We start from the raw sequence: 56812 nt of genomic DNA on the forward strand, positions 1-56812 counted from the left end.
CTCGGCCTGGCTGCCGAGCTAGCCGCCCCAGGCCATGGATGGCCTGTGGCGGCGTGCCCCCGGAGCAATGCCGGAGCGAGGGCACCCCGAGCCTTAGCGAGGCGCCGGATGCGGGGGCAGGAGCGTTTTGCTTACTTTTGCGCTCTTCAAAAGTGAGTCGCTGTAAGAGCGAAACCGCCAGCCGCCACACCCGCAACAATGGACATGTACTCAGCACTATCCATAAGCCCCCCACTCCAGAGCCATCCACCATCAGAGAAAGAATTCACTAGACATGTAACGTCTATTACATAAATATCGTTTTCAGCGCTTTATGAAACAAAAACTACAGACCGTAGCCAGGCACCCCATGCCCTCCCTGAGAGACCTGATCACCAACCCCACCCTCGACCTCACGCCCTCCGAGCGCAAGGTGGTGCGCGCCCTGCTCGACCACTACCCGCGCAACGGCCTGGGGCCAATGTCGCGCCTGGCGGAACACGCCGGGGTCAGCGACCCGACCATAGTGCGGCTGGTGAAGAAGCTCGGTTTCAGCGGCTACGGCGAGTTCCAAGAAGCCCTGCTCAGCGACATGGACGACCGCCTGCGCTCCCCCAGCACCCTGCTGCGGCCCAAGGCGCAGGTGGCCCAGGGCGATACCTGGGGCCGCTACCTGGCCGGCAGCCAACGAGCCCTGCAAGACACCCAGGCGCTGACCCAGCCCGAAGACATCCGCGTGCTGATGGACTGGCTGCTGGACAGCCGACACGCGGTGTACTGCTTCGGCGGCCGCTTCAGCAGCTTTCTCGCCCAGTACCTGTTCAACCACCTGCGGCTGATGCGTGCAGGCTGCGTGTTTCTCGACGACAACGCGCAACTGCCCGACCGCCTGTTCGATGTGCAACGCCAAGACCTGGTGCTGCTGTTCGACTATCGCCGCTACCAGTCCCAGGCCCTGCGGGTGGCCAGCGTGGCCAAGGCGCGCAACGCCCGGGTGGTGCTGTTCACCGACATCTACGCCTCGCCGCTGCGGGAACTGGCAGACCTGGTGATCAGCGCACCCGTGGAATCGCTGTCGCCCTTCGACACCCTGGTACCGGCATTGGCCCAGGTCGAGGCGCTGGTGGCCTGCCTGACCCCGCGCAGCCACCATCTTGATCAACGCCTGGAGGGCATCGATGCCCTGCGGGCGGAATTTGCTACCCATGTGCTGGAGGAGAAATAAGGATGTTCAGCCTGCCCCATCGCTCGCCCCGCGACCTGCCCTACGTGGTCGACCACACCGCCCTGCTGCTGGTGGACATGCAGCGGGCCTGGCTCGAACCGCAGTTCGATGCGCACCTGCAGGGCCCCGAGGGCCAGGCTTTTCTCAAGCGTGCCCGGGAACAGGTGATCCCCAACCAACAACGGTTGCTGGCCGCGGTGCGCGAGGCGCGGCAGAACGTGCTGCACACCATTATCGAAAGCCTCACCGCCGACGGCCGCGACCGCTCCCTGGACCACAAGCTGTCGGACATGCACCTGCCCAAGGGCAGCCCCGAGGCGGCGATCATCGCTGAGCTGACCCCGGTGGAAAACGAGATCGTGTTGCCCAAGACCTCGTCCGGGGTGTTCAACTCGACCAATATCGACTACGTGCTGCGCAACCTGGAAACCCGCCACCTGATCATCGCCGGCATCGTCACCGACCAGTGCGTGGACATGGCGGTGCGCGACGCCGCCGACCGCGGCTACCTGGTGACCCTGGTGGAAGACGCCTGCGCCACCTACGGCGATGCCCGGCACCAGGCGTGCCTGAACGCGATCAAGGGCTACTGCTGGATCACCGACACCGACACCGTGCTTGGCCGCCTGCGGGAGATCCGCGGATGAACCGCGGCCAGGGCAGCGAGGCCCTGACCCCGGTGGCAATGACCAGCATCGTCACCACCGACCTGATCGGCGTCACCCGCGGGCGTTCCTTTCCCAGCGATGAGCTGGAGCGCTACCAGGTCGGCGGCTGTGGCTGGGTGCCGGCCAACAGCGCGCTGACGCCCCAGGACCTGATCGCCGAGGACAACCCCTGGGGCGCCTACGGTGACCTGCGGCTGATTCCCGACCTGGACAGCCGGGTGTGCGTCGCTGCCGGCCCGGATGCCAGCGCACCGCCCCTGGACTTTATCCACGCCGACATTTGCGAAACCGATGGCCGGCCTTGGGCCGCCTGCCCGCGCACCCTGTTACGCAACGAGATCGAGCGCTACCGCGAGCTGGGCATCCAGATCAGCGCCGCCTTCGAACACGAATTCAACCTCGACACCGGCAGCACGCAAACCGAGCACCTGGCCTTCTCCCTGGAAGCCCAGCGCCAGGGTGCAGCCTTCGGCGGCTGGCTATTGGCGGCGCTGCGGGCCGCCGGCGCCGAACCGGAGATGTTCCTGCCCGAGTACGGCAAGCGGCAGTACGAAATCACCTGCCGCCCGACCCAGGGCCTGGCCGCCGCCGACCGCGCGGTGAACGTGCGCGAGATCACCCGGGAGATCGCCCGCCAGCTCGGGCACCCGGTCAGCTTCGCCCCCAAGACCGCCGAGCACGCGGTGTGCAACGGTGTGCACCTGCATCTGAGCCTGCAGGACCTGGACGGCCAGCCGCTGCTTTATGACCCCCAGGCCGTGAGTGGCGACGACCTGTCGCGCCTGGGCCAGCACTGGGCCGCCGGGGTGCTCAAGCACCTGCCGGCACTGTGCGCCTTCACCGCGCCCACGCCGATCTCCTACCAGCGCCTGCAACCCCATCACTGGAGCGCCTCCTACGCCTGCCTGGGCCTGCGCAATCGCGAAGCCTCGCTGCGTATCTGCCCCACGGTGGCCATCGGCAACAAGCCCCTGGCGCCGCAGTACAACCTGGAGTTCCGGGCCCTGGACGCCACCGCCTCGCCGCACCTGGCCATGGCCGTGATCCTGATTGCCGGGCGCCTGGGCCTCCAACAGAAACTGCCGCTGAACGCGGTGACCGACAAGGCCCCCGACGAACTCAGCGCCGAACAGCGCCGGGCCAGCGGCATAGTGCCCCTGCCCGGTTCCCTGCCCCAGGCCCTGGAATGCCTGCGCGGCAACCCCGAGTTGCTGCAGACCCTGCCCAGGGAACTGCTCGACACCTATTTCGCCGTCAAACAAAAGGAAGTGTCCCTGACCGAGCACCTGACCGCTGCCGACCTCTGTGAGCACTATGGACACCTGTACTAAATCCGCCGAGCTGGGGTTCTACACCGAGCCTGCCTATCGCCTGCTGCGCGAGGACTCCGAGCATCCGCTGATTCTGGTGTGCGAACACGCCAGCCGCTATATTCCGCCGGCCCTGCACGACCTGGGGCTGGACCCGCTGGCGGCCCGCGAACACATCGCCTGGGACCCGGGCGCCCTGGAACTGGCCCACAGCCTGTCCCATGCCCTGGGCGCGACCCTGATCGCGGCCAACTACTCGCGCCTGCTGATCGACCTCAACCGCCCGCGGCATGCCCCCGACAGCATCCCGCTGCAAAGCGAAATCTACCAGGTGCCGGGCAACCAGCAACTGGACGAGGCCACCCGCGAGTACCGTCGCCAGCAGCTGTTCACCCCCTTCCACCAGCGCCTGCAGCGGATCATCGACCGGCGCCTGGCCCAGGGCCGTGAAGTGCGGGTGGTGGGCATCCACAGTTTCACCCCGGTCTACTATGGTCAGCCCCGCGACCTGGAGGTCGGCGTGCTGTACGGCAGCGCCACCGCCTACGCCGCACAGATACTGGAAGGTTTGTGGACCCTGCCGATAAAGGTGGCGGGCAACCAGCCCTACGCGATCGACCCGCTGAGCGACATGACCGTGCCGGTGCACGGCGATGCCCGTGGCCTGGCGTCGGTATTGATCGAGGTGCGCAATGATCTGCTGCGCACCCCGCAAGCGGTGCAGCACTGGAGCGATACACTGGCGCCGCTGCTGTAGGCGCTGTTGCAACAACGCTTTGCCGGTGCGCCCCGAAGGAACCCGGGGCTCGCCAAACATGCTGTAGGCAAGACCGATACAACAACTAGAAAAACCGCTGTGGTGTGTCTTTAAACCCTGCCAGGTTCAAACACGAAAGCGCCGCCCGAAGAGTCAATGACGACCCGAGGGCAACGCCTTTACCCACTGACACAGGCTCAAGGAGAACTGCTTCATGGAGATTGAAGAATTCGGCTACAAACAGGAGCTCAAGCGCGGGCTCAACCTGCGCGACCTGGTGGTCTACGGGATGATTTTCATGATCCCCATCGCCCCGTTCGGGGTCTACGGCTACGTCAACCAGGAGGCCCCGGGCATGGTGCCCCTGGCCTACATCATCGGCATGCTGGCGATGATCTTCACCGCCCTGAGCTACGGCGCCATGGCCCGCGCCTTCCCCATGGCCGGCTCGGTGTACTCCTATGCCCAGCGCGGCCTCAACCCGCAGGTGGGCTTTCTCGCCGGCTGGCTGATGCTCCTGGACTACCTGCTGATCCCGCCGCTGCTCTACGTGTATGCGGCCATGGCGCTCAACCACCTGTACCCGGAAGTGCCCAAGGTCGGCTTTATCCTGGCGTTCCTGGTCAGCGCCACCCTGGTCAACCTGCGGGGCATCACCTTCACCGCGCGCATGAACATCCTGTTCCTGCTGGCCCAACTGGTGGTCCTGGGGATCTTCCTGTTCTACGCCTGGACGGCCCTGCACGGGGGCGCCGGCAACGGCCAGCTGACCCTGGCGCCTTTGTACAACCCGGAGAACTTCCACTTCGGCATGCTGATGCAGGGCGTGTCCATCGCCGTGCTGTCGTTCCTCGGCTTCGACGCCATCTCGACCCTGGCCGAAGAGGTCAAGGGCGACCCGGGGCGCAGTGTCGGTCGCGCGGCGCTGATCACCCTGCTGGTGATGGGCGCGATCTTCGTGGTGCAAACCTGGATCGCCACTGACCTGGCCGCCGGCATGGGCTTCAAGTCCGCCGACACGGCCTTCTACGAGATCGCCGAACTGGCCGCCGGCAGCTGGCTGGCAACCCTTACCGGGGTGGCCACGGCGCTGGCCTGGGGCGTGGCGGTGGCCATCACCTCGCAAGCCGCGGTGTCGCGCCTGCTGTTCGGCATGGCCCGCGACGGCAAGCTGCCCAAGGTGCTGGCCAAGGTCCACCCCAAGCACAACACCCCGCACATCAGCATCTACCTGGTGGCGGTGCTGTCGCTGCTGATCTGCTACCTGTTCATCAACTCGGTGGACACCCTGACCTCCCTGGTCAACTTCGGCGCCCTGAGCGGCTTCATGCTGCTGCACCTCACGGTGATCAACTTCTACTGGCGGCGGCAGAAATCCGGCCAGGTGGTACGCCACCTGATCTGCCCGGTGATCGGCTTCGTGATCGTCTGCGCCATCATGTACAACATGGGCGTGGATGCGCAGAAACTCGGCGCCATCTGGATAGTTGCGGGGCTGGTGTACCTGTTCCTGCTGAACAAGCTTGGCAGCGGCGCCGCCCTGCCCGACCCGCTCAAGCAATAAGCAACAAGCATCTCCCGCGCGATGCAGGATGGCCTCGCGCGCCCTCCAAGGCCGCCGCCAGAGCGGCCCGAGGTCGGCCGCAGCATGCTGCGGCCCTGGAACTGCGTGGAACCCGACAGTGATGTCCGGCCAGTGCTCGCCCCCGTGGCGAGCGGCCCTTGATACAGGAGTACCCCCATGCTGGCCTTGCGTCCCGTGGTGTTGTCCGATCTGCCCCAACTCCAGCACCTGGTGCGTGGCCGCCTGCTGGGCGTGACCTCCCTGGTGGACGATCAACACTACCTGCGGGAAAAAATCCTCGACTCCCAGGCGTCCTTCGCCAAGCCCCAGGCCAGCCAGGGCCCGGAAAACTACTTCCTGGTGCTCGAAGACCCGGCCAGCGGCCAGTTGCACGGCTGCTCCGATATCCTCGCCACTGCGGGCTTTGCCAGCCCCTTCTACAGCCTGCGCAACCGGCCCTTTATCAGCAGCTCCCGGGAGCTCGACATCGAGCACGCGGTGCCAACCCTGTCGCTGTGCCAGGACCTCAGCGAACAGACCCTGTTGCGCAGCTACCATATCGACCCGGCGCTGGCGGGCACGCCCCTGGCACAACTGACCTCGCGCGCACGCCTGCTGTTGATCGCCGCGCACCCCGAGCGCTTCGCCGACAGCTGCATCAGCGAGATCGTCGGCTACAGCGATGCCAGCGGCCACTCGCCGTTCTGGGCCGCGGTGGGCCAGCACTTCTTCGACCTGCCCTACGTCGAGGCCGAGCGCCTGTGCGCCTTGCAGGGCCGCGGTTTTCTCGCCGAGCTGATGCCGCAGTACCCGCTGTATATCCCGATGCTGGCGCAAACCGCCCAGGACTGCATCGGGCGCATTCACCCCGAGGCCCGGGAAGCCTGCGACATCCTGGTGGATGAAGGTTTTGCCCCCACCCAGTACGTCGACCTGTTCGATGCCGGGCCAACCCTGCAGGCGCGCACCCAGGAGCTGCGCTCGATCATCCAGAGCCGGGTTGCCAGCAGCTACCTGTGCACCCAGAGCGGCCAGGGCCGCCCGTGGCTGCTGAGCAACGAGCGGTTGCAGGGTTTTCGGGCGATAGTCGCGCTCCTCGACGAAGCCCCGGGCGATGTGGTCGGCCTCGACGCGGCGATGCTCCAGGCCCTGCAACTGGCCCCGGGCGAAGCGGTGCGAGGCATCGCCCTATGAGTTGCCCCCCAATGATCCACGGAGCGGCGCAATGATTGTGCGACCGATCCGCCTCGCCGATGTGCCGGCGGTGCTGGCCCTGCTCGACGGCAGTTGCCGTGGGCTGAACGACCTGTCCAGCGATCCCGGGCGCCTGACCCAGCGAGTGCGCTGGGCCCAGCGCGCCTTTGCCGGCCAGGTGGAACGGGCCGATGCCGACTACCTGTTTGTGCTCGAGGACGACGAGCAGCAAGTGATCGGCATCTGCGGCCTGAGCGGGGCGATTGGCCTGCGCGAACCCAGCTACAACTACCGAGTTGGCATCACCCGCGGCCGGGCCCCGGAGCTGGGCATCGAGAAGCAGATCCCGACCCTGTTCCTGTGTAACGAGATGACCGGGCAATCCCTGCTCTGCTCGCTGTTCCTGCGCCGCGACCAGCGCCGGGGCGACACCGGCCGCTTGCTGTCCAGCGCGCGCCTGCTGTTCGTCGCCGAATACCCGGCGCTGTTCGGCGACAAGCTGGTGGCCGAACTGCGCGGCCAGGTCGATAGCCAGGGTCGCTCGCCGTTCTGGGACAGCCTGGGGCGGCACTTCTTCAAGATGGATTTCCACCAGGCCAATCGCCTGTCCAGCCATGGCGGCAAGGCCTTCATCGCCGAACTGATGCCGCGCCAGCCGCTCTACACCTGCCTGCTCAGCCCCGAGGCGCAAGCCGCTATCGGCCAGGCCCACCACAGCACCGCGCAGGCGGTGAGCCTGCTGCGCGACGAAGGCTTCAGCCACCAGGGCTGCATCGACATCTTCGACGGCGGGCCGCTGCTCGAAGCCGAAGTGGCGAAAATCCGCAGCGTGCGCGAGAGCCAGACCCTGCCCCTGCTGGTGGGCACCCCGGACGACCAGGCACCGCTGTGGCTGATCCACAACCGGCGCCTGGAAAGCTGCCGCATCACCGCCGCCCCCGGGCGCCTGGTGTCCGGCTGCCTGCTGGTGGACCGCCTCACCGCCAAGCGCCTGCAACTGCAACCAGGCGACACAGTGAGAGCAGTGCAAGCGGCAAGCTTCAAGCTGCAAGCGTAGAGCTCGAAGCAACAGCTTCTGGTTTGCAGCTTGCCGCTTGGAGCTCGCAGCTTTGCTGCGTAATATGCCCGCAGTTTCAGGTGCCCCATGCCGCCGTGCATGGGGTGAAACGGGAAACCGGTGCGCCCTCTTCCAGGGCCAGTCCGGTGCTGCCCCCGCAACGGTAAGCGAGTGCTGCATCCAACACGCCACTGTACCTACAGGTATGGGAAGGCGGATGCCGCCAGCCTCGCAAGCCCGGAGACCGGCCTGCAACTTCTGTTTGGCAATCCTGCGGTGGGCGGGCATGGGCCGGTATGGTCGCGTGCGCGTGGCCGCTACCTTCGTCCTGCGTGCTTCCCGAAAACACTTTCGAGAAGACCAAGAATGACAACCTTCAACACCTTCCTTGCGCGCGACTGGCGCGCCCCGCGCCGCACCTTCGGCGGCGCCCTGCTCGGCTGCCTGATCAGCCCCCAACTGCTGGCCGACGACAACAGCCTGAAACTGCAAGAGCAATTCGTTTCCGCACCGTCGGTGGAATCCACCACCGTGGCCGAGATGGCCCAGTACGGCAGCAAGGTGGAGATCATCGACCGCCAGCAGATCGAACGCGCCGGCCCCAGCAGCGACATCACCCGGGTGCTGCAGATGTACGTACCGGGCCTCTACGTGGCGCCGAAGAACGGCCCCTTCGACTACGGCACCTACTCCCTGCTGGGCGGCCGCAACGACGACACCCTGATCCTGCTGGACGGCGTGCGCCTGAACAACCGCCTGTACGGCGGCCTGTACCTGGATACCCTGCCGGCCAACGCCATTGAGCGCATCGAAGTGCTCAAGGGCGGCCAGAGCCTGCTGTTCGGCACCCAAGCGGTGTCCGGGGTGATCAATATCGTCACCCGCAGCCCGCAGACCCGCGACGCCTCCGGCGAGGTCAACCTGGGCCTGGACAGCTTCATGGGCAGAAGCGGCGATGCCCGCGTCGAGCGCATCCTTAGCAACGGCCTGGGCGACCTGGGCCTGCTGGCCTATATCAGCCACAACGTCTCCGACGGCTACCAGCCGTTTCGCAACAGCGCCTACAACGCCAACACCCGCGAGAAGAAACGCGCCTACGAGGTGACCACCTTCGGCGCCAAGGCGATCCAGGGGTTGGGGGATGATTCGCGCCTGGAACTGTTCTACCAGTACAGCGACGCCAACCTGGATTTCGCCCGCCCGCTGAACAACAAGAAGACCACCAACGACCGCATCCAGCAGATCGCCACCGCCACCTTCGAACAGCGCCCGAGCGAGCGCTTCAGCTACTTCGTCAAGGGCCATATCAACGACTGGGACACCCGCTACACCCGCATCAACAGCACCAGCAGCGGCGCCACCCAAGTGATCAACCACAACGACTACTGGGGCTTCACCGACTGGGGCCTGCAGGCCGAGGGCAAGGCCGAGCTGGACGGCGGCCATGTGCTGGTGTTCGGCAGCGACAACCAGTGGTTCAAGGGCCAGGACGACGTACTGAAAATCGACGACAACAAGGCCCAGGCCAATGCCCTGTACACCCAGTTGCGCCCAGTGTTCGAGGCCCTGCCCGACTGGCATCCGAGCATCGGCGTGCGCCACGAGAAAATCAGCGGCGGCGAAAGCGCCACGGTGGGCATGCTCACCTCGCTGTACGACCTGACCCCCAACTGGCAACTGCGCGGCCAGTTCGGCAGCGCCTTCAAGCTGCCCAATGCCGAGCAGCTGTTCGCCAACGAAGAGGATGAAAAGGGCAACCGCAACCTCAAGCCGGAAAAGAGTGTGAATGCCGAGCTGGGCCTGGACTACAAGGGCCGCCTGCTGGCCGGCGAGTTCAACGCCAGCACCACGGTATTCCAGCGCAAGATCGACGACCTGATCGCCCTCGATGGCATCCACTGGGCCAATGGCGAAGGCCGGATCAAGGTACGCGGCATCGAGGTCGACGGGCGCTGGCAATTCAGCCCGCAGTGGACCCTCTCGGCCGACATGACCCGCAACCTGGTGGAGTCGCGCAACGGCGTGACCCTGAGCAATATCCCCGGCTTCTTCGCCCGCTCGCGGCTGGGCTTCGAATCCCAGGATCGGATGTGGGGCCTGGGCGGCGCGATCCGCTACATCGGCCAGATCAACAGCCCGAAAAAAGTCGACTACGGCCACTATTCGGTGGTGGACGCCGACGCCTACCGCTACCTCGACGCGGCCCAGCAGCACCGCCTGAGCCTGCTGGTGGAAAACCTCTTCGACCGCGACTACAGCACCAGCATCGCCAGCAACAACCCACGGGTGGACAACCTGGGACGGCCCTTCACCACCGAGGTGCGCTACACCTACCGCTTCTGAGGACAGCAGCCATGCACAAGGATTATCAACGAGTGCTTTTTGTCGGCCCCGGCCTGCTCGCCGGCGCCCTCGGCGAAGCCTTTCGCCGCGAGCTGGCGGTGCTGCGCGGTAACGACGCCAGCACCCGGGTGATCGACACCCTGGACGGTTTCGACAGCCTCTGGGCGGCGCTGGGCGAAGCCTTGCCTGAGGACGGCGCAGCCCTGTTGGTGGTGGACCTGGAGCCCAGTTCCGACAGCGCCTACCTGGACTGGCTGCGGGACGAACTGGGGCGCCTGGCCCGGGCCCATCCCCAGGCACCGCGGCTGTGGATCACCGCCCAGGCCCTGGGCCGCCGCGGCCTGGATGCGGCCCTGGCCTGCGCCAGCATCAGCCAGCACGAGCGCCACCTGAGCTGCGACCAGGTCAATGCGGTGCCCAGCGACCCGGACTGGTCGCGGGTGCCGCCCCACGCCCGCCAGGTGTTCCTCTGCACCGGCCCACGCTGCGTAAGGCGTGGCGCCCTGCCGCTGTGGAAGACCCTGCGCCGCGAACTGCTGCGCCTGGACCTGCTGGAACAGCCCGGCGGCGTACTGCTGACCCGCACCGCCTGCCAGTTCCCCTGCAACCTGGGGCCGGTGCTCACGGTGCACCCCGATGGCTGCTGGTACCGGGTGCAGAACGACACCCAGGTGCTGCAACTGGTAGAAGGCCACCTGCTGGCGGGCGACCCCGTTGCGTCGCTGCAGATCGCCGCACCTTACGGAGGCCGCAACCATGCCTAGAAACCGCCTGCCTCAATGCCTGGCCCTGCTGCTCTGGCTGAGCGCCCTGCCCGCCCTGGCGGACAGCTACCCGAACTGCGGCCAGAGCTGGAGCCTCGAGGCCGCGCCGCAGCGCATCGTCGCCCTCAACCAGCACAGCGCCGACCTGCTGCTGGCCCTGGGGGCCGGGCCGGCGCTGATCGGCGTCGCCTACCTCGACGACGACGGCCAGGCCCAAGCCCAGGGGCACTACCACGGAGTGCCGGTGATTGCCCGCCAATACCCTTCGCCGGAGGTGCTCTACAGCCTCAAGCCGGACCTGGTGGTGGGCGGCTTCGCCTCGGCCTTCCCCAACAACTTCAGCTCCCGCGAGCGCCTGGCTGCGATTGGCGTGGGCAGCTACCTGCTGGAGTCGGCCTGTGCCGGCCACGACGAGGACTACTTCGGGCACATCCGCCAAGACCTGCTGACCCTGGGCCACTTACTGGGCAAGGACGCCCGGGCCCGGCAACTGATCGCCGAACTGGACAGCGACCTCGCCGCCGCCGCGGCCCTCTACCAGGGCCGCCAGGTGCCTTCAGTGTTCTACCTCGACAGCGAGGTCAACGGCCTGGCCAGCCAGGGCCAGCGCGGTTTTGTCGGGGTGCTGCTGCACGCCGCGGGAGCGCGCAACAGCTTCGCCAGCATCGACCGCCCGCGCCTGGTGGTAGACAGCGAAACCCTGCTGCACAACGACCCGGACGTCCTGCTACTGGCGGACGCCCTGTGGTCCCCGGCCAGCCGCAAACGCCGCCTGCTGCACAGCGACCCGGTGCTCTCCCGGCTGCGCGCCGTGCGCCAGGACCGCCTGATCGACATCCCCTTCACCCAACTGGTGCCCGGCATCGCCAGCGGCCGCACGGCCCTGGAACTGGCCCAACGCCTACACCCCACTCAGCGGCAAGCTCCAAGCTTCAAGCCGCAAGCTGAAAACCAGTGACGGCAAGCTGCAAGTGACCCGCTCCAAGCTTGCCGCTTGCAGCTCATAGCTGTGCCGGCTAGCCCGGCACCGCACACACCACTTCCACCATGGCCAGCGCCGAAGCCTCTACCGCGGCCCGATCCCCAGTGGTGATCAGGTCCAGGTGGTAGCCACGGGTCGCCGCCAGCACCATGCGCGCCCGGTGCCGGGCCGCCTCGGGGGCGAAGCCGGCCCGTTCGAACAGGGCGCCGAGCATCTGTGTCCAGGTGTCCACCACGCCATCGAGAAACCCCGCGCATTCCTGGCGATGGCGCAAGGCATAGCTGTAGGTCTCGAAATGCAATTGGTAGAACGGCAAGAACTGCTCCGAGGTGTAGCGCTGCCAGAATGACTTGAGCAGCGCCTGCAGGGCCTGCGGCGAATCCACCGCCTCGGCCTCGGCCTCGAACAGCAGGGTTTCCGAACTGCGCACCTTGTCGATGATCGCCGCCCACAACCCTTCCTGGCTGCCGAAGTGGTAGATCAGCATGCGATGGCTGATCCCCGCCGTCTCGGCAATCGCCCGCAGCGAGCGGAAGGCGAAACCGTGTTTCAAGGCATCGTCCAGCACCTTGTTGAGCACATCGATAGGCGCCTTCTTCACCGTGGCACTGCGTGCCGTCTTGTTTGTCTCGCTCACCCGCATCCCTCTTCTGACCACTGTCGCGCCTGCATCCGCGGCGATCCTTCCATTGCCCGGCGGCGTAGGCAAGCGCTTTCTCACCGCGTATGGCCAGGCGCCCTTGGCGTTCGCGAAAAATTCCGTTGACTTTGAAAACAGCCTGAGAATAGCATTTTACGTACCAAATGGTACGCACTTTTAAAATCACCGATAACAACAACTAAGCCACCCATAAAGGTCTGGCCTACAGCGTTCTGCTGCCTGACCAACTATAAGAAAAGAGGGCCACGATGAACTCCAAGGGCTATTCCCGCAGTACCTTCAAGGCGATCGGCAAGCCGCTGTCCGCCTCCCCACGAGCACCGCTGGCAACCTTGCTGGGCTTGGCGCTGGGCAGCGCCCCGGCCTGGGCCCTGGATCTTTCGCCAGCAGGCAGCGATGTGTCGGTGCGCCTGGATTCGACCCTGTCCTACGGGCAGCTGTGGCGCGTCCAGGGTGCTGACAAGAACAACGACGCGCTGAACCAGAATGATGGCAACCGCAACTTCGGCACCGGCACTGTTTCGCAAGTGTTCAAACTGACTTCCGACTTGGCGCTGAAGTATCGGAACTATGGCGCCCTGGTCCGCGGCAGCGGTTTCTACGATGCGCGGATCATGGACCGGCACACCGACTACGAGCGCCACAACCAGCCGCCCCAGCCCAGCCAGAACTACCCCCACGACAACCGCTTCAGCGACCAGACCCGAGACCACGCCGGCAGTGCCGTGCAACTGCTGGACGCCTATGTCTATGGCGACTGGCAGTTGCACGGGCACAACCTCTCGGCGCGGGTCGGGCGCCAGGTGTTCAACTGGGGCGAAGGCCTGTTCTACCGCGGCGGGATCAACACCACCAACCCGCTGAACGTAGCCCGCCTGCGCCTGCCAGGCTCGGAGATCAAGGAAGTGCTGGTGCCCCTGGAAAGCCTGAGCCTGAAGTTCGACCTCAGCGACAACCTCAGCAGCGAAGCCTTCTACCAGTGGAAATGGCAGGAGTCGCAGTACGATCCGGTGGGCAGCTTCTTCTCCGAATCCGACCTGTTCGTGCCCGGCAGCAACACCGCCTATGTCAACAACCCGGCCCTGGCCAGCGCGGCGTTCCAGAACCCGTACCGGGCCATCACCGGCGCCGGCCTGGGCGGCTACGGCGGCAACCCCTACCTGGATCGCCAGGGCACCTTCCAGGTGGCGCATATCGGCCGCGACCTGGCAGCTTCCGACAGCGGTCAGTTCGGCGTGGCCCTGCGCTACTTCGCCGAGTCGCTGAACGCCACCCAGTTCGGCGCCTACTTCGTCAACTACCACGCCAAGGACCCGATGATCGCCTCGTCCATGGCCGCCGGCCGGGCCAGCCCCGATGCCCTGACCGGTGCCCTGAGCAGCGGTGCCTTCAGCAGCTACGACGCCCTGCGCCGGGCCGCCGGGGGCAATCCGGCGCTGCGTCAGATGCTGGGGCTGGTCAATGGCCTGTCCAGTGTCGAACTGGGCCGGCTGACCACCGCCCAGCGCGAATACCCCGAGAACATCCAGATGTACGGCCTGAGCTTCAACACCTCGGTGGGCCAGGCTTCGGTGTTCGGCGAAGTGGCCTACCGGCCCAACCTGCCGATCGCCAAGGCAGCGCTCAACGACACGGTGTACGACAGCTTCGCCCAAGCCCCGCAGATTCTCGCCGGGCGCAGCGTGCTGGTGGCCGGGGAACAGGTGGGCATCGGCCGGCCGCTGCACAACTACGAACGGGTGGAAGCCTGGAACAGCTCCCTGGGCACCCTCTACAACTTTGGCCCGCAACTGTCTTTCGACAGCCTGCTGGGCACCCTGGAAGTGGCCGCCGAACAGGTGCGCGGCAGCAGCCTCAAGTACCGCGCCTTCGACGGCAGCATCCGTTACTACGCCGGGCGCGGGAACAAGGAATACAGCGCCGGCTTCGGCCGCGACCAGCAGATCGACCGCAACGCCTACGGCGCCACCCTGCTGTTGAGCGGCACCTGGAACGACCTGCTGGCCGGGGTCAATGTCTCGCCCTATGTGGTCTACAAGGACGACTTTCTCGGCAACTCCTATTCCGGCGGCAACTTCATCGAGGGCCGCAAGGCCTACACCCTTGGCGTGCGGGCCAGCTACCAGGCCTCGATCGAGGCCGAGCTGCAATACACCAGTTTCTACGGCGCCGGGCGCAGCAATGTCAGCCGCGACCGCGACAACCTCGGCCTGACCCTCAAATACTCCTTCTGACGAGAACCTCCATGCACAGACTCAACTCCCTGGTGGCCGGCCTCGGCCTTGCCGCCCTCTGCACCCTGTGCCTGGCCGCCGAGCCGGCCAGCCCTCTCAAGAACGCCGACGGCCAGCGCCTGACCCCCATCGGCGCGCAGCAGGCAGGCAATGCCGCCGGCAGCATTGGGCCCTGGGACGGCGGCCTGACCCAGGGCCCCGTCGGTTACAAGGAAGGCGCGCCCTACCTCGACCCGTTCGCCGCCGACCGCCCGCTGTTCACCATCGACAGCAAGAACCTGGAGCAGTACCGCGAACACCTGAGCCAGGGCCAGCTGGCACTGTTCAAGGCCTACCCCGAGACCTTCCGCATGCCGGTCTACCCGACCCGGCGCAGCGCCGCCGCACCGCAGTGGGTATACGACAACATTCGCCACAATGCCTTCAACGCCAAGCTGGGCGAAGGTGGCGCCATGGTCCACGGCGCCTATGGCGGAGTGCCCTTCCCGATGCCGCAGTCGGGGCTCGAAGCCCTGTGGAACCACATCCTCAAGTTCAACGGCACTTACCTGGAACGCAGCAGCGCCGACATCGCCGTGCAGCGTGACGGCAGCTTCGTGCCCAGCCTGCTGGACGTGCGCTACTACTCGCTCTACAACATCCCCGGCAAGGACGCCGCCAGCCTTGGCGACACCCTCTACTACTACCTGGGCATCGCCAAGGCCCCGGCACGCCTGGCCGGCGAGGCGGTGCTGATCCACGAACCGCTGAACCAGCTGGACAACCCGCGCCAGGCCTGGGGCTACAACCCCGGCCAGCGTCGGGTGCGGCGCGCGCCGACCGTCGCCTACGACAGCCCCATCGGCAGCGCCGACGGCCTGCGCACCGCCGACGACACCGACATGTTCAACGGCTCCCCCGACCGCTACGACTGGAAGCTGCTGGGCAAGCAGGAGCTGTACATCCCCTACAACAACTACCGGCTGCTGGACAAAGGCCTGAAGTACAGCGAGCTGCTGCGCCCGGGGCACCTGAACCCCGAACACGCCCGCTATGAACTGCATCGGGTGTGGGTGGTGGAAGGCAGCCTCAGGCCCGACGCCCGTCACCTGTACGGCAAACGCCGCTTCTACCTCGACGAGGACAGCTGGAGCATCGCCGTCGCCGATCAGTTCGACAGCCGTGGCGAACTGTGGCGGGTATCCATGGCCTACCTGGTGAACTACTACAACCTGCCGGCGGTGATGAGTGCGGTGGACGTGTTCCACGACCTGCAGTCACGCCGCTACCAGGCCCAGGGCCTGAGCAACGAGCAGCCCGAGGTGATCCGCTTCCTGCCGGCGCCCGGCGACGCCGGGATGTTCAAGCCCAACGACCTGCCGCGCCTGAGCGGGCGCTGAGCACCAGCGCGCCTGCGGGCCGCGCTTGCGGCCCGTCTCCCGTCATCCTTTGACCTGTTGAGTGTCGTGATGCACAAGAGCAACCGGCTGACCCTGTTCGGCACCGCCCTGGGCAACTTTTTCGAATGGCTGGACTTCACCCTATACGGGTTCTTCTCCACCGCCATCGCCTTGACCTTCTTTCCCCCGGGCAACCCGCAGCTGGCGCTGCTGGCCACCATCGGCGCCTTCGCCAGCGGCTTTATCACCCGGCCCCTGGGGGCCTACTGGATTGGCCGCTATGCCGACGCCAAGGGTCGCAAGGCCGCGCTGATCCTGACCTTCATGCTGATGGGCAGCGGCACCCTGCTGATCGCCGGTGCCCCGAGCCACGCCAGCGCCGGGCTGTTGGGTGCCCTGTGTGTGCTGCTGGGCCGACTGCTGCAGGGGCTGGCCGCCTCCGGCGAGTACGGCGCAGCAGCGGCCATGTTCATCGAGGTAGCGCCCAACGGCCGCAAGGGTCTGTACGGTAGCCTGTTTATTGTCTCCACCTACCTGGCTCTGGCCTGTGGCGCGCTACTGGCGGTGCTGATCTACAGCCTGCTGGGCACCGCGGCAGCCGAAAGCCATGGCTGGCGCCTAGCCTTCCTGATCGGCTTGTGCATCGTGCCCTTCGGCTTGTGGATTCGTGCCGGCATGGCCGAATCGCAGGCCTTCAGCCAGGCCCGCCTGCGTCAGCCACAGGCACCGGCGCGCATCGACTGGCAGGCGGTGCTGGTGGTGATCGGCCTGACCTCCCTGGGCACCTCGTCGCTGTACCTGTCGATGATCTTCATGCCGGCCTTCGCCAAGGCAGCCTTCGATATCGCCGTGCTGGACACCTCGATCGCCACCGCCCTGGCCTGCCTGATCGTCGCCGCCAGCGTGGTGCTCGGCGGTTACCTGAGCGACCGCCTGGGCCCCGGCCTACCCATGTATGGCGGCCTGGCGGTGAGCCTGCTGGGTGGCCTTCCGGCCTTCGGCGTGCTGCTGTGGCACCCCGGCCTGGGCAGCATCCTGCTGTTCCAGGGGGTCAACGGCGTGGGCCTGGGGCTGTTCGTCGGCGGCAGTTTCAGCAGCGTCTGCAGCCTGTTCCGTACCGGCCAGCGGGCCTTGGGACTGGGGCTGGGCTACAACCTCGGGGTGGCGTTATTCGGTGCCCTGGCACCGCTGGTGTCCACCGCCGCCCTGGGCTACGGCATCCATTACGCACCGGCCCTGTACCTGCTGCTGACTGCCCTGATCAGCATCGCCGCCAGCCGCGCCCTGCTCGGCCGTGCGCCTTCATCATCAACCTGCGAGACCCTGCCATGATCCAAGACCGTGAATACCTGGCGCGTCGACGCCGCCTGCAACAATTGCTGCTGCGCGAGGGCGCCCGGCACTTCGTGGCCACCGCCGCCGAAAGCATCTACTACCTGTGCGGGGCCAGCTTCGAGGCCCTGGAGCGGCCGTTCTTCATGATCCTGTCCAACTGTGGCGACCTGCACTTCATCGTCCCGCTGCTCGAACGCGAACACCTGAAGAAGGCCCGCGCCGTGGACCCGCAAGCCATCCACTGCTACCGCGACTACCCGGCCCCCGACGGCCAGTGCTGGCACTCGGCGCTGCTGGAGTACGGCAGCCTGGAGCCGGGGTTCATCTACGAGGCGTCCTGCCCCATGGCCCTGGCCCATGTACTGCAGGGGCTAGGCGGACGCCACCAGTGCCTGATCGAGCAGTTGCGCCTGGTCAAGAGTCCGGCCGAGATCCAGATGGTCCGCCGCGCCGCGCACTACGCCGACATGGGGGTACAGGAACTGTTCCGTCACTCCTATTACGGCGCCACCGTGGCCGAGGGTTTTGCCCGCAGCAGCCAGGTGATGCAGGCGATCATCCGCGAGACGCCAAACTGGGATGCCCTGGCCACCCGGGTGCTGATGGCCAGCTTCCCCGCGCCGCTGAGCGCCCAGCCACACTCGGTGCCGGCGGTGGACGACCGGTTGCTGGAGGGCCCCCATGTGACCCTGGTGCTGACCCGGGTCAATGGCTACGCCGCCGAGAGCGAACGCACCTATTTCACCGCGCCCCCCACCCGCACCGAGCGTCAGCTGTTCGAGTTGATGGTGCGCGCCCGCCAACTGGGCCTGAGCCTGCTGCGCCCCGGGCGCTCGTGTGCCGAGGTCGATGCCCGGGTCAACCAGTTCCTTGGCATTGAAGGCATGGCCACCCCCCACCGGCGCCTGCACCGTATCGGCCATGGTTTCGGCCTGGGCAACCACGAAGGTCCATGGTTGGCCGAAGGCTCGGAGGACGTGTTGGAGGCCGGCATGCTGGTGTCCATCGAACCGGGCCTGTACCTCGAAGGCCACGGCGGCTACCGGCACTCGGACACCGTATTGATCACCGACAACGGCCATGAACTGCTGACCCGCGCCCCCGGTATCGAAACGCCCCTGGTGCTGCGCCGGCGCAACTTCAAGCAGCGCCTGTTCGGCCATCTGGTGCGCCGCTCCCTGGGCATCGCCCGCGCATGAAGGCCGCCACCCTGGCCCTGTGGCTGTACCCACTGCTGGGGCTGGCGATGAACCTTCTGAGCCTGGCTCACCGCCGCCGCCATGGCCGTGGCCTGACCCCGGTGGCCCCCTGGGGCGGCATCGGCATGATGCTGCTGTACGTGGTCTGCCTGGGCCTGGGCCAATTGGGCCACTCGCTGGCCTTTCACCTGGGGCTGCTGCTGTGCCTGCCTCTGATCGGCTGGGGTGGCGTGCTGCGCCATCTGTGGCGGGTCGAACACCAGGGCTACGCCGGTGCGGGCAGCCGCCTGGCGGCCCTGGGCATCAACCTGTATGGCGTACTGGTCAGCCTCTGGGCCCTGGCCCAGTGAAACCCGGCAGCGGCCGCGGCTTGCGCCGATGCATTCATTTGCAGAATGAAGTTCAGAGGAACTTTCGTTTGTCAGCCCCAGGGGGCCCCAGCAGAATCCAGGCCACTGCGCACCTTCCACGCTTCGATCCACTGCCAGGGGAACCCTGTCCATGAGCAACCCGCACTTCGTCAGTCCTGACCTGATCCGCCAGGGATTCTCCCGGGCCATGTCGGATATGTACCGCGAGGAGGTGCCGCTGTATGGCGCCCTGATGACGCTGGTGGCCGAGGTCAACGCCCAGGTCCTGGAGCAGCAGCCAGCAATAGCCCGGCACTTGCACAATAGCGGCGAGCTGCAACGCCTGGACCTGGAGCGCCATGGCGCGATCCGCGTCGGCAGCGCCGCCGAGCTGGCAACTCTGGCCCGGCTGTTCGCGGTGATGGGCATGCAGCCGGTGGGCTACTACGACCTGACCCCGGCCGGGGTGCCGGTGCACTCCACGGCCTTTCGCGCGGTGCATGAACAGGCCCTGCAAGTCAGCCCGTTCCGGGTCTTCACCTCGCTGCTGCGCCTGGAACTGATCGATAACCCGGAACTGCGAGGCTTTGCCGAGCAGGTCCTGGCCCGGCGGCAGATCTTCACCCCCCAGGCGCTGGAGCTGATCGCACAGGCCGAGGCCGACGGCGGGCTGAACGCCGAAGATGCCGAAAACTTTATCCGCCAGGCCCTGGAAACCTTCCGCTGGCACCACCAGGCCACGGTCAGCGCCGCCCAGTACGCCAGCCTTAGCGCCCAGCACCGGCTGATCGCCGATGTGGTGGCGTTCAAGGGGCCGCATATCAACCACCTGACTCCGCGCACCCTGGATATCGATGAGGTGCAGCGCCGGATGCCGCTGCAGGGCATCACCCCCAAGGCGGTGATCGAGGGGCCGCCGCGCCGCGACTGCCCGATCCTGCTGCGCCAGACCAGCTTCAAGGCCCTGGACGAAGCCGTGGCCTTTACCGACCAGGAGCAAGGCCAGGGCAGCCACAGCGCGCGCTTCGGCGAGATCGAACAGCGCGGGGCGGCCCTCACACCCAAGGGCCGGGCGCTCTACGACCGCCTGCTGAACGCTGCCCGCGATGCCCTGGGCGACTTCCCCAACGAGGCCAATGCGGCCCGCTACAACCAACTGATGCAGGCGCATTTCGCCGAGTTCCCCGACAACCACGCCGCCATGCGCCAACAGGGCCTGGCCTACTTCCGCTACTTCGTCAGCGAGGCCGGGCTGGCGGCGCGCGGCCAGGCACAGCGCCCCACCCGCCTGGAAGACCTGCTGAGCGCCGGGCACCTGGTCTGCGAGCCCCTGGTCTACGAGGATTTCCTGCCGGTCAGCGCCGCCGGGATCTTCCAGTCCAACCTGGGGGACGACAGCCAGAGCCACTATGCCGGACACTCCAACCGCCAGGCCTTTGAAAGCGCCCTGGGCCGCCGCACCCTTGACGAGTTGCAACTCTACGCCAGCACCGAGCAACGCTCCCTGGAAGACTGCGCGCAACGCCTGGGCCTGCCCGCGCTCTGACGCCGCAACGGCAGTGGCCATGGCTCACTGCCGGCAGACAGATTCATCCCATGGCCAGGGAGCGGGCCCCCAGGCTATTCTGCGCTCCTTTGCGCCGCCCGCGCGGCGCGCAACCACCAGGGATGGACAGGGCACATGAAACTCGCAATCGGCCTGCTGCTGTGCGCCACACTGGCCACCGCCCCCGGCGCCCGGGCCACGGAAACCGTCAACGACATCACCCAGCTCAACCCCATTGTGGTGGACCAAGTGGCCCACCCCACTCGCCTGGAGCAGATCGTCCAGCTGGTGGCCGGCCATCCCGGGCCTATCGCCATCGGTGGCGGGCGCTACAGCATGGGCGGCCAGACCGCTACCGAACAGGCGCTGCAGATCGATATGCGCAGCTTCAACCAGGTGCTGGCCTTTTCCCCGGAGCGCAAGGAAATCACCCTGCAGCCCGGCATCACCTGGCGCGCGGTGCAAGAGTTCATCGACCCCCACGGGCTGTCGGTGAGCATCATGCAGAGCTACGCCAACTTCACCGTCGGCGGCGCCTTGAGCGTCAACGCCCATGGCCGCTACGTGGGTTACGGGCCACTGGTGAGTTCGGTGAAATCGATCAAGCTGGTGCTGGCCGACGGCCAAGTGGTCGAGGCCAGCCCGCAGCACAACGCCGAGCTGTTCTACGGCGCCATCGGCGGCTACGGCGGCTTGGGGGTGATAGTCGAAGCCACCCTGGCCCTGAGCGACAACGTGCGCCTGCTGCGCAGCGTCGAGGAAATGCCTGTCGAGCGCTACCGCGACTACTTCAACAGCCAGATCAAGGACCACCCCGGGGTGATCCTGCACAACGCCGTGCTCTACCCCGACCAGTACCAGACCCTGCGCGCCGTGTCCTACAGCCAGACCGAGCTGCCGGTCACCCTGCAGGAACGCCTGACACCCCTGGACCGCAACTACTGGAAAGAACAGAAGGCCATGAAAGTGGTGAGCCAGTGGCCCATGGGCAAGACCATCCGCCAGGACCTGATCGACCCGCTGGTGCTGAAAAAGCCCCAGGTGCTGTGGCGCAACCGCGAGGCCAGCCTCGATGTACGGGAGCTGGAGCCCGAGTCCCGGAGCAAGCGCACCTATGTGCTGCAGGAGTACTTCGTACCGCCACAGCAGCTGGAAAGCTTCGTCAAGGAAATGGGTAGCACGCTGCGGGCACACAAGGTCAATGTGATCAACCTGTCGATCCGCCACGCCAAGGCCGACCCGGGCACCCTGCTGGCCTGGGCCAAGACCGAGGTGTTCGCCCTGGTGCTGTACTACCAGCAAAGTACCGCGCCGGCCGAACGGCAGGAGGTGCGAACCTGGACCCGAGCCCTGGTGGACAGCGCCATCCACCACGGTGGCAGCTATTACCTGCCCTATCAGATCCACGCCACGCCCCAGCAGTTTCGCGCGGCCTATCCCCGGGCCGGGGAATTCTTCGCCCTCAAGGCCCGGGTCGACCCGCAGAACAAGTTTCGCAACAAGCTCTGGGACGCCTATGGCCCCGCGGCCCCCGGCGGCTAGCGCGCGGCGGCCTTGCTGGCGGCCAGCACCTTGCGCTGCTGCAGGTAAATCACCCCGTCGCCATCAAACGCCAGCACGTCGTCCGGGGTCAGGGCGGCGTCGCTCGGGTGGTGAACCCAGCCTTCACCCCACAGATCGCCGCTCTGATAGCGGACCTGCACAAAGTAATAGGGCGCCTCGGCGCGGGTGATCTCGACAAAATGCCCGCCGTCCGCAGCGCCTTGCCAGCGCGCCTCTGGATGCCCGGGAAGCACGGGCGGCGCGCTCGGGGAGAAGTCCATCAGCAGCAGGGCGCCAATCAGCAGCAGCAGGCTCAACCCGCCCATGATCGTCAGAAAGCGTTGCAACAGGATCAATCCAGGATCTCCATCAGCGTCCGTGACCCGGGGCAGCAAGCCCGGGCAGGCGGGCATTCTGTTGAAGGCCGGCCAACAGCGCAATAAAAACCACTGGCGACTTGCCAGCCGCCGGCACAAGCGCCAGGCTTGCCCGCCCCTGCCACCGTGCCAAGGAAGCCCCCCATGCGCATGACCCTGAGCGCCCTGCCCCTGGAACCCGCCGACTCATCCTGGGTAGCGTTCAGCTGCGCCTTCGGCAGCGGTCGCGGCCGGTGGCGCGGCTCGCCGACGCCGCTGGGCCAAGAGCAAGAGGTGGAGATCAGTGTCGACGATCAACTGCACTGGAACCGCGACCTCCGGCCCAGCAGCGCCAACACCCCGAGCCTGCAGTGGGAGCAGGACCAGCTGCGGATCTGCGGGCAATTGCTGCAGGTGGACGAAGATGGGGTCGCGGCCCTGGCCCTGGGCCCGTCGATCATTCTGCTGGCGCTGCAAGGCCGGCCCGAGCAGCTGCCGCTGTTCGTCGAGCTGTGCACCCGGCAGGTGCAGCTGTACCCGGTCGAGGTCTGAGGGGGCTTTGACTGAGGGGGGTTGCAACAGGCTGAAGCGGCGTGTGGCGCGGGATACGCCAGGTGGATCGACGGCTGCGACCCTTGAGGGGGTGTTCGCCCAGTGCTCTGGCCTTGGCAATCCTTGCACCGGTAAAGAGCCCTTGCACCGGGCGAACGAGAGGCATTCTAGTGCAACTGCAAAGGAAAATCCGTCGGCAGAATCTGAATAAAACTGTCCGCCCTGAACAACGGGGCTTTAGCGCTGAATCCATTCAGGCACATCACTCGATTCAATAGCCGGTCATCTCCAGATAACCGCTGCCGCCATGGCTGCCCTCGACCTGCACCGGCCCCTCCCAATAAGGAATGCTCAGCTTCATCCAGGCCTGGGCATTCAGCGCCCGGGTGTGAATATCCAGGCCCTTGTCGGGGATCTTCACACCCCAGGTGGTGGGCAGGCGCCGGCCCTCGACTTCGGAGTAGTCCTGCGCCGTCAGCTGGACCTGCCCCGGGCCCAGGTGCTGGGTACTGCCGTCGGCATTGATCCAGGTGCCGCTGATATAGGGCGCCCCGGCGCGTTCGCGAACCCGGAACAGCATCAGCCGCTCGCCGCTGTCCAGGTGCAGGGAAAACCAGTCCCAGCCACTCTGATCGGCGGCCAGGGGCTGGCTGCTCCATTCCCGATCAAGCCAGGCCGGGCCACTGACCTGATAGCGCTGGCCATCGATCTGCAACTCCCCGCTGGCCTGGAAAAACGGCTGGCTGTAGTAGTAGGAAGCCTGCCCCTGCTCGGACTTGCGGCTGTAGCCACCCTCGCCCTGCAGCACCAGCGGCCGCTGGCTGGTCAGTTGCAGGCGGTAGGCGAAACCCGGCCCGCTGGCCTGCACCTGCATCCGCGCCAGGGGGTCGCCAGCGCTGTCCTGGCTGCGCAGCTGCCAGTCATCGATCCAGGCCTGGAACGGCTGGCCGGTCACCCCGGCCTGGCCCACCCCGCCCCGGGCATAACGCTCGGCGGCGTGATGACTCTGGGCCGAAGTGGCCGCCGCATGGCCCAGCCACACCAGCGGCGCGCCCCAGCCCGGTTGCTCGGGCGCGGCCCGCAGGGCACTGCGAAACAGCGTCCACTGCACGCCGAAATGCCGGCCCTGGGCGTCGCTCAAATCGGCGGTGAGGTACCACCACTCGATGCGAAACCCATCATGGGCGGCGTGATCGGCGGGAAAGCTGAACACCCGCCCCGGCGTCACCTGGGTGAAAGCCGCCGCCTCGCTGCCCAGCCCGGCAAAGCCCTGGGGCGGCTCGGCGTCCTGTTCGCACCCGGCCATCAGGGCCAGAAGCAGCAACGCCAGGGCGCGGCGCAAGGCATCAGTCTTCATGGGCAAAGGTCCTCAACAGATCCGCCGGTTGCGCGCGGTACAAACGCAATAGCGGCCAGGCCGACGCCAGCAGGGTCGCCAGCATGGCCAGGCCCAGCAGTTGCAGAAGCTGCCCGGGAAACACCTGCAACGGCAGGCGCCAGCCGAAGGCCTGGACATTGATCACGCTGTCCAGGCACCAGGCCAGCAGGATGCCCAAGGGCAGCGCCAGTACCAGGGTCAGCAAGGCCAGCAGCCAGGTCTGGCCGAGGTTCAGCAGCATCAGCTGGCGCCGTCCCACCCCCAGGGCCCAGAGCGGCGCCAACTGGCCCAGGCGGCTCTGGCTCTGGGTCAGCAGGCTGATGAACAGCGCCACCCCGGACACCCCCAAGGTCAGGCTGTTGAGGGCCGCGGTGGCGGCGAAGGTGCGTTCGAACACCTGCTGCGACCAGCCCTTGAGCCGAGCCTGATCGATGATCCGGCTGTCATCCAGGGCAAAGCGCTGTTGCAGCGCGGCAATCATCCCGGGCATCGCCCCCGGCGCCAGGCTCAGGTTGAAACGGTTCGGTGCCAATTGCGGCCAGTGCTCCAGCAAATGCCCGGCATTCACCAGCAAGTGGCCCTTGGGATTGCCGTAGTCGGCATAGATCGCCACCACCCGGGGCGCCCACTGGCCTGTGGGCAGCGGCAGGCTCAGGCGGTCGCCGGGGCGCACCTTGAGGCGTCGGGCCAGCTGTTCGCTGAGCATCAGGGTGTCCTGGCGCGCCAGTTGCGCCCAGGGCTCGGCGCCGTCGCTTTCCAGCAAGGGCCAGTGCTGGCGATAGCTGGGATGGTCGATCACCCCGAACAGATCCGCCGGCCAGCCCTGCACCTGCAACGCCACCTGCCAGCTGGGCAGCACCGCCCGGACCTGCGCCTGTTGCGGCAGCCAGTCGAGCAGCTGTCGGGCCTGCTCCGAGCTCTGCGGGTTGACATACAACTCGGCGCTCAGGCGCTGCTCCAGCCAGTCGTTGAAGGTCTGGCGAAAACCCGCGGTCATGCTGCCGGCGCCAATGTTTGCCGCCAGCGCCAGCAGCAGCGCCATCAAGGCCAGGCTCAGGGCCGGCAATTGCTGGCGGCAGTCGGCCAGGAACCACTGCCCCAGCACGCCACGGCGGCGCCCCAGCAAGGCCCCGAGCACGGCATTGAGCAGCACCGGCAGGCCCAGGGCCGCCCCTAGCAGCAAGGCGGCCATCAGCGCAAAGCCGCTGGCCAAACTGTCGCCCCACTGCCAGGCGGCCAAGGCCAGCAGCAGCGCCAACCCGGCCACCAGGCCTTGACGACGCAGCCAGCGGGCATGGGCCTGGTGCCAGGCCTGGGGGTTGGCCAGGGCCAGCAGCGGCAGGCGTGCGGCGCGCAACAGGCTGGCGGCACCGGCCAGCAAGGCCCCCAGCAGGCTCAGGCCGACTCCGCTGAGCCACCACCCGGGGCTCAGGCTCAATTGCCCTGGCACCTCGGCACCGTACAAGCCGCGCAGGCTGGCGGCGACATCCGGCAGCAGCAACCCGGCCAGCAGGTAGCCGCTGACCACCCCGGCCACCCCACCCAGCAACGCCAGGGCGCCCAGTTCCAGGGTCAGGCTGAAGATCAGCAGCCGCGCGCTGACCCCGCAGGCGCGCAAGGTGCGCAGCAGGCCGCGACGCTGTTCCAGGGCCAGGCCGATGGCGGCATGCACGATAAACAGCCCGACCACGAAGGACAGCAGACCCAGGGCGTCCAGGTTCAGGTGAAAGCTTTCGGTCAGGCGCGCCAGGTTGTTTGCCGATTCCCCCGGATGCAGCACCAGTTGCCCCGCCAGTGCCTCCGGCAAGGGCGGCGGGGCGGCGGCAAAGTCCCTGGGCAGCAGCAGGCGGCTCAACTGCCCGGGCTGGTCGAGCACCTGCTGGGCAAAGCCGATGTCCATCAGCAACAGCCCCGGCGCCATGTCCGCCTGCACCTGCAATGGCGGCAGCAGCGCGCCATTGCTGGCCAAAGGTTGCTGGCCCTCACGGTAGCCGAGGCTGGCCAGGGTCTGCGGAGCGATCCAGGTACGCCCCGGCGGGCTGAAGAACTCCACGACCTGCTGCATAGCCAGGGCCTTGCCGGCCACCGCAGCGCCTTTGGGCAGGGACAGGGGCTCGATGCCCATCAGTTGCAGGCGTATATCGTCATGCCCCTGCAACTGCACCCGCCCCTGCAGCACCGGTGACACCGGCCAGCCGGCGCGGCGCAGGTCAACGAACCATTGCTGGGAAAAGCCCGCGCCATTGGCCGTGGCCAAACTGGCCTGGGGCTCGCCGCCAATCAGCTGGCTGGCCCGGGCATAGCTGTCCCGGGCCTGACTGTTGAGGGCCAGCACCCCGGTGAGCAAACTGGTGGCCAGCCACAGCCCGGTGAGCACACTGAAGAACTGCACCGGGTGCTGGCGCCAATGGCTCAACAATGCCTGCAAGGTGCCGCGCAGAACCCTCATCTCAGGCCCCGCCCGCTTCGGCCAGACGCCCCCGTTGCAGCACCACGCGCTGTTGCAGGCGGCTGGCCACGCGCTGGCTGTGGGTGACCATCAGCAAGCTGGTGGGGCTGTCGGCCAGCAGCTCCAGCAGCAGGTCCAGCACCTCGTCGCTGGTGGCCTCGTCGAGGCTGCCGGTGGGTTCATCCGCCAGCAACAGCCCAGGCCTTGCGGCCAGGGCCCGGCCCAGGGCGACCCGCTGCTGCTGGCCGCCGGACAACTGCTCCGGGTAGCGCCGCAGCACCTGCCCCAGACCCAGGCGCTCCACCAACTGCGCCTGCCAGCGCGGATCGAAGCGCCCGGCCAAGCGCGCCTGGAACCCCAGGTTGTCTTCCACCCGCAAGCTGCCAATCAGGTTGAACTGCTGGAACACCAGGCCCACCTCGGTACGCCGCCAGTTGGCCAGCTGCGCTTCGCTCATCTGCTGCAACTGCCGCTCGCCGATGCGGATAGTGCCGGCATCAACCCGATCCAGCCCGGCCACCAGGTGCAGCAAGGTGCTCTTGCCACTGCCGGATTCGCCCATCAGCGCCAGGCTGCTGCCCTGCTCCAGGTGCAAATCGACACCCTGCAGCACCGCCAGCGGCCCCTGGGGCGTGGCGTAGCTCTTGAACACTCCTTGTACCTGCAGCATGGCGTGGCTCGTCCGACCGAAGAGGGCTCAAGGATAACCCGTGTCGCCCATGGCCGCGCTGCCCCTATCGGCCCGGCGCCGCGAACTATAGTATTGCCCCCCTTTTCCCTCATCGCAGGACGCACAGATGAATTTCACCCAGGCTCAGTTGACCTACCGGCTGGCTATCGCCGCAGGCTCACTGCTGTTCAGCGGCGCCCTGATCTCGACTTTTTTCTCCACCCTGAAAATGCTCCATTGGCGCCTGGACAGCTACACCGCCATGGCCTCGGTGATCAACCGGCCGATCGATGCCTTTATCTCCACGGTCAACGCCAACACCCAGCCGCTGAACTGGTTCTGGGACAACAGCCCGACCCCGAGCTTTCTCGACCTGAGCTACTCGTCCCACTGGAAATTCCTGCTGATCTACCTGCTGATCTTCGTCGGCGCCGCGCTGTTCGCCTGGGGCCGCAGCCTGATGCGCCTGGTGGAGCAGGTCGAGCCGCAGATCCAGGCCCGGCTCAATGCCCCGGTGGAGGAAGGGGTTGCGGCCATGACCCTGCAGCAACTGGAAGAGTCGACCCCGGTGGGCCCCCTGCCCTCGATCCGTACCCAGGCCCGCCTGCTTAGCCTATGGCCCCTGAGCATCGCCGCGGTGTATCTGGTTCTACTGTGGATGCTGCACATCATCTGAGCCCGATGCAGGCTGATCGAGCAGCCCATCGGCCACCGGGTACTTGACCACCACCCGGTTGCGGTACAGGCATTCGCGCTGCAGCAACTCGGGGGTCTGGCCCTTGCTGCTGATATCGCGCCAGATCTGGTTCTCGCGGTACACCCGGCCCCCCTCGCGAACGAACCTGTGGGCCTGCTGGTAGACGTGATAGCGATGCTGGCGCGGCTGCTCGCAGAGCAGCTCGCCCTCCAGCTGCTGCGCGCCGACCTGCAGCTTGAGCTGCAAGGTCTGCGGCCCGGGGTTGTAGAGCACCAGGTCGATGTAGTTGTAGAAAATCGCCGCACCGGAACCGAAGGGCAGCACCCGGCCCTCGTCGGGGAACGGGTCGAAGCTGTGGTTGGCCCGTTCCACCACTTGCAGCGGCGAGTGGATCGCCATCCAGTGGATCAGGTTGCTCAGTTGGCAGATGCCGCCGCCAATGCCGCTGCGGGCCTCGCCGAACGACAGCTCCATGCCCTCGACAAAACCCCGCGCGCGAGTGGGCCGGCCCACCAGCTTGCAGAAGGAAAAATACTCCCCGGAGGCAATGCGCACGCCATCGATGCAGGCCACCGCCAGCCTGAGGTTGATCACCTTGTTGTGCTGCAGCGCCAGGTCGGAGTCGCCCAGGGTGCGGATCAGTTTCGAGGTGTGCTTGATCAGCCGATGGGGCAAGCGCGGGCTGCCGGCTTCGGGGCGCGCATAACGGCGCGTGGAAAAACGCCAGGCCAGGTGGCGCGCCAGGCGTTTCTGGCGCACCCGCAGCCAGTACAGCAGCGGGTGATACGACGACAGGGGTTTCATCGGGGCCGGCTTCGTCCTTGAAAAAATGCCGGCATCTTAGCCACAACGCCAGGGCCGCACTAGCCCAGCAACTGGCTGAGCACCGCCCGCAGCTTGCCCGGTTTCAGCGGTTTGTTGAGCAGTGGTGCCCCCAGTTGCTGCAAGGCACGGCGGCACTGGTCGCTGCGGTCGGCGGTGATGATCACCGCCGGCACTGGCAGTTGGAAATGCTCCCGCAGTTGCTTGACCACCTGGCAGCCGGTGACCCCGTGATCCAGGTGGAAGTCCGCCAGGATCAGCTCCGGCGCCCGACCCTGGAGCACCTCCAGGGCCGCCGCCTGGTCGGTGGCGGTGAGCACCTCGCAGCCCCACTGGCCCAGCAGCGCGGCCATGCTTTGCAAAATACTCAGCTCGTTATCCAGCACCAGCAGGCGCCGCCCCGGCAGCGGGTTGCCGGTGCTCGGCTGCGGCGCCTGCTGGCTCAGGGGCAAGGGCACCCGGGCCGCCAGGGGCACCTCGATGCTGAAGCGCGAACCGTGCCCGGGTCGCGATGCCACCTGCACCCGATAACCGAGGATCTTGGCGATGCGCTCGACAATCGCCAACCCTAGGCCCACGCCTTTGCGGTCGGCGGCACGCCCTACATCCAGCTGGTTGAATTCCAGGAAGATCGACTGCAAGCGGTCAGCGGCGATACCCCGCCCGCTGTCCCAGACCTCCAGCCGCAGCTGGTCACCGCGGCGCCGTGCGGCCAGCAGGATGCTGCCGCGTTCGGTGTAGCGACAGGCGTTGCTGAGGAAATTGCGCAGAATGCGGGTCATCAGCCGCAGGTCGGTGAACAGGGCAAAATCGCCGAAGCGCACCCGCAACCCCAGCCCCGCAGCCTCGGCCACCGACTGGAACTCGGACACCAGCGGCGCAAGCATTTCATCCAGGCGGTACACCGCCAGGTCCGGCTTGACCGCTGCCTGGTCCAACTTGGAGATATCCAGCAGATCGGTGAGCAGGTCCTCGGCGCCTTCCAGGGCCTGATGGGTGCGCTCCACCAGCAATTGCTCGGGGGCCGGCAGGCGCCGTTCGCGCAGGGTGGAAATCAGCAGCCGTGCGGCATTCAAGGGTTGCAGCAGGTCGTGGCTGGCGGCGGCCAGGTATTTGTCCTTGCTGCGGTTGGCGGCCTCGGCGGCGTCCCGGGCTTCGCGCAGGTCGCGCTCGATGCGCTCGCGGCGAGCGATCTGCTGCTGCAGGTTGCGGTTGGCCTCCAGCAGCTCGTCGGTGCGCGCTGCCACCCGCTGCTCCAGCTGGTCGTTGAGCTGCTCCAGGCGCTGCTGGGCCAGCTTGCGTTCGGTGATATCGGCCACGAAGCCTTCCACCAGCCCATCCTGGTCAGGCTTGAGCAGCAGGTTCATCAGCACATCGATGCTGCTGCCATCCTTGCGGCGCAATTGGGTTTCATAACCCAGCAGGCTGCGCTGGCTCTGCAACTGCTCGCCGATGGCCGCCAGCTCCACAGCGCCGCCAACGAACAGGTTGCCCGCCAGGTCGGCCAGGGAAAACAGCACTTCCTGCGGGTCCTGGTAACCCAGCATGCGCGCCAGGGCCGGGTTGGCCGCGCGCATGCCGGCCTGCAGGCTGGCCTGGAAGATGCCGTGCACCGCGTGTTCGAACAGCCACTTGTAGCGGTTGCGCTCGGTTTCCAGGTCTTCCAGGCGCGCCGCCAGTTCCGGGTAATGGCTCTTGCGCGCCGAGTGATTGCCCAGGCCCAGGAGCCCGGCCAGGGCCCGTTGCTGCTCGTCAGAGGGCTTCGCCATACACCACCTCGACATCCCGCTGGCTGGATTCGCGAGGGTTGGTGAGGATGCACGGATCGTCCATCGCATGCTGCGAGAGGAAGGGAATATCGCTGCTGCTGACCCCATGCAAACCCAGGGTCTCGTGGAAGCCGATGGCGTGCTTGAGGGCGATCAGGTGCTCCACCAGGCGCCCGCAGATCTGCCGCTGGTTGAGCCCGCGGCAGTCGATGCCGAAGGTCTCGGCAATCACCTTGAAACGCTCCGGCGCCGAGCTGTAGTTGAAGGCCACCACATGCTCCACCAGCACCGCGTTGCACAAGCCGTGGGGCAGGTCGAGAAAGCCCCCCAGGCTGTGGGACATGGCATGCACCGCACCGAGAATCGCATTGGAGAACGCCAGCCCGGCCTGCATGCTGCCGAGCATGATCTTCTCCCGCAGGGCGATGTCCCCGGGGTTGGCGATCATCTGCACCAGGTTGCCGTTGATCAGGCGCATGGCCTCCAGGGCGTGGGGGTCGGTGAGCGGCCCGTGGCCGGTGGAAACGAAAGCCTCGATGGCGTGCACCAGGGCGTCGATGCCGGTGCAGGCGGACAGGAACGGGTCCATGCCCTGGGTGGTTTCCGGGTCGATCAGCGACACGTCCGGCACCACCGCCTTGCTGACGATGGAGAACTTCATCCGTTCCTGCTGGTTGGAGATGATCACGAACTGCGAGACATCCGCCGAGGTGCCGGCGGTGGTGGGAATCATGATCAATGGCGGGCTGGGCATGCTGATCATGTCCACCCCTTCGAACTCCAGGATGCTGCGCCCGTGAGCCACCACGATGCCGATGCCCTTGCCGCAATCCATGGGGCTGCCGCCACCGATGGCGACTATCACGTCGCAGGCGTTTTCCCGATAGACCTCGGCGCCCAGCATCACCTCCTCCACCCGCGGGTTCGGCGACACCGCGCTGTACAGGCAGTACTCCACACCCTGGGCCAGCAGGCTGGCCTCGACATCGGCGACCCAACCGGCGGCGATCACCCCAGGGTCGCTGACCAGCAGCACCTTGCGTGCACCAAAGGTCTTCGCATAGTTGCCGACGTTATGCCGGCAACCGGCACCAAAGATGATTTCCGGGGACACGAACTTGCGCAGCAGACTGAGATTCTGGCTCATGGGGGCAGCCTGTTTTCTTATTGTTCTGGAACAAGAACGCCAGCCTAAAGCATCCCGCCATGAATGCAATCCGACCATCGGCGGGCGCCGATCTCGCGGCCTGTTGCACCTGTAGGAGCTGGCTTGCCAGCGAAGGCGATCTCGCGGGCCTCTTCGCTGGCAAGCCAGCTCCTACGATCGAGATCGAGATTGGGGTCGAGATCAGAGGTGAATATCCATGCCATCGAACGCCACTTCGATGCCGCGCCGGGTCAGTTCGGCACGCTCGGCGGAGTCTTCGTCGAGGATCGGGTTGGTGTTGTTGATATGGATCAGCACCTTGCGCGCCCGGGGAAAACGCTCCAGCACCTCGAGCATACCGCCAGGACCGCTTTGCGCCAGGTGGCCCATCTCGCTGCCCAGCTTGTCGCCCACGCCACAGGCTTGCAGCTCGTCGTCACGCCACAGGGTGCCGTCCAGCAGCAGGCAATCGGCGAGGGCCATCCACGCCAGCAAGGCCTCGTCCACCTGCCCCAGCCCCGGTGCGTAGAACAACCGCCCGCCTGTGCGCCGGTCCTCGATAAACAGGCCGATATTGTCCCCCGGGTGCGGGTTGCCACGGTGGGGCGAATACGGCGGCGCGCTGCTGCGCAAGGCAATCGCTCGCAGGGCGATATCCGGGCAGGCCGGCAGGCTGAATGCCCGGCCATCGAGGTGGATCGGCTGCCACTGCAGGCCGCCATTCCAGTGGCTGAGCATGTTGAACAAGGGGAAGCCGCTGCTCAAGTCCTGGTGGACCATTTCGCTGCACCAGACCTGATGCGGGCACCCCTCGCGCAGGCTCAGCAGGCCAGTGCAATGGTCGATCTGGCTGTCCAGCAGAATCACCCCGGCCAGGGCCGTGTCCCGTAGCTGCCGTGCCGGTTGCAGCACGGGGAAGGATTCCAGTTGCGCGCGAATGTCCGGCGAGGCATTGCACAGGATCCAGTCGCCGCCCTGGTCGCTCAGGGCGATGGACGACTGGCTGCGGCGCCGGGCCCGCAGGCTGCCGTTGCGCACCCCGGCGCAGTTACGGCAGTTGCAGTTCCACTGAGGGAAACCGCCCCCGGCGGCGGAACCGAGAATACGGATATGCATGCACTGCTCCCCGAAGGCACAAAGCTCCGGCCAGTATCAGCCACCGACCGGAGCGAGACGGATCAACGATTGGCGAAGTACATGGTCACTTCAAAACCAATGCGCAGATCGGTGTACGCGGGTTTATGCCACATGGGGTCACTCCTCTTCTTCTGCCGGGCGATTCCGGTAGGGGCATTAAGGCACGGGGGGCGACGGGGCCGAATGCTACTTTGGAACGAATTAGCGGGGGAGAAAGGAGGAGCAACGGAGGAGCAGCGGCAAGCTTCAAGCTATAAGCGACAAGGAGCAGCAAGAGAGCAGCTGCAAGCTTCAAGCTGTAAGCAGCAAGAACCAGCAGGAGCAAAAGCAAACAAAAGGAGAGCAGCGGCAAGCTTGAAGCTTGTGGCTTGAAGCTTGCCGCTGCTGTTCTCTCCCTTAGAAGAAGCCCAGGGGGTTGATGTCGTAGCTCACCAGCAGGTTCTTGGTCTGCTGGTAGTGGTCGAGCATCATCTTGTGGGTTTCACGGCCGACGCCGGATTTCTTGTAGCCACCGAACGCGGCGTGGGCCGGGTACAGGTGGTAGCAGTTGGTCCACACGCGCCCGGCCTTGATCGCCCGACCCATGCGGTAGGCGCGGTTGATGTCGCGGGTCCAGAGCCCGGCGCCCAGGCCGAACTCACTGTCGTTGGCAATCGCCAGGGCCTCGGCTTCGTCCTTGAAGGTGGTTACGCCCACCACCGGGCCGAAGATCTCTTCCTGGAACACGCGCATCTTGTTGTGGCCCTTGAGCAGGGTCGGCTGGATGTAGTAACCGCTGGCCAGATCGCCCTCCAGGCGCTCGGCAGCACCGCCGGTGAGCAGTTCGGCGCCCTCCTCCCGGGCGATCTGCAGGTAGGAGAGTATCTTCTCGTACTGCTGCTGGGAGGCCTGGGCGCCGACCATGGTCTCGGTGTCCAGGGGGTTGCCGCGCTTGATCTTGACGATCTTCTTCATCACCTCGGCCATGAAGGGTTCGTAGATCGATTCCTGCACCAGGGCCCGAGATGGGCAGGTGCAGACTTCACCCTGGTTGAAGAACGCCAGTACCAGGCCTTCGGCGGCCTTTTCGATGAACTGCGGCTCGGCCTGCATGATGTCTTCGAAGAAGATGTTCGGCGACTTGCCGCCCAGCTCCACGGTGGACGGAATGATGTTCTCGGCGGCGCATTTCATGATGTGCGAGCCCACCGGAGTGGAGCCGGTGAAGGCGATCTTGGCGATGCGCTTGCTGGTGGCCAGGGCCTCGCCGGCCTCGCGGCCAAAGCCCTGGACGATGTTCAGCACCCCGGCCGGCAGCAGGTCGGCGATCAGCTCGGCGAACACCATGATCGACAGCGGCGTCTGCTCGGCGGGCTTGAGCACCACGCAGTTGCCGGCGGCCAGGGCCGGGGCCAGCTTCCAGGCGGCCATCAGCAGCGGGAAGTTCCAGGGGATGATCTGCCCCACCACCCCCAGCGGCTCGTGGAAATGGTAGGCGGTGGTGTGTTCGTTGATCTCGGCGGCGCCGCCTTCCTGGGCGCGGATGCAGCCGGCGAAATAGCGGAAGTGGTCGGCGGCCAGGGGCACGTCGGCGTTGAGGGTTTCGCGCACCGCCTTGCCGTTGTCCCAGGTCTCGCTGATGGCGAGCACTTCCAGATTCTGCTCGATGCGCTCGGCAATCTTCAGCAGTACCCGCGAACGCTCCTGGGCTGAAGTCTTGCCCCAGGCCTCGGCCGCGGCATGGGCGGCATCCAGGGCCAGGTCGATATCCGCGGCGCTGGAACGGGGGAATTCGGCGATCACTTCACCGTTCACCGGCGAGCTGTTGCTGAAGTACTGGCCATCCACCGGTGGCACGAACTGCCCACCAATGAAATTGCCGTAGCGTGGCTTGAAGGAGACAACGGCGCCTGGGGTTCCGGGTTGTGCGTAGATCATGCTGAGCCTCTGCTGGTCGAGGCCTGTCCGACGACAGGCGATAAACCGATGGTAGAGAGCCCCGCCTGCCGGACGAATGCATCGAAGGCAGGAAGGGGCTCGTCATTTGGTCGTAGAAGCGGACTCAAGCTGCAAGCTGCAAGCCTCAAGTCTGCCCGACGCTTCTTCTTGCAGCTTGCCGCTAACAGCTTGCCGCTGCTTTTAAGCCTTTGGCAGCTTGAAGGTCCAGAGCATGCCGCCCTGGTTGAAGTCCTTGACCCGCTTGGCCACTTCGCCGCCCCACAGCGGCACCGCGCCGCCCCAGCCGGAAACCACCGACACGTATTGCTCGCCGTCCATCTCCCAGGTCACAGGGGAGCCCAGTACCCCGGAGCCGGTCTGGAATTCCCAGACCTTGTCGCCGGTCTTGGCGTTGAAGGCCTGGAGGAAGCCTTCCGGCGTACCGGTGAACACCAGGTTGCCCTTGGTGGTCAGCACCCCGCCCCACAGCGGCGCGAAGTTCTTGTGGCGCCAGACTTCCTTGCCGCTGACGGGGTCGATGGCCCGCAGTACGCCGATGTAGTCCTCGTTGAGCGGCTTGATGGTGAAACCGGCGCCGAGGAAAGCCGCGCCCTTCTTGTAGGCGATGCCTTCGTTCCAGATGTCCATGCCCCATTCATTGGACGGCACGTAGAACAGGCCGGTGTCGCGGTTGTAGGCCATGGGCATCCAGTTCTTGGCGCCGAGGAAGGCCGGGGCGACGAACACCGAGCTGCCCTTGCTCTCGCTGCCCGGCGCGCCCGGACGGCTGGCCTCGTTGTAGAGCGGCCGGCCGTTCTTGTCCAGGCCGGTGGCCCAGGTGATCTTGTCGACAAAGGGGAAGCCGCGGATGAACTTGCCGTTGGTGCGATCCAGCACATAGAAGAAGCCGTTGCGGTCGGCGGTGGCGGCGGCCTTGATTTCCTTGCCGCCCTCCTTGTAGTTGAAGGACACCAGCTCGTTGACGCCGTCGAAGTCCCAGCCGTCGTGGGGGGTGCTCTGGAAGTGCCACTTGATGCTGCCGTCGTCCGGGTTCAGGGCCAGGCGCGACGAGGAATACAGGTTGTCGCCGGGGCGCAGGTGGGAGTTCCATGGCGCCGGGTTGCCGGTGCCGAACAGCAACAGGTTGGTTTCCGGGTCGTAGTAGCCGCCAAGCCAGGGCGCTGCGCCGCCGGTCTTCCACAGATCGCCGGGCCAGGTCTTGCCCGCCTCGCCGCCGGAAATGCCGTTCTCGATCGCCTTGCCGTCCTTGTAGACGTAGCCCATGTGGCCTTCCACGGTGGGCCGCACCCACAGCAGCTCGCCGTTCTTCGGGTCATAGGCCTGGATCTTGCCGACCACCCCGAACTCGCCGCCGGCGACCCCGGTGATCAGCTTGCCGTTGACCACCAGCGGCGCCGCACTGATGGAATAGCCTTCCTTGTGGTCGGCGACCTTCTTGCTCCACACCACCTTGCCGGTGTCCTTGTTCAGGGCCACCAGCTTGGCGTCCAGGGTGCCGAAGAACACCAGGTCGCCGTACAGCGCCACCCCGCGGTTGATCACGTCGCAGCAGGGGCGGATGTCATCGGGCAGGCGTGCGTCGTACTGCCAGAGCTTCTTGCCGGTGCGGGCGTCCACCGCGAACACCCGCGAGTAGGAGCCGGTGAGGTACATCACCCCGTCCTTGATCAGCGGCTGGGCCTGCTGGCCGCGCTGCTTCTCGCCACCAAAGGAAAAGGCCCAGACCGGCCGCAGCTCCTTGACGTTATCGACATTCAGCCTGTCCAGCGGGCTGTAGCGCTGGCCCTGCACCCCCAGGCCGTTGGTGACGATCTGCTGCGGGTTCTGCGGGTCCTGGAGAATTTCCTGGTCGGTGACGGCGGCCTGGGCTGCACCGGACAGCAGCATGGCGCTGAGCACCAGGCTCACGGCGAACAAGGGACGACGTGGGGGTTGGGTCATGACGGCTACCTCTGCGGTTATTGTTGTACCCGGGAAAATTTCCCGGTCTGGCGGGAATTCTTGGTCCCGGCCCGCTTGCCAACAATTGCCCGCAGTGCGGAGTTTTCTAGTTCCTTCGTAGAAGAAGAGCAGTGGTAAGCGGCAAGCCTTGAGCTGCAAGAGAAGCGCTGCACAGCTTGCCGCTGCCTCCCTGTGGCGAGGGAGCTTGCTCCCGCTGGGTGGCGCAGCCGCCCCAATGGCGGCCACCCGGTTCCCGCCCGAAGATCGCGGACTCAGGTTTTGCGACCGCTGCGCGGTCGAGCGGGAGCAAGCTCCCTCGCCACCCTACTGACTCACCACCACTTGCCACTTGCAGCTTGACGCTTGCAGCTGCTTCTCTGCTGCTTCTAGTCGATGCGTTGCAGTTGCTGGCGCTCGTAGCGCGGATAGAGGTGGCTGACGCTGCGGATCAGTTCGTAACGGGTCAGGCTGATGCCGGCAAAGCGCTCGGGGATCGGGCTGCGGATCATCTCCGCCATGTCGTCGCCACGGGCCGCGCCATCGCGCATCAGGCCATCGAGCCAACCCAGGTAGTCACGCATCTGGGCAAAGGGCCGGGCATCCGTCGCCTCCGGGCCATGGCCAGGGACGATCAGTTTCCACGGCAGGCCCTGCAAGGTGTCCAGGTCCTTGAGCCAGACCCCGAGCCCCGGGCTGTTGGGGGTGGTCAGGGCCCGTTCGTAGAACACCAGGTCGCCAGCGAACAGCACCCCGGTGCTCTCATCGAAAATCGCCAGGTCGGCGCCGGTGTGGCCGGCCAGCCCCAGCAGCCGCAGGCGGTGTCCGCCAACCTCCAGCACCCCCGGCTCCAGGGTCCGGTTGGGCAGCACCACCTCGGTGCCGCGCATCCAGTCGCCCACCAGGCGGTACATGTTTTCCGCCAGGGCCTCGCCCTGCTGGCGCAACAGCTCGGTGGTGCCGGCCAGGGCCGCGATGGGCACATCGCTAAAGGCCTGGTTGCCCAGTACATGGTCGGGGTGATGATGGGTCAGCAACAGCTCGATCACCGGTTTGTCGGTGGTGGCGGCAATCGCCCGGCGCAAGGCTTCGCCGTAGCGTTTCGAGGGCCCGCTGTCGATCACCAGCACCCCGCTGTCGGTGACGATGAACCCGGTGTTGACGATATTGCCGCCATTGGCCTTGGCGAAGTTGTCGGTGCTGCCTTCCAGCAGCCAGGTGCCTTCGGCGATCTGCCGGGGCTTGAGTTGATAGTCCAGGTCGGCCCGGGCCGGCAGGCCCAGGCACAGCAGCAACAGCAGAATCCAACGCATGGCGCGCCTCGGCTCGGGTGGGGTCAACGGGTGCGCTCAGGGCAGCGCCGCCTCGAACTGGTTGCCGCTGTTGTCGCGCAACAGCAAGCGGGTCTGTCCCGCGCCCTGGACATCGAACCCCAGGTTGGGGTTTTCACTGACCGCCGGGAACAGTTCCAGGGTGGCCAGGCGCTGGTCGTTCTGGTCACGCAGCTCGGCGTGGTTGAGGAAAAATTCGGGGATGCCGCTGACCAACCCGTTATCCATCGGGTGAGACACTTGCAGGCGCAGGCGGCTGGCGTCGCCGCGGCGATAACGCCCGCCCAGCACCTCGCCGATATGCTCTTCCCAGCCGGGTTGGGTGCGCACCACACTGGGTGCCGTGCAACCGCCGCCCGCGGCGTCGATCAGGGCCGAGCCCACGTGCCACAGGCCATCGCGGGTCAGCACTGCGGCGCGCAACGGCGTGGCTTGCTCGATGCGGATGCGGATCGACAGCCAGGGCAGCACCTGCGCCCCCGGTTCGAAATCGACGATTCTCGGCAAGGGGTTGAGCTCGGCCCAGGCGATGATTCGCAGCACCTCGCCGGTGAAGGCCCGGGCATCGATCTCCAGGGGTACTTGTCGCGCGTCTTCGGCAAAGGGCGGCGCCAGCAGCTTGACCCGCTCGTCGAAGACAAACGCCGCGCTGCCCAGCAATTGCTTGTGGTAGAAATCCCACATCACCGAGGGCACCGGGTCGGCCCCCGGCTGCGGGTGAGCAGCGGGCTCAACGGCCAGCGCCTGGGTCGCCAAGGGCAGCCAGCACGCCAGCAGGCAGGTCGCTCGCCAGTTCATCGCCTTGCTCCTATTGATACATCTCGGGCACGTCGTAGCGCAGGCCATAACGGGCATAGAGGGCCTTGAGCCGACCGTCGCGGATCAGCCCTTCCAGGGCCTCCTCCACGGCATAGGCCAGCTGGCGGTTGCTTTCATGCACCGCCATGCCGATCTCCCACTGCTGCTTGCCCAGGTTGGGGTAGGCGTTTTCCGCCAGGGCCAGTTGCGGGTCGCCGGCCTGGTGCAGCTGCCAGTCGATTTCGCCGCGCATGGCCATTACCGCGTCCACCTGCCCGGCGCGCAGGGCACCGAAGGCCTGTTGCACGCTGGGGTAGTGATGGGTCTTGGCACTGAGCATGCCGTTGAACACCGAGGTCAGGTAGAAGGACGGCACGCTGTCCACCTCGACGCCGATCGGGTGCTGCTGGAACACCGCGACACTGGCCACCGAATTCAGGCGGCGGCGATCAAAGGCCACCTGCCAGCGCTCTTCCTGATAGGGGCCGAACATCACCACCTGCCCGTTGGCCAACTCCCCCAGCTCATTGCGCCTTTGCGCGTAGTCGTGGTCGTAGGGCACGCGCAGCATCAGGTCGGCCAACTGCTGGTGGCGCAGCGGGCTGCCGCGCCAGATGTAGTCCCGCAGGTCGTCGTCGAGCTTCTCCCCGGGGGGCGCCCAGATCAGTTGCAGGCGTACTCCCAGGGCCTGGGCCAGGGCTTGCGCCAGTTCGACGTCGACGCCCCGGGGCTGGCCCTGTTCCTCGAAGCTGTAGGGGGCAAAATCCTGGTACACCGCCACCTTCAGCTCACCGGCAGCGATGATGCTGTCGTAGTTGCGCACCCCGGCCTGCGCCGCTGCACAGACCAGCAACAGGCTCGCCAGGAACAGCACGAAGCGACCCATGGCGCTCACTCCTCGACGTGCACGCTGTCCAGGTAGGTGCGCACCGCCCACAGGGCTTCCTGGCTCAGGTAGTCGGCCATTTTCGGCATGTACACCCGGCCATCGCGCACCGCACCGTGGCGCACCCGCTCGACAAACCACTCGTCCCCGGCGTCGCCGACATCGAGCAGGCGCAGGTCCGGCGCTATCCCTCCCGACTTGGCCTCCAGGCCGTGGCAGGCGGCGCAGTTCTGGTTATAGGCCGAGGCGCCGATTTCCACCGCCTTGGCGTGCTCGGGGGAGGTGCGATAGGGGTTGACCGCGGCCCAGCCGTCGCCATCGACGGCCACTCCGGCATCCTTGATCGGCGTCAGGCCCTTGGTCTCCACCGCCTGGGGCACCACGTTGCCATGGGCCCATACAGCGCCGGTGGTCAAGGCACCGGCCAGCAGCCCCAGCACGAGCAAGGCGTTGCGTTTTGTTGTCATTGTTATGCCCTCAAGATTGCACGCAAGACCTCATGACAGAGGCCATGCCGCCATCTTAGAAACAGCCCGCAGGCCACCGTATGCTGCTTTGGTGGCCGGGCTCTCCTCCCTTGGTAGTAGGGCTTGTGGCGCTGTTCCAAATCAGGTGCCGCACGGGAACTATTCCCGGCAAGGGCGGGACTTTTTCCGTATCTCCCAAGGCGCCCCTCGGCAGACCCTAGTCGGGCCAAAACCTCCACTGGGAACTGCAACCATGACCATAAGATCGCTACCCGCCCTTTCTCCGCTGAGCCTGGCGGTGCTGCTGGCCGCCAGCCTGTCCCTGAGCACGGCGGCCACAGCGGCCAGCGCCCCGGCGGCAGCTGCCGGCAAGCGCGTTACCTGGGAAGACATCGCCAACGACCACCTGACCACCACCGACGTGCTGCAGTACGGCATGGGCACCAACGCCCAGCGCTGGAGCCCGCTGGCCCAGGTCAACGATAAGAACGTGTTCAAGCTGACTCCGGCCTGGTCCTACTCCTTCGGCGACGAGAAACAGCGCGGCCAGGAATCCCAGGCCATCGTCAGCGACGGCGTGGTCTACGTCACCGGTTCCTACTCGCGGGTGTTCGCCCTGGACGCCAAGACCGGCAAGCGCCTGTGGACCTACAACCACCGCCTGCCGGATAACATTCGCCCGTGCTGCGACGTGGTCAACCGCGGCGCGGCGATCTACGGCGACAAGATCTACTTCGGCACCCTCGACGCCCGGCTCATCGCCCTGGACAAGAACACCGGCAAGGTGGTGTGGAACAAGAAGTTCGGCGACCACAGCGCCGGCTACACCATGACCGGCGCCCCGGTGCTGATCAAGGACAAGACCAGCGGCAAGGTGCTGCTGATCCACGGCAGTTCCGGCGATGAGTTCGGCGTGGTCGGCCAGCTGTTCGCCCGCGACCCGGACACCGGCGACGAGGTGTGGATGCGACCCTTTGTCGAAGGCCACATGGGCCGCCTGAACGGCAAGGACAGCACCCCCACCGGCGACGTCAAGGCGCCCTCCTGGCCCGACGACAAGACCACCGAGACCGGCAAGGTGGAGGCCTGGAGCCACGGCGGCGGTGCCCCTTGGCAGAGCGCCAGCTTCGATGCCGAGAGCAACACCATCATCGTCGGCGCCGGCAACCCTGGCCCCTGGAACACCTGGGCGCGCACCGCGAAAGACGGCAACCCCCACGACTACGACAGCCTCTACACCTCGGGCCAGGTGGGCGTGGACCCGAGCACCGGCGAGGTGAAATGGTTCTACCAGCACACCCCCAATGACGCCTGGGATTTCTCCGGTAACAACGAACTGGTGCTGTTCGACTACAAGGGCAAGGACGGCAAAGTGGTCAAGGCCACCGGCCACGCCGACCGCAACGGCTTCTTCTATGTGGTGGACCGCAACAACGGCAAATTGCAGAACGCCTTCCCCTTTGTCGACAACATCACCTGGGCCAGCCATATCGACCTGAAGACCGGGCGCCCGGTGGAGAACCCCGGCCAGCGCCCGGCCAAGCCGCTGCCGGGTGAAACCAAGGGCAAGCCGGTGGAAGTGTCGCCGCCGTTCCTCGGTGGCAAGAACTGGAACCCCATGGCCTACAGCCAGGACACCGGGCTGTTCTACATCCCCGGCAACCAGTGGAAGGAGGAGTACTGGACCGAGGAAGTGAACTACAAGAAAGGCTCGGCCTACCTGGGGATGGGCTTTCGCATCAAGCGCATGTACGAGGACCACGTCGGCACCCTGCGGGCCATGGACCCGAGCACCGGCAAGCTGGTGTGGGAGCACAAGGAACACCTGCCGCTGTGGGCCGGGGTATTGGCGACCAAGGGCAACCTGGTGTTCACCGGCACCGGCGACGGTTTCTTCAAGGCCTTCGACGCCAAGACCGGCAAGGAGCTGTGGAAATTCCAGACCGGCAGCGGCATCGTCTCGCCGCCCATCACCTGGGAGCAGGACGGCGAGCAGTACATCGGCGTGACCGTGGGCTACGGCGGCGCGGTGCCGCTGTGGGGCGGCGACATGGCCGAACTGACCAAGCCGGTGGCCCAGGGTGGTTCGTTCTGGGTGTTCAAGATCCCCAGCTGGGATAACCAGACCGCCCACCGCTGACCAACCTGTGGCGAGGGAGCTTGCTCCCGCTCGGACGCGCAGCGCCCCCGAAACCTGAATCCACAATCGCACCCGACAGACCGCGGACTCAGGCCCAGGGAAGGCTGCGCCTTCCAGCGCGAGCAAGCTCCCTCGCCACGCCTGCATTCACTCCTGGAGAACCGCACCATGAACTACCTGCCACTGGCCCTGCTGCTGGCCCTCTCCCCCGCCTTGGCGATGAATGTCGACGACGGCAACGATCTGCCGCTAACCGTCAACGGCTGCCTGATTGCCGAGTCCAGCCAGTGCCCCGGCGCCAACCTGCGGGGCGCCAACCTGGCCAACCAGGATTTGCGCAAGATGAACCTGGCCGGCGCCGACCTGCGTGAAGCCGACCTGCGCCATGCCCAACTGGACCTGGCCAACCTGGAACAGGCCCGCCTGCAGGGCGCCAACCTGACCCGCGCCAGCCTGCAACAGAGCAACCTGCGCCTGGCGGACTTCAGCAACGCCAAGCTGGTAGCAATCCAGGGCTGGGGGCTGTTCGCCCAGGGCGCGCAATTCAACCAGGCCGACCTCAGCGCCGCCTACCTGCAATTTGCCCGGCTGTCCGGGGCCAAGCTGCACCAGGCCAAGCTGCAAGCGGCGGACCTGGAAATGGCCTGGCTGAGCAAGGCCGACCTGCAAGGGGCCAACCTGAGCGACGCCAACTTGCAGGAAGCCAAGTTCGGCGAAAGCAACCTGGAACGCGCCGACCTGAGCGGGTCGCGGCAGCATTACGGGAATTTCCAGGATGCCAATATGCAGGGCTGTGTGGGGTGTCCGGGGAGTTGGGAGAAGTGAGTGCTTGCCTGATGCGAAACAGGATCTGTAGCGTGCTGCCGCGGCCCGAGTTCGATCGCCGGAAACCTATGCCGGCATCGCCTCTAGATCGAACAGATCCCGTGGATGCTGCCGAGACAGCGCCGCGACCATCTTGCCGGCATAGAGATCGGCGAAATCCAGCACCAGAGCAGAAGCGCAACCGAGGCTTGAACCCGCAGGCGCAGTGGCGCAGCCCTCAGGGACTCGGAAATGCGTCCCATGGCTGCACTGATCTGCGGCATCGCCTGGGCATAGTCCTGCACCGGGAGCCAGGTCAGATCGATATCGACAGACAGCCGCGGCAGGTCATGCTCGAAGAGATTGATAGCGGTACCGCCCTTGAGCGCAAACCGGGCTCTCGGGCCAGCAACGGCAGGATTTCCACCAGTAGCTGTACCCGGTCCGTGTAACGCCTATCCCAGTTGTTCATCCAGGTCCACCGGCAATGTGATGTGATAGATCGGATGCAGACGACCACCCGGCACCAAGGAACGCTTGCCGCGCCCGAGGTAGATACCCTCCAGGGAAACATGGGACAGCCAGGCGTGACCATGACGCTGCGCCAGAGCCAGGAACAGGCGCTTGGCCTTGATGCTGCAACAATTGCGCAGCAAGGCTTCTACCCGCTTTGGACGCAGGTTGGCCAGGCCCTGCATCAGCGCATCCGCCTCATAGACCAGGTCCGCACTGGCTGGCGCATCGCACAGCTCCAGCATGGCCCGCTCCGGAGTGGAGAACACCACGCCATCGGCCTGGCTATCCTGGAAAACGCGCTCAAGCCCCCTGTCGCGAAGCTCGTTGTCCGTCACTTCAGTGAAGCTCTGCAAAGCCGGGAAATCGAAAGGTCCCTTGCTGCAGCCAACGACCTCGTCCTTGAGTGACAGCTTGCCGACCCAAGCTGGAATAGGCTCCGGGCCATAGAGCGTCACGCTCGCACCAGCCCCCAGCCGCAAATAGTGTTCATGGCCGCGCCATGCCAGCGCGAAACGACCGCCTACATGCAAGGCCAAGCCCTCAGCCTGCTGCAACGTGCGCACCACACCCTGCCACGACAGGTGGCCACCTTTGCGCAGGTAGACACCACGGGCAGGCGACTCCAGCCAACCGCTGGCCACATAGCGCGCGACCAGGTTGCTGGCGTAGCCGTGTTCACGCAGCCAACGACTGGTCACCAGGGTTGAATCGCCCAGTTTTTCCAGTAGCTGGTTTAATTTTCTATAATTTCGCTCACTCATAGTGGGCAAAATATAGACCAAATAAACCGAGTGCAATCAACACAGGTTTATATATATTGAAGAATAGTCACTTAAAGTGACTATCTATTGGCTAGAAAAAACTCAACAATCTACATCTCTCCACTGACACCTTGCTGCTTGTGGCTTGCCTTGCCGCTTACCACTTGCCACTTCTCACCACTCCCATGTCTATTCCCAGATGCACCAGCTGTGCCTGGGAGCTGACCTGCAGCTTGCTCTTGAGCAGGGTCAAATGGTTGGACACGGTCTTGGCGCTGATGCACAGCTGCTCGGCAATCAGCCGCGTCGGGGTGCCCTTGGCCAGCATCACGAAGATCTCCAGCTCGCGCTGGGTCATGCTCTGCAGGCGCGGGTCGCTGGTGTTCTGCTGGGGGGTGCAGGCCAGTTGGGTGGCCAGGGGTTGTTCGATGTAGGCGTGGCCGGCCAGTACCCGGTGCACGGCCTCGATCAGCACCTGGGGCGCCGAGTTCTTGGTCAGGTAACCCGAAGCCCCGGCGTCCAGGGCCTGGCGTACCAGGGGCAGTTCGTCGTGCATGCTGAAGAACAGCAGCCGCAGTTGCGGCAGGCGCTGGCGCAGGCGGCGGGTGGTCTCCAGGCCGCTGATGCCCGGCAAGCCGAAATCCATGATCACCAGTTGCGGCACTTGTTCCGCCACACGGGCCAGGGCCTCTTCGCCGCTGGCCGCCTCGCGCACCTGCATCGCCGGCAGCACCGCCCGCAACAGGCTGGCATAGCCCTGGCGCACCACTGCGTGGTCATCCACCAACAAGATATTCATCAGGCCTCCAGGGGCATGTTCAGGGCCAGCGCCCAACCGGCGCCAGGGCGACTGAGAATGCGCAGTTCGCCGCCCAGGCTGCGGGCACGCTCGGTCATCGAATGCAGGCCGACCCCGGGGCGCTGGGGCTGAACGGCGCCACGCCCGTTGTCGCGCACCAGCAGGCGCAGGCCTTGGCCACTGCGTTGCAGGCGCACTCGCACCTGACTGGCGCCGGCGTGCCGGGCCACATTGGTCAGCGCCTCTTGCAGCAGGCGATAGAGATGGGTCTTGCTTGGGCCGGACAACGGCGGCAGGTTCTCGGTGACCCGCAACTGGCAATCAATGCCCTGGTTCGCCTGCCATTGGCTCACCAGCAGGCCGAAGGCTTCGGCCAGCGGCAGGTGCTGCAGCACCACCGGGTACAGGTCCTGCACCAGGGCGCGAAAGCCCTGTTGCAGGTGCTGGCAATTGAGCTCCAGGGTTTGCGCGGTGTGCGCCACCACCCTGGGCTGGTCGGCCACCATGCGCAGCAGGCAGACCTGGGCGCGAATGCCCGCCACGTACTGCCCGAGGTCATCGTGCAGAGTCTGCGCCAGGTAGGTGCGCTCGCGCTCCTGCACCGCCAACAGGGCCTGGGTCAGTTGGGCGTTGTCGGCCCGGGTCTGTTCCAGGGTCGCGGTCATGCGGTTGAAGTGCTCGGCCAACTGCCGCGCTTCCGGAAGGCCGGCCTCGCGCAGGCGCACCGCCAGCTGCCCGCCGGACACTTGCTGCAAAGCCCGCAGCAAATCATCCAGCAGGCCCATGCCACGGCGCACCGCCCAGCGGATGCTCATCAGGCTCAGCAGCAGGGCCAGCCCGCACAGGCTCAGCAGCTGTTGCAGGGAATCCCAGACTTCGTCGAGCTCGTCACGGGCGTCCACGGCGATCAGCACCCGGCGCCCGTCGCCCAGATCCAGTTCGCGGGCGCTGTGCCGACGGTCACTGAACAACTGGCGGCCGAGCCAGGCATCCAGCCCTGCCTCTGCGGGCATTCGTGCCACCTCCCCTGACGCCAGCCAGTGCACCCGCACATGGCGCAGGCTCTGGGTCAAACGCGGTTGCAGGCCCGCCGGATTGCGTGCGGCGCTGTCGCTGAGGTACTCCACCACCGCCTCGGCGGATTGCAATTCACGTTCGACATCGGCCACCGCCTGATGCAGCAGCAAGCCGGCGCAGGCCAGGGTCACCACGGCGAAGAAGGCCGTCACCCACAGGTTGATCCGCCACAGCGCCGACACGCCTAGCGCCCCGGCACCAGCGGCAGCGCCTGGGGCAGCACCGGGCGCGGGCCGTGCAGGCGGTCGACGCCGATCAGGCTGAGGATCAGCAGCAAGGGCAACAGCAGCACTTTGATCAGGCGCATGGCGGTTCTCTCCAGGGTCAGGGCCGCTGCGCCCATGCTAAAACCCCGGCACGCGCCCCGGGTTACTACCTTGGTACTGCCCGAGCGCTACTTTCTGCATATTTCCCCGCCCCGATGCTGTTCCTATGCTGGCGCCACCTGCCGTGGAGTGCCTTATGCGCCAGCCTGCCCCGCCCATCCCGACCTACCTGCGGGCCCTGACCTGCCTGCTGGCCCTGAGCGCGGCGCTGTTGCCCACGGCCGCCAGCCAGGCGACAGAGCCCCCCCTGCAGATCCGCATCGGTTACCTGGGCTATCGCCCCGACCCCGGTCCGTTGCTGTCCAACATCATCCCCGAGCCCACGGACGCCGGGTTGCAGGGCGCTAAGCTAGCGATCGTCGACAGCAACAGCACCGGGCGTTTTCTCAAGCAGCAGTTCCAGCTCGACAGCGCCAGCGTCGACAGCCCCGAAGCCCTGCTGCAAGCCGCCAAGGCCCAGCATGACCAGGGCCTGCGGCTGTTCGTGGTGAACGCCCCGGCGGCCAGCCTGCGCCAACTCTCCGCCGCCCTGCCCGACAGCCTGCTGTTCAATGCCGGCAGCCCCGACGACCGCCTGCGCAGCAGCCAGTGCCTGGGCAATGTGCTGCACAGCCTGCCCGGCCGGGCGATGCTGGCCGACGCCCTGGCGCAGTTCCTGGCCCTGCGCAAATGGCAGCGGGCCTTGCTGATCGTTGGCCAGACCGAGGACGACCGCGCCTACGCCGATGCCCTGCGCCGGGCCCTGCAGCGTTTCGGCCTGAAGCTCGTCGCGGAAAAGCCCTGGACCTTCGACAACGACCAGCGCCGCAGCGCCCAGGCCGACATGCCGCTGTTCACCCAGGCCGCCGAGTACGACGTGGTGCTGGTGGCCGACGAGCGCGGCGACTTCGGCGAATACCTGCCCTACCAGACCTGGCTGCCACGCCCGGTGGCCGGCACCCAGGGCCTGACCCCCACCGGCTGGCACAAGAGCGTGGAAACCTTCGGCGCCGCGCAACTGCAAAAGCGCTTCGAGGCCCAGGCCGGGCGCTGGATGAACGACCGGGATTTCGCCGCCTGGATGGCCGTGCGCAGCATCGCCAGCGCGGTCAGCAAACTGCGCCAGGACGACCCCCGGGCCCTGCAGGCCCTGCTGCTCAGCGAGCAGTTGCCCCTGGACGGTTTCAAGGGCCGCAAGCTCAGCTACCGGCCGTGGAACGGCGAACTGCGTCAGCCCATTCCCCTGGTGCAGCCCCGGGCCCTGGTCAGCACCTCGCCCCAGGAAGGCTTCCTGCACCCCTTCAATGAAATGGACAGCCTGGGCTACGACCGCCCCGAAGTGACCTGCCGCTACCCCTGATCCGAAAACCACAACAACAAGGAATCCGCCATGCGCCGCTCCGATCTTTGCCGCTCCGCTCTGGGCGCAGCCCTGCTACTCGCCGCCGGGCAGGCCCTGGCCGCCACCGCCTGGGTGTCCAACGAGAAGGACAACAGCCTGAGCCTGATCGACATGCAGAGCCTGGAAGTCACCGCCACCCTGCCCGTGGGCCAGCGCCCGCGCGGGCTGCTGCTGTCCCATGACAACCAGCTGCTGTACATCTGCGCCAGCGATTCGGACCGGGTCCAGGTGATGGACGTGGCCACCCGCAAGATCGTCAAGGAGCTGCCCTCGGGCAAGGACCCCGAGCAGTTCGCCCTGCACCCCAACAACCGCTGGCTGTACGTGTCCAACGAGGACGATGCGCTGGTGACGGTGATCGACACCGAGACCGCCAAGGTCCTCGGCCAGATCAACGTCGGAGTCGAGCCCGAAGGCATGGCGGTGAGCCCCGACGGCCGGTGGGCGGTGAACACCAGTGAAACCACCAACATGCTGCACTGGATCGACACCCGCACCCAGACCCTGGCCGACAGCACCCTGGTGGACCAGCGCCCGCGTTTCGTCGAGTTCAACCAGGACGGCTCCAGGCTTTGGGCCTCGGCGGAAATCGGCGGCACCGTGACCATCCTCGACGTGGCCACGCGCCAGGTGCTCAAGACCCTGAACTTCAAGATCAAGGGCGTGCACCCGGACAAGGTGCAGCCGGTGGGGATCAAGCTCAGCGCCGACGGCCAGTACGCCTTCGTCGCCCTGGGCCCGGCCAACCACGTGGCGGTGATCGACGCCAAGACCTACGAGATTCTCGACTACCTGCTGGTGGGGCGGCGGGTCTGGCAGCTGGCCTTTACCCCGGACCAGAGCCAGTTGCTGGCCACCAACGGGGTCAGCGGCGATGTCTCGGTAATCGATGTGAAGAGCCTCAAGGTGCTCAAGTCGGTGAAGGTCGGGCGCTATCCCTGGGGCGTGGTGGTGACCCCATGAACGCCCTGGAAGTCAGCCAATTGAGCTTTGCCTACGGCGCCCGTCGGGCCCTCGACCAGGTCAGCCTGAGCCTGGCCCCCGGCAGCTTTACCGCGCTGCTGGGGCCCAACGGTGCCGGCAAGTCGACCCTGATCGCCCTGCTCACCAGGCTCTACGACCTGCAACAGGGTGATATCCGCGTCGGCGGCTGCTCCTTACGCAACGCCGCCCGCGCCGCCCTGGGCCAGCTCGGCGTGGTGTTCCAGCAAAGCACCCTGGACCTGGACCTGAGCGTGGAGCAGAACCTGCACTATCACGCCGCCCTGCATGGCCTGTCGCGGCGCCAGGGGCAAGCGCGGATCGATGCCGAACTGGCACGCCAGGGCTTGACCGAGCGGCGCCGGGAAGCGGTGCGCGCCCTCAATGGCGGCCATCGCCGACGGGTGGAAATCGCCCGTGCCCTACTGCATCAACCGCGCCTGCTGCTGCTCGACGAAGCCAGCGCCGGCCTCGACCCCGCCAGCCGCCTGGCGCTCAACCGGCACATCCGCCAACTGTGCCGGGAACAGCGCCTGAGCGTGCTCTGGACCACTCACCTGCTGGATGAAGTACAGGCCGATGATCAGTTGCTGATCCTGCATCAGGGGCGCCTGGTGGCCAGTGGCGTGGCCGGCGCCATCAGCGAGGAACAGGACGGCGACCTGGGCAGCGCCTTCGCCCGCCTGACGGCGCCCACCCCGGCCACAGGAGCACCGGCATGAACGCCTACTGGCATTGCCTGCGCGGCATCCTGCTGCGCGAATGGCTGCGCTTCGTGCTGCAGCGCACACGTTTTCTCAGCGCCCTGGTGCGGCCGCTGCTGTGGCTGCTGGTGTTCGCCGCCGGCTTTCGCGCGGCCCTGGGCATCGCCATTATCGAGCCCTACAGCACCTACATTCCCTACGAGGTCTACATAGTCCCGGGGCTGGCCTGCATGATCCTGCTGTTCAACGGCATGCAGGGCTCGCTGTCGATGGTCTACGACCGGGAAATGGGCAGCATGCGCCTCCTCCTGACCAGCCCCCTGCCCCGGGCCTTCCTGCTGGCCGGCAAGCTGTTGGCCACCTCGTTGATTTCACTGCTGCAGGTCTATGCCTTCCTCGCCGTGGCCTGGCTGTACGGTGTGCAACCACCGGCCCTGGGCCTGCTCGCGGCCCTGCCGGCGCTGCTGCTGGTGGCCCTGCTGCTCAGCGCCCTGGGGCTGCTGCTGTCGAATGCCATCCGCCAGCTGGAGAACTTCGCCGGGGTGATGAATTTCGTGATCTTCCCGCTGTTCTTCCTGTCCTCGGCGCTGTACCCGCTGTGGAAGATGCAGGAGGCCAGCCAGTGGTTGTACTGGCTGTGCGCCCTCAACCCCTTCACTCATGCCGTGGAGCTGGTGCGTTTTGCCCTCTACCAGCGTTTCAACCCCCTGGCGCTGGCGGTGTGCCTGGGCCTGACCCTGGTGTTCGCGCTGCTGGCGGTGCTGACCTTCAACCCGCAGCACGCCGCCCTGCGCAAGAACACCTGAGGCACAACCACACACCTCAAAACCCAAGGGCCCCTTCGCCGGCAAGCCGGCTCCTACAGGGGGCCATGCCGGCTCGCGATCTACGACTTTGGTACTGCTTTTGCTGTCGATGGTCGCATTCACAAAGCCTGCGCCCTGGCATGTAATGGGCCTATAACAAGAAGGACAAAGCCTATGCCCCGTGCCATGCAGCCCCTGGCCGCGCTCGCCCTGAGCCTGGCCCTGGGCATTGCCCATGCCGATACCTCGCTGTTTTCCGCCGCAGGTTATCGCACCAGCCTGTATCGCAGCCCCACGCCCAGCACCATCGAGGCGGCGCAGATCATCGACACCCCGGGCCTGCAGGCCTTGCTGCAACAGCAGCCACGGCCACTGCTGATCGACGTCTACCGCCGGCAATGGCTGCAAGGGCGCTTCATCGACAGCGAGCCCCACGCCAACCTGCCCGGCAGCCATTGGCTGGCCAACACCGGCGACGGCGAACTGAGCCCCGAGTGGCAGCAGTACTTCAGCCGCCACCTGCAACAGCTCAGCGCCGGCGCCCGGGAACAGCCGCTGGTGTTTTACTGCCGCGCCGATTGCTGGCTGAGCTGGAACGCGGTAAAACGCGCGGCAGCCCTGGGCTATACCTCTCTCTACTGGTATCGCGACGGCCTGGACGCCTGGGAAGCCGCCGGCCTGCCGGTGGTGGCGGCCCAGCCGGAAGCCTTTCCCTGAAGCCGCTAGAGCCCCCCCCGCACAATCACAATAACGAGGTGAAAGGCCATGTATAAAATTCTGATAGCCGACGATCACCCACTGTTTCGCGAAGCCATCCACAACGTGATCAGCGACGGTTTTCCCGGCAGCCAGGTGATGGAAACCGCCGACTTGGACAGCGCCCTGGCCCTGACCCAGGAGCACGACGACCTGGACCTGATCCTGCTGGATCTGAATATGCCGGGCATGCACGGCCTCAACGGTTTGATCACCCTGCGCAACGAGGCGCCGACCATTCCGGTGGTGATCGTTTCCGCCGAGCAGGACAAGCAGGTCGTGCTGCAGGCCATTACCTATGGCGCGGTGGGGTTTATCACCAAGTCTTCGCCCCGCTCGCAGATGACCGAGGCCATCGAGCAGATTCTCAATGGCAATGTGTACTTGCCGCCGGACATTATCCGCACCCAGAAAAGCCCGCCGGGGCGGCGTAGCAGCGAGGCGCCGAGCTTTCCGCCGGAACTGTTGCAGGCGCTGACCCGCAAGCAGCTGCTGGTGCTGGAGCGGATGACCAAGGGCGAGTCGAACAAGCAGATTGCCTACACCCTGGATATTGCCGAGACCACGGTGAAGGCCCATGTTTCGGCGATTTTGCGCAAGTTGAATGTGCACAATCGGGTGCAGGCGATTCTCAGTGCCGGGGATATCGATTTCGGTGCCTATCTGCGCCGCTGAATGTCGCTGATCGTGCCGCCGATCCTGTAGGAGCCGGCTTGCCGGCGAAGGCAATCTTGCGGGCCCCTTCGCTGGCAAGCCAGCTCCTACGGTTGTCAGGGATGCCGCGTTGGGTTCAGCAAGTGGCTGATGGCGGTCTTGAGTTTCATTGGCCGCACCGGTTTGTGCATCAGGGTGTGGCCCAGTTCCCGCAGTTGCTGCTTGAGCTCGTTGCTGTAGTTGGCGGTGATCATCATCGCCGGGATCGCCAGGGCGCGACGGGCGTTGATCCGCGCCACGGCGTCGATGCCGTTCTGCTGGCGGTCCAGGTGGTAATCGGCGATCAGCAGGTCGGCCTCGGCACGGTAGTCGTCCACCTGGCGCGCCAGGTCTTCTTCGCAAAGGGCCGTCACCACCTGGCAGCCCCAGCCTTCGAGCAGGGTGCGCATGCCGGCGCAAATGGCCGCGTCGTTATCCAGCACCCAGATCCGTGCGCCGTGCAGGCGCTCCAATAGGGCTTCGCCCGGTTGCGGACGCGCTGGCGCCAGGGGCGCGCTGGTGCTGATGGGCACTTGCACGCTGAACACCGAACCACGCCCCGGCCAGGAGCGCACGCTGATGCGGTGGCCAAGAATACCGGCGATTTTCTCGACGATGGCCAGCCCCAGGCCCAGGCCGCGATCCTGGTCGGGGCGCTGTTCTTCGCCGCGCTTGAACTCCTGGAATATCTCCTCCAGGCGCTCGGCGGCGATGCCCATGCCGCTGTCCCAGACTTCAATCGACAACCAGCCCCCCTGGCGTCGACACCCCAACACCACGCGGCCCTGGCGGGTGTAGCGGATGGCATTGCTCAGCAGGTTGCGGAGGATCCGCGCCAGCAGCTGGATATCGCTGCGCACCAGCGCCGAGCAGGCCACGAAGTGCAACACCAGGCCCTCGCTGCGGGCCACCTGGGCGTATTCCGCGGCGAGGTTTTCCAAGAGTTCACTGAGGGCAAACGGGGCGATATCGGCCTTGATCACCCCGGCGTCGAGCTTGGAAATATCCACCAAAGTACCCAGCAGGTTTTCCACATCCTCCAGGGAGTTGCTGACATTGCGCACCAAGGCGCTGCTGGCCTGGGGATCGCGGCGCTCCAGCAGCGCGCTGGTGAACAGCCGCGCGGCATTCAAGGGTTGCAGCAGGTCATGGCTGACCGCGGCAAGGAACTTGGTCTTCGACAGGTTGGCCCGCTCGGCCTCGCCCTTGGCCTCGCGCAGCCGTGACTCGACCCGGCTGCGCTCTTCGATCTCGCGCAGCAATTGCTGGTTGAGGCTGGTGAGTTCGGCGGTGCGTTCGCGCACCCGCAGCTCCAGGTTCTGGTAGGCCTGGTGCAAGGCCTCGGCGGTACGCCGGCGCTCGGTGATGTCGCGGATCAGCACGAAGATCCCCACCACCTCGCCATTGGCCAGGCGGTTGGGCACATAGGAACGCAGCATGTAGCGCTCCTGGTTGTTGATGTTGGTTTCGGCGAATTCGAAGGTCACGCTCTCCCCCGCCAGGGCCCGCTCCACATAGCATTCCAGGCGCTGGTAATGCTGCTGGCTGTGCACTTCGCGCAGGCTCTGGCCGAGCATCACGCCCCGGGGCCAGCAGTACCATTCCTCGTAGACCTTGTTGGTGAACTCATACACCAGGTCGGCATTGAGGTAGGCGATCAGCGCCGGCACATGGTCGGTGATCAGGCGAATCCAGCGCTCGCTTTCGCTCAGGGCCTCGGCGTGCTGGTAGCGCTCGGTGATGTCGGTGAAGGTGTTGACGAAACCGCCGGTGGGCAGCGGGTGGGTGCGAATCTCCAGCACCCGGCCATCGCTCAGGCGCTGTTCGCATTCGTGGATCGGCCGGCCATTGCGGTCGCGGCTGTCGGGGCTCAGCAGCTGCAGTTCGCTGTCGCCGATCACCTCGGCAAACAGGCGATGGGCCGCCACCGGGGCCAGCCCGCTGAGTTCCAGGAAGCGCCGGTTCCACAACTCGAGGATGCCCTCGGCGTTGACCATGGCCACGCCCTGGGACAGGTTGTCCACCGCCCGTTGCAGCAGGTGGGATTTCTGCGCCACCGCCTGCTCGCGGCGCAGGGTTTCGCTGTGCTTGACCTCGGTGATGTCGGTGAACAGGATCACCCGCCCGCCCTCCCGGGTCGGCCGCTCGCTGACCTGCAGCCAGCGACCGTTGTGCAGGCGATACAGCAGTTGTTCGTCGCCGCCGCTGCGGGGTTCTTCGCTGAACAACCCGGTGCTGGTGAGCAGCCTTCGGACTTCGGCCAGGCGCATGCCGGCCATGATCCGCACCCGGCTGTGGCTCCAGAAGGCGCGGAAGCGGCTGTTGAACAGCACAATGCGCTGCTCCTGGTCGAACAGCACGAAGGCATCGGAGATGCTCTCGATGGCGTCGATCAAGTGCTGGTGGGCGGTCTCGGCCCGCAGCCGCGCTTCGCTGAGCAAGTGGTTGCCGGCCTTGAGCTCGGCCATGGCCTGGTTCAGGGCGTCGGTGCGTTCGCGCACCTGCTCGGCCAGCACCACCGAATGCTGGAACGCCGCATAAGGGTCATGGCCCCGGGTGATGCCGGATTCGACCCGCTCGATCAGCGCGGCGTTGATCCGCCGCAGCTTGCGGTTCTCGCGCTGCAGGCAGTCGAGCTGCGCTTGCAGTTCAGCGACGGGCCGGAGTTCGACTGCGGGCAATGGCGACCCCGGTGAAGGTCTGGTTGATGTGCATGCCATTGAACTGTTCTCCGTAGGTGTTGAAACCCATCACCCGTTGTTCTCGCAAAAAGCTGCCGATGCGCTCCAGGCCACCCTGCCCCTCCAGCTCCAGGCGGCGCAGGAAACAGTCGCAGCCGATGGTCAGCAACAGGCTGCCCAGACGTTGCTGCAAGCCGTCGAACAGCGTCTGCAGGTTGGGCAGCAAGGGGCCGGGGCTCATGGCGGTGAGGACGATGCCGTTTTCCACGGCGCAGTAGAAACTCAGGCTCAGGTCCGGGTGCACTTGCTGCACCGCGCGCACGTAATAGTGCTGGTTGATCCGCACCGCCAGCGGGTGAGCGGCGAATACCCGGTGGTCGAGGCGCTCCACCGGCACGCCGATCAGCCGTGCGTATTCCTCGGCGGCGGGCTCGGCATTGAGTTCATAGACCCGGCGCTGGGCGCTGTCGGCGCCGGTGACCACCAGCTTGTCTTCCCGGGGCAGGATGTGGTGGGTGGTGAACACCTCGAAATCCAGCCAGGTATTGACCAGCACCACCACCGCCGCGCCGCTGTGGAACTCGCCGCCGAAATACACGTGGGTGTGGGTCAGGCGATTGTCATCGCCGGCCGAGCCGCCGAAATGGGGAATGTCCCCCAGGGCTGCGCTGAGGGCGGTCAGGACCATTTCCTCGCGGCTCGACAGGCCGTCCAGCAGGGTCAGGGCGAAGCTGTTGCCCTTGATCGGCGCCAGGCTGTTGCTGCGGCAGCCACCCACCAGGCGCTCGACCATGCGCTGGGCGTCTATCAGGCTGAAGTGCTCCATCTGGTCGATCAGCTCGGCGGCGATGGAAAAGTGCCGGTGATCGAAGCCGATGGCGGTCACGCAATTGCGCCCGTAGCCCAGGGGGGTGATTTCCCCGGCGCTGGTGCAGCCCACCAGGGCAATGCCGCCAAAGCTCTGTTGCAGGGCGGTGCCAAGGGCTTGCAGGGGGTATTCGGCGGAACAGAAGAACAGCACGAAACCCAGGTGCGGGTGCAGCAGTTGGCGGGCCAGGTCCTGGGCCACTTGTTGCGGGTCGGCGGCCTGGGACATGGCGCTGACCACGCCCTCGCTGTGGGCTTGCTGCATCCTCGCCTCCGGCGTGGGTTGTCTGAGGGATGAGTGTACGAAGCCGGCCCGGGGGCACGAATGCTACTTGGGTAGCGGGTGGGCAGTTCCATGGGCGTAGGTGCTGTGGCGAGGGAGCTTGCTCCCGCCCGGGCGGCCGGCGTCCCGGCGCGCAGCGGCCGCAAAACCTGAATCCGCGATCTGCCTGACAGACCACGGATTCAGGCCCTGGGAAGGCTGCGCCTTCCAGCGCGAGCAAGCTCGCTCGCCACGGGGCTTGTTCAACCGCTTGCAGCTGACAGCTTGCGGCTTACCGCTGCTTTTCTTTTACCAGGTCAATACCGCGCCCAGGGCCAGGGTGTCGGTGTTTTCGTTTTGCGCGCGGGTGTGGTGGCCGTCGATCTCGAACTGGTTGTACTCGGCCACCAGCTTGAGGTTGTCGTTGATCTCGTGGAACAGCGCAATGCCCCGGGTCTGGTAATCGGCGCCGCTGCCCACCACGCCGTTGCCGTCGTCCTTTGTCTTGCCATAGGACAGCGCCAGGCGGTTCTTGCCCAGTTTGTACGAGCCCTGCAGCAGGTAGCCCTTGCTGTCGACATTGCGCAGGGTGGCCTCGCCGGCATTGTTGGTGAAGAACGGGTTGATGCCCTTGGCCTGGAACCCGGAACCGGTCAGCGACAGGCCGCCCATCTTGGCCTGCAAGCCATAGCCCAGGCCCTTGGAGGTGACCGACTTTACATTGGGGTCGGTGTTGTCGGAGGTCTGGTAGCTGCCGTTGAGCCAGCTGTAGAACTGGGCCCCGCCCAGGTCGAACTGGTAGGTGATCTCGCTCTCGGTGCGCGGGTTCTTCTG

Annotated in this window: 51 protein-coding genes, 1 pseudogene and 1 riboswitch (1 of these 53 cut by a window edge); of the genes and pseudogenes, 27 read left to right on the forward strand and 25 right to left on the reverse strand. The window is 66.1% G+C overall.

Annotated elements, in window-relative coordinates:
* Positions 1 to 349 precede the first annotated feature (349 nt).
* The 10 genes from J4P02_RS23265 (at position 350) to J4P02_RS23310 (ending at position 11819) form a co-directional block, all read left to right on the forward strand.
* Positions 350 to 1204 carry a MurR/RpiR family transcriptional regulator gene (locus tag J4P02_RS23265; RefSeq protein WP_426194655.1) on the forward strand — a complete coding sequence of 285 codons (855 nt, stop codon included), beginning with the start codon at positions 350 to 352 and terminating at the stop codon, positions 1202 to 1204.
* Between the two features lie 2 nt (positions 1205 to 1206).
* Positions 1207 to 1851, forward strand: a complete 645-nt coding sequence (locus J4P02_RS23270; protein ID WP_426194657.1) for an isochorismatase family cysteine hydrolase — start codon at positions 1207 to 1209, stop codon at positions 1849 to 1851.
* The gene (locus J4P02_RS23275; RefSeq protein ID WP_426194659.1) at positions 1848 to 3203 is read left to right on the forward strand and encodes a glutamine synthetase; all 1356 of its coding nucleotides are present in this window, start codon (positions 1848 to 1850) and stop codon (positions 3201 to 3203) included. The genes J4P02_RS23270 and J4P02_RS23275 overlap by 4 nt, the downstream gene beginning before the upstream one ends.
* Entirely contained in the window at positions 3187 to 3939 is a 753-nt protein-coding gene (locus tag J4P02_RS23280; protein ID WP_426194661.1) for an N-formylglutamate amidohydrolase, read from the forward strand. Before J4P02_RS23275 ends, J4P02_RS23280 begins: the two co-directional genes overlap by 17 nt.
* Before the next feature lie 214 nt (positions 3940 to 4153).
* On the forward strand, positions 4154 to 5503 hold the full coding sequence (locus tag J4P02_RS23285) for an APC family permease (RefSeq protein ID WP_426194663.1): 1350 nt from the start codon (positions 4154 to 4156) through the stop codon (positions 5501 to 5503).
* Between the two features lie 177 nt (positions 5504 to 5680).
* Complete coding sequence (locus J4P02_RS23290) at positions 5681 to 6697, forward strand: arginine N-succinyltransferase (protein ID WP_426194665.1); 1017 nt, start codon at positions 5681 to 5683, stop codon at positions 6695 to 6697.
* A gap of 31 nt (positions 6698 to 6728) precedes the next feature.
* The gene (locus J4P02_RS23295) at positions 6729 to 7754 is read left to right on the forward strand and encodes an arginine N-succinyltransferase (protein ID WP_426194668.1); all 1026 of its coding nucleotides are present in this window, start codon (positions 6729 to 6731) and stop codon (positions 7752 to 7754) included.
* Between the two features lie 61 nt (positions 7755 to 7815).
* A riboswitch (cobalamin riboswitch) is annotated at positions 7816 to 8021 on the forward strand.
* A 99-nt stretch (positions 8022 to 8120) separates the two neighbouring features.
* Positions 8121 to 10097, forward strand: a complete 1977-nt coding sequence (locus J4P02_RS23300; RefSeq protein WP_426194670.1) for a TonB-dependent receptor plug domain-containing protein — start codon at positions 8121 to 8123, stop codon at positions 10095 to 10097.
* Positions 10098 to 10108: 11 nt separating this feature from the next.
* Positions 10109 to 10861 carry a (2Fe-2S) ferredoxin domain-containing protein gene (locus J4P02_RS23305; RefSeq protein WP_426194672.1) on the forward strand — a complete coding sequence of 251 codons (753 nt, stop codon included), beginning with the start codon at positions 10109 to 10111 and terminating at the stop codon, positions 10859 to 10861.
* Positions 10854 to 11819: an ABC transporter substrate-binding protein gene (locus J4P02_RS23310; protein WP_426194674.1), complete on the forward strand. Its 966-nt coding sequence runs from the start codon at positions 10854 to 10856 to the stop codon at positions 11817 to 11819. Before J4P02_RS23305 ends, J4P02_RS23310 begins: the two co-directional genes overlap by 8 nt.
* Positions 11820 to 11877: 58 nt before the next feature.
* Here J4P02_RS23310 and J4P02_RS23315 read toward each other — a convergent pair whose 3' ends face one another.
* Positions 11878 to 12480 carry a TetR/AcrR family transcriptional regulator gene (locus J4P02_RS23315; protein WP_426194676.1) on the reverse strand — a complete coding sequence of 201 codons (603 nt, stop codon included), beginning with the start codon at positions 12478 to 12480 and terminating at the stop codon, positions 11878 to 11880.
* Between the two features lie 272 nt (positions 12481 to 12752).
* On the opposite strand from J4P02_RS23315, the gene J4P02_RS23320 reads away from it, so the two are divergent.
* From J4P02_RS23320 to J4P02_RS23350, 7 genes are all read left to right on the forward strand, one after another.
* Entirely contained in the window at positions 12753 to 14738 is a 1986-nt protein-coding gene (locus tag J4P02_RS23320) for a DUF1302 domain-containing protein (RefSeq protein WP_426194678.1), read from the forward strand.
* Between the two features lie 11 nt (positions 14739 to 14749).
* The gene (locus tag J4P02_RS23325; RefSeq protein WP_426194680.1) at positions 14750 to 16117 is read left to right on the forward strand and encodes a DUF1329 domain-containing protein; all 1368 of its coding nucleotides are present in this window, start codon (positions 14750 to 14752) and stop codon (positions 16115 to 16117) included.
* Between the two features lie 69 nt (positions 16118 to 16186).
* Entirely contained in the window at positions 16187 to 17449 is a 1263-nt protein-coding gene (locus J4P02_RS23330) for an MFS transporter (RefSeq protein ID WP_426194682.1), read from the forward strand.
* Positions 17446 to 18651, forward strand: coding sequence for a M24 family metallopeptidase (locus tag J4P02_RS23335; protein WP_426194684.1), 1206 nt, complete (start codon positions 17446 to 17448; stop codon positions 18649 to 18651). Before J4P02_RS23330 ends, J4P02_RS23335 begins: the two co-directional genes overlap by 4 nt.
* On the forward strand, positions 18648 to 19001 hold the full coding sequence (locus J4P02_RS23340; RefSeq protein ID WP_426194686.1) for a hypothetical protein: 354 nt from the start codon (positions 18648 to 18650) through the stop codon (positions 18999 to 19001). The genes J4P02_RS23335 and J4P02_RS23340 overlap by 4 nt, the downstream gene beginning before the upstream one ends.
* 151 nt (positions 19002 to 19152) lie before the next feature.
* Complete coding sequence (hglS, locus tag J4P02_RS23345) at positions 19153 to 20547, forward strand: 2-oxoadipate dioxygenase/decarboxylase HglS (protein WP_426194688.1); 1395 nt, start codon at positions 19153 to 19155, stop codon at positions 20545 to 20547.
* Between the two features lie 135 nt (positions 20548 to 20682).
* On the forward strand, positions 20683 to 22089 hold the full coding sequence (locus tag J4P02_RS23350) for an FAD-binding oxidoreductase (protein ID WP_426194690.1): 1407 nt from the start codon (positions 20683 to 20685) through the stop codon (positions 22087 to 22089).
* On the opposite strand, the gene J4P02_RS23355 is transcribed toward J4P02_RS23350, so the two are convergent.
* A complete protein-coding gene (locus J4P02_RS23355) occupies positions 22086 to 22445 on the reverse strand; it encodes a hypothetical protein (protein ID WP_426194692.1) in 360 nt (119 codons plus the stop codon). The genes J4P02_RS23350 and J4P02_RS23355 overlap by 4 nt on opposite strands.
* 165 nt (positions 22446 to 22610) lie before the next feature.
* On the opposite strand from J4P02_RS23355, the gene J4P02_RS23360 reads away from it, so the two are divergent.
* On the forward strand, positions 22611 to 22997 hold the full coding sequence (locus tag J4P02_RS23360; protein ID WP_426194694.1) for a hypothetical protein: 387 nt from the start codon (positions 22611 to 22613) through the stop codon (positions 22995 to 22997).
* A 271-nt stretch (positions 22998 to 23268) separates the two neighbouring features.
* Here J4P02_RS23360 and J4P02_RS23365 read toward each other — a convergent pair whose 3' ends face one another.
* From J4P02_RS23365 to J4P02_RS23375, 3 genes are read right to left on the reverse strand one after another with little or no spacing between them, the layout of a single operon-like run.
* Complete coding sequence (locus tag J4P02_RS23365) at positions 23269 to 24354, reverse strand: lipocalin-like domain-containing protein (RefSeq protein WP_426194696.1); 1086 nt, start codon at positions 24352 to 24354, stop codon at positions 23269 to 23271.
* On the reverse strand, positions 24344 to 26824 hold the full coding sequence (locus tag J4P02_RS23370) for an ABC transporter permease (RefSeq protein WP_426194698.1): 2481 nt from the start codon (positions 26822 to 26824) through the stop codon (positions 24344 to 24346). The genes J4P02_RS23365 and J4P02_RS23370 overlap by 11 nt, the downstream gene beginning before the upstream one ends.
* 1 nt (position 26825) lies before the next feature.
* Positions 26826 to 27494, reverse strand: coding sequence for an ABC transporter ATP-binding protein (locus J4P02_RS23375; protein ID WP_426194700.1), 669 nt, complete (start codon positions 27492 to 27494; stop codon positions 26826 to 26828).
* A 127-nt stretch (positions 27495 to 27621) separates the two neighbouring features.
* On the opposite strand from J4P02_RS23375, the gene J4P02_RS23380 reads away from it, so the two are divergent.
* A complete protein-coding gene (locus J4P02_RS23380; protein WP_426194702.1) occupies positions 27622 to 28170 on the forward strand; it encodes a YniB family protein in 549 nt (182 codons plus the stop codon).
* On the opposite strand, the gene J4P02_RS23385 is transcribed toward J4P02_RS23380, so the two are convergent.
* The 11 genes from J4P02_RS23385 to pedF form a co-directional block, all read right to left on the reverse strand.
* Positions 28144 to 28995, reverse strand: a complete 852-nt coding sequence (locus J4P02_RS23385) for a VanW family protein (RefSeq protein WP_426194704.1) — start codon at positions 28993 to 28995, stop codon at positions 28144 to 28146. The two genes, J4P02_RS23380 and J4P02_RS23385, sit on opposite strands and share 27 nt — an antisense overlap.
* 59 nt (positions 28996 to 29054) lie before the next feature.
* Positions 29055 to 30782, reverse strand: a complete 1728-nt coding sequence (locus J4P02_RS23390; protein WP_426194706.1) for a PAS domain-containing hybrid sensor histidine kinase/response regulator — start codon at positions 30780 to 30782, stop codon at positions 29055 to 29057.
* Positions 30766 to 31929 carry an alcohol dehydrogenase-like regulatory protein ErcA gene (gene ercA / locus J4P02_RS23395; RefSeq protein ID WP_426194709.1) on the reverse strand — a complete coding sequence of 388 codons (1164 nt, stop codon included), beginning with the start codon at positions 31927 to 31929 and terminating at the stop codon, positions 30766 to 30768. Before ercA ends, J4P02_RS23390 begins: the two co-directional genes overlap by 17 nt.
* Before the next feature lie 201 nt (positions 31930 to 32130).
* Positions 32131 to 33045: a pyrroloquinoline quinone biosynthesis protein PqqB gene (gene pqqB, locus J4P02_RS23400; protein ID WP_426194711.1), complete on the reverse strand. Its 915-nt coding sequence runs from the start codon at positions 33043 to 33045 to the stop codon at positions 32131 to 32133.
* A 62-nt stretch (positions 33046 to 33107) separates the two neighbouring features.
* The gene (gene pqqA / locus J4P02_RS23405) at positions 33108 to 33179 is read right to left on the reverse strand and encodes a pyrroloquinoline quinone precursor peptide PqqA (RefSeq protein WP_011060521.1); all 72 of its coding nucleotides are present in this window, start codon (positions 33177 to 33179) and stop codon (positions 33108 to 33110) included.
* Between the two features lie 283 nt (positions 33180 to 33462).
* Positions 33463 to 34983, reverse strand: a complete 1521-nt coding sequence (gene exaC / locus J4P02_RS23410) for an acetaldehyde dehydrogenase ExaC (protein ID WP_426194713.1) — start codon at positions 34981 to 34983, stop codon at positions 33463 to 33465.
* A gap of 201 nt (positions 34984 to 35184) precedes the next feature.
* A complete protein-coding gene (gene pedH, locus J4P02_RS23415; protein WP_426194715.1) occupies positions 35185 to 36945 on the reverse strand; it encodes a PQQ-dependent alcohol dehydrogenase PedH in 1761 nt (586 codons plus the stop codon).
* A gap of 386 nt (positions 36946 to 37331) precedes the next feature.
* Positions 37332 to 38255, reverse strand: a complete 924-nt coding sequence (locus J4P02_RS23420; RefSeq protein ID WP_426194717.1) for a quinoprotein relay system zinc metallohydrolase 1 — start codon at positions 38253 to 38255, stop codon at positions 37332 to 37334.
* Positions 38256 to 38291: 36 nt separating this feature from the next.
* On the reverse strand, positions 38292 to 39071 hold the full coding sequence (locus J4P02_RS23425; RefSeq protein ID WP_426194719.1) for a quinoprotein dehydrogenase-associated SoxYZ-like carrier: 780 nt from the start codon (positions 39069 to 39071) through the stop codon (positions 38292 to 38294).
* Positions 39072 to 39081: 10 nt separating this feature from the next.
* Positions 39082 to 39957 (reverse strand): substrate-binding periplasmic protein, encoded by an 876-nt coding sequence (locus J4P02_RS23430; RefSeq protein ID WP_426194721.1) that lies wholly within the window; start codon positions 39955 to 39957, stop codon positions 39082 to 39084.
* A gap of 5 nt (positions 39958 to 39962) precedes the next feature.
* Positions 39963 to 40424: a cytochrome c-550 PedF gene (gene pedF, locus J4P02_RS23435; protein WP_426194723.1), complete on the reverse strand. Its 462-nt coding sequence runs from the start codon at positions 40422 to 40424 to the stop codon at positions 39963 to 39965.
* Positions 40425 to 40677: 253 nt separating this feature from the next.
* Here pedF and exaA point away from each other — a divergent pair, with 253 nt between their 5' ends.
* Positions 40678 to 42564, forward strand: a complete 1887-nt coding sequence (gene exaA / locus J4P02_RS23440) for a quinoprotein ethanol dehydrogenase (protein WP_426194726.1) — start codon at positions 40678 to 40680, stop codon at positions 42562 to 42564.
* 168 nt (positions 42565 to 42732) lie between these two features.
* Entirely contained in the window at positions 42733 to 43389 is a 657-nt protein-coding gene (locus tag J4P02_RS23445) for a pentapeptide repeat-containing protein (protein ID WP_426194728.1), read from the forward strand.
* Positions 43390 to 43455: 66 nt separating this feature from the next.
* Here the strand turns inward: J4P02_RS23445 and J4P02_RS23450 are convergent, their stop codons facing one another.
* The 6 genes and pseudogenes from J4P02_RS23450 to J4P02_RS23475 form a co-directional block, all read right to left on the reverse strand.
* On the reverse strand, positions 43456 to 43521 hold the full coding sequence (locus tag J4P02_RS23450; RefSeq protein ID WP_426194934.1) for a hypothetical protein: 66 nt from the start codon (positions 43519 to 43521) through the stop codon (positions 43456 to 43458).
* Between the two features lie 119 nt (positions 43522 to 43640).
* Positions 43641 to 43736, reverse strand: a pseudogene (locus J4P02_RS23455) (nucleotidyl transferase AbiEii/AbiGii toxin family protein); the annotation flags it as partial.
* Between the two features lie 87 nt (positions 43737 to 43823).
* The gene (locus J4P02_RS23460; RefSeq protein WP_426194936.1) at positions 43824 to 44645 is read right to left on the reverse strand and encodes a type IV toxin-antitoxin system AbiEi family antitoxin domain-containing protein; all 822 of its coding nucleotides are present in this window, start codon (positions 44643 to 44645) and stop codon (positions 43824 to 43826) included.
* A gap of 157 nt (positions 44646 to 44802) precedes the next feature.
* Positions 44803 to 45444, reverse strand: coding sequence for a response regulator transcription factor (locus J4P02_RS23465; RefSeq protein ID WP_426194730.1), 642 nt, complete (start codon positions 45442 to 45444; stop codon positions 44803 to 44805).
* On the reverse strand, positions 45444 to 46703 hold the full coding sequence (locus J4P02_RS23470; protein WP_426194732.1) for a histidine kinase: 1260 nt from the start codon (positions 46701 to 46703) through the stop codon (positions 45444 to 45446). Before J4P02_RS23470 ends, J4P02_RS23465 begins: the two co-directional genes overlap by 1 nt.
* A 2-nt stretch (positions 46704 to 46705) precedes the next feature.
* Positions 46706 to 46828 (reverse strand): hypothetical protein, encoded by a 123-nt coding sequence (locus J4P02_RS23475; protein ID WP_426194734.1) that lies wholly within the window; start codon positions 46826 to 46828, stop codon positions 46706 to 46708.
* A gap of 155 nt (positions 46829 to 46983) precedes the next feature.
* Here J4P02_RS23475 and J4P02_RS23480 point away from each other — a divergent pair, with 155 nt between their 5' ends.
* The 6 genes from J4P02_RS23480 (at position 46984) to J4P02_RS23505 (ending at position 52150) form a co-directional block, all read left to right on the forward strand.
* A complete protein-coding gene (locus J4P02_RS23480) occupies positions 46984 to 48186 on the forward strand; it encodes an ABC transporter substrate-binding protein (protein ID WP_426194736.1) in 1203 nt (400 codons plus the stop codon).
* A 30-nt stretch (positions 48187 to 48216) separates the two neighbouring features.
* Positions 48217 to 49191, forward strand: a complete 975-nt coding sequence (locus tag J4P02_RS23485) for a YVTN family beta-propeller repeat protein (RefSeq protein WP_426194737.1) — start codon at positions 48217 to 48219, stop codon at positions 49189 to 49191.
* Entirely contained in the window at positions 49188 to 49931 is a 744-nt protein-coding gene (locus J4P02_RS23490) for an ABC transporter ATP-binding protein (RefSeq protein ID WP_426194739.1), read from the forward strand. The genes J4P02_RS23485 and J4P02_RS23490 overlap by 4 nt, the downstream gene beginning before the upstream one ends.
* Positions 49928 to 50719, forward strand: coding sequence for an ABC transporter permease (locus J4P02_RS23495; RefSeq protein ID WP_426194741.1), 792 nt, complete (start codon positions 49928 to 49930; stop codon positions 50717 to 50719). Before J4P02_RS23490 ends, J4P02_RS23495 begins: the two co-directional genes overlap by 4 nt.
* A gap of 174 nt (positions 50720 to 50893) precedes the next feature.
* On the forward strand, positions 50894 to 51436 hold the full coding sequence (locus J4P02_RS23500) for a PQQ-dependent catabolism-associated CXXCW motif protein (RefSeq protein ID WP_426194743.1): 543 nt from the start codon (positions 50894 to 50896) through the stop codon (positions 51434 to 51436).
* Positions 51437 to 51484: 48 nt separating this feature from the next.
* Positions 51485 to 52150: a response regulator gene (locus J4P02_RS23505; RefSeq protein ID WP_426194745.1), complete on the forward strand. Its 666-nt coding sequence runs from the start codon at positions 51485 to 51487 to the stop codon at positions 52148 to 52150.
* Positions 52151 to 52245: 95 nt separating this feature from the next.
* Here J4P02_RS23505 and nahK read toward each other — a convergent pair whose 3' ends face one another.
* From nahK to J4P02_RS23520, 3 genes are all read right to left on the reverse strand, one after another.
* A complete protein-coding gene (nahK, locus tag J4P02_RS23510) occupies positions 52246 to 54888 on the reverse strand; it encodes a hybrid sensor histidine kinase/response regulator NahK/ErcS' (protein WP_426194747.1) in 2643 nt (880 codons plus the stop codon).
* The gene (nosP, locus tag J4P02_RS23515) at positions 54818 to 55981 is read right to left on the reverse strand and encodes a nitric oxide-sensing protein NosP (RefSeq protein WP_426194749.1); all 1164 of its coding nucleotides are present in this window, start codon (positions 55979 to 55981) and stop codon (positions 54818 to 54820) included. The genes nahK and nosP overlap by 71 nt, the downstream gene beginning before the upstream one ends.
* A gap of 306 nt (positions 55982 to 56287) precedes the next feature.
* Positions 56288 to 56812: the 3' portion of a porin gene (locus J4P02_RS23520; RefSeq protein ID WP_426194751.1), read on the reverse strand. Its footprint extends 660 nt past the window's final position; the window shows 525 of its 1185 coding nt (coding positions 661-1185); its start codon lies beyond the right edge, outside the window; the stop codon is at positions 56288 to 56290.

Origin of the sequence: Pseudomonas sp. NFXW11 (assembly GCF_049887815.1) — a bacterium.
Lineage (GTDB): Bacteria > Pseudomonadota > Gammaproteobacteria > Pseudomonadales > Pseudomonadaceae > Aquipseudomonas.

Coding starts and splice junctions, on each gene's coding strand:
- pedH (WP_426194715.1), bottom strand. CDS start 36,945: ATGACCCAACCCCCACGTCGTCCCTTGTTCGCCGTGAGCCTGGTGCTC.
- ercA (WP_426194709.1), bottom strand. CDS start 31,929: ATGAGCCAGAATCTCAGTCTGCTGCGCAAGTTCGTGTCCCCGGAAATC.
- J4P02_RS23425 (WP_426194719.1), bottom strand. CDS start 39,071: ATGAACTGGCGAGCGACCTGCCTGCTGGCGTGCTGGCTGCCCTTGGCG.
- J4P02_RS23265 (WP_426194655.1), top strand. CDS start 350: ATGCCCTCCCTGAGAGACCTGATCACCAACCCCACCCTCGACCTCACG.
- J4P02_RS23390 (WP_426194706.1), bottom strand. CDS start 30,782: ATGGCGAAGCCCTCTGACGAGCAGCAACGGGCCCTGGCCGGGCTCCTG.
- nosP (WP_426194749.1), bottom strand. CDS start 55,981: ATGCAGCAAGCCCACAGCGAGGGCGTGGTCAGCGCCATGTCCCAGGCC.
- J4P02_RS23305 (WP_426194672.1), top strand. CDS start 10,109: ATGCACAAGGATTATCAACGAGTGCTTTTTGTCGGCCCCGGCCTGCTC.
- J4P02_RS23420 (WP_426194717.1), bottom strand. CDS start 38,255: ATGCGTTGGATTCTGCTGTTGCTGCTGTGCCTGGGCCTGCCGGCCCGG.
- J4P02_RS23365 (WP_426194696.1), bottom strand. CDS start 24,354: ATGAAGACTGATGCCTTGCGCCGCGCCCTGGCGTTGCTGCTTCTGGCC.
- hglS (WP_426194688.1), top strand. CDS start 19,153: ATGAGCAACCCGCACTTCGTCAGTCCTGACCTGATCCGCCAGGGATTC.
- J4P02_RS23495 (WP_426194741.1), top strand. CDS start 49,928: ATGAACGCCTACTGGCATTGCCTGCGCGGCATCCTGCTGCGCGAATGG.
- J4P02_RS23385 (WP_426194704.1), bottom strand. CDS start 28,995: ATGAAACCCCTGTCGTCGTATCACCCGCTGCTGTACTGGCTGCGGGTG.
- J4P02_RS23465 (WP_426194730.1), bottom strand. CDS start 45,444: ATGAATATCTTGTTGGTGGATGACCACGCAGTGGTGCGCCAGGGCTAT.
- J4P02_RS23310 (WP_426194674.1), top strand. CDS start 10,854: ATGCCTAGAAACCGCCTGCCTCAATGCCTGGCCCTGCTGCTCTGGCTG.
- J4P02_RS23330 (WP_426194682.1), top strand. CDS start 16,187: ATGCACAAGAGCAACCGGCTGACCCTGTTCGGCACCGCCCTGGGCAAC.
- J4P02_RS23505 (WP_426194745.1), top strand. CDS start 51,485: ATGTATAAAATTCTGATAGCCGACGATCACCCACTGTTTCGCGAAGCC.
- exaC (WP_426194713.1), bottom strand. CDS start 34,983: ATGATCTACGCACAACCCGGAACCCCAGGCGCCGTTGTCTCCTTCAAG.
- J4P02_RS23370 (WP_426194698.1), bottom strand. CDS start 26,824: ATGAGGGTTCTGCGCGGCACCTTGCAGGCATTGTTGAGCCATTGGCGC.
- J4P02_RS23275 (WP_426194659.1), top strand. CDS start 1,848: ATGAACCGCGGCCAGGGCAGCGAGGCCCTGACCCCGGTGGCAATGACC.
- J4P02_RS23380 (WP_426194702.1), top strand. CDS start 27,622: ATGAATTTCACCCAGGCTCAGTTGACCTACCGGCTGGCTATCGCCGCA.
- J4P02_RS23460 (WP_426194936.1), bottom strand. CDS start 44,645: ATGAGTGAGCGAAATTATAGAAAATTAAACCAGCTACTGGAAAAACTG.
- J4P02_RS23485 (WP_426194737.1), top strand. CDS start 48,217: ATGCGCCGCTCCGATCTTTGCCGCTCCGCTCTGGGCGCAGCCCTGCTA.
- J4P02_RS23280 (WP_426194661.1), top strand. CDS start 3,187: ATGGACACCTGTACTAAATCCGCCGAGCTGGGGTTCTACACCGAGCCT.
- J4P02_RS23475 (WP_426194734.1), bottom strand. CDS start 46,828: ATGCGCCTGATCAAAGTGCTGCTGTTGCCCTTGCTGCTGATCCTCAGC.
- J4P02_RS23430 (WP_426194721.1), bottom strand. CDS start 39,957: ATGGGTCGCTTCGTGCTGTTCCTGGCGAGCCTGTTGCTGGTCTGTGCA.
- J4P02_RS23300 (WP_426194670.1), top strand. CDS start 8,121: ATGACAACCTTCAACACCTTCCTTGCGCGCGACTGGCGCGCCCCGCGC.
- J4P02_RS23290 (WP_426194665.1), top strand. CDS start 5,681: ATGCTGGCCTTGCGTCCCGTGGTGTTGTCCGATCTGCCCCAACTCCAG.
- J4P02_RS23340 (WP_426194686.1), top strand. CDS start 18,648: ATGAAGGCCGCCACCCTGGCCCTGTGGCTGTACCCACTGCTGGGGCTG.
- J4P02_RS23480 (WP_426194736.1), top strand. CDS start 46,984: ATGCGCCAGCCTGCCCCGCCCATCCCGACCTACCTGCGGGCCCTGACC.
- J4P02_RS23375 (WP_426194700.1), bottom strand. CDS start 27,494: ATGCTGCAGGTACAAGGAGTGTTCAAGAGCTACGCCACGCCCCAGGGG.
- J4P02_RS23335 (WP_426194684.1), top strand. CDS start 17,446: ATGATCCAAGACCGTGAATACCTGGCGCGTCGACGCCGCCTGCAACAA.
- J4P02_RS23270 (WP_426194657.1), top strand. CDS start 1,207: ATGTTCAGCCTGCCCCATCGCTCGCCCCGCGACCTGCCCTACGTGGTC.
- J4P02_RS23360 (WP_426194694.1), top strand. CDS start 22,611: ATGCGCATGACCCTGAGCGCCCTGCCCCTGGAACCCGCCGACTCATCC.
- pqqB (WP_426194711.1), bottom strand. CDS start 33,045: ATGCATATCCGTATTCTCGGTTCCGCCGCCGGGGGCGGTTTCCCTCAG.
- J4P02_RS23445 (WP_426194728.1), top strand. CDS start 42,733: ATGAACTACCTGCCACTGGCCCTGCTGCTGGCCCTCTCCCCCGCCTTG.
- exaA (WP_426194726.1), top strand. CDS start 40,678: ATGACCATAAGATCGCTACCCGCCCTTTCTCCGCTGAGCCTGGCGGTG.
- nahK (WP_426194747.1), bottom strand. CDS start 54,888: ATGGCATGCACATCAACCAGACCTTCACCGGGGTCGCCATTGCCCGCA.
- J4P02_RS23320 (WP_426194678.1), top strand. CDS start 12,753: ATGAACTCCAAGGGCTATTCCCGCAGTACCTTCAAGGCGATCGGCAAG.
- pedF (WP_426194723.1), bottom strand. CDS start 40,424: ATGACAACAAAACGCAACGCCTTGCTCGTGCTGGGGCTGCTGGCCGGT.
- J4P02_RS23325 (WP_426194680.1), top strand. CDS start 14,750: ATGCACAGACTCAACTCCCTGGTGGCCGGCCTCGGCCTTGCCGCCCTC.
- J4P02_RS23295 (WP_426194668.1), top strand. CDS start 6,729: ATGATTGTGCGACCGATCCGCCTCGCCGATGTGCCGGCGGTGCTGGCC.
- J4P02_RS23500 (WP_426194743.1), top strand. CDS start 50,894: ATGCCCCGTGCCATGCAGCCCCTGGCCGCGCTCGCCCTGAGCCTGGCC.
- J4P02_RS23285 (WP_426194663.1), top strand. CDS start 4,154: ATGGAGATTGAAGAATTCGGCTACAAACAGGAGCTCAAGCGCGGGCTC.
- J4P02_RS23350 (WP_426194690.1), top strand. CDS start 20,683: ATGAAACTCGCAATCGGCCTGCTGCTGTGCGCCACACTGGCCACCGCC.
- J4P02_RS23490 (WP_426194739.1), top strand. CDS start 49,188: ATGAACGCCCTGGAAGTCAGCCAATTGAGCTTTGCCTACGGCGCCCGT.